The organism is Empedobacter sp. ULE_I140, from assembly GCF_053482575.1.
This window is the reverse complement of sequence record NZ_JBQMTX010000001.1, coordinates 2,595,214-2,652,884: the sequence shown is the minus strand read 5'-3', so window position 1 is coordinate 2,652,884 and position 57,671 is coordinate 2,595,214. Positions and strand designations below refer to the sequence as shown.

The window sequence follows — 57,671 nt, the reverse complement described above, 5'->3', positions numbered from 1 at the left end:
TTTTAAATGAGATTAGATAAATTTCTTTGGAGTGTTAGATATTATAAAACGAGATCTTTAGCGGCTGATGCGGTTAAAAAAAATCGTGTAAAAGTAAATGGAGATGTAGCAAAAGCGTCGCGAGATATAATTCCAGGTGATGCGATTGAGGTGAGAAAAGATCAAATAAATTTATCTTTTAAAGTATTGCAAGTGCCAAATAATAGAATTGGAGCTAAATTATTAACCTTACATATTGTGGATACAACGCCAAAAGAAGAATATGATGTGTTAGAGCTTCGTAAACTTTCGCAAGATTATTATCGTGAAAGAGGTGAAGGTCGACCAACGAAAAAAGATCGTCGAGATTTGGATGATTATTTAGAAGAGGGAGGAGAAGATACTGAAGGTATCATTATAAAAGGAGAAGATTTGGATTAATTCCAAATCTTCTCCTTTTTAAGATGTTTCATAATTTCGTCCAAAATCTCTAATGTACTTTGGTTTGAAATGCTGATTGTATATTTTGCCTTTTCATAATATTGATTGCGTTCAAATAAATGTTTCGCAATAAACTCCATCATTTCTTCATTAGAAAGATGAGCAATTAAAGGTCGAGTTTCTTTTTTATTTTCCAATCGTTTCACCAATTGCGGTAATTGTACACGCATGAAAAATGAAATTGAATTGTTGGCAATCTCATTCATATTATCGTAATAAACAGGAGTTCCACCGCCTAAAGAAAGCACAATGTTTGTTGAAGTCAGAACTTCTTTTAAGGCTTCTCTTTCTTTTTTACGAAAACCTAATTCGCCTTCTTTTTCAAAAATCTCACTAATTTTTGTTTGATATTTATTTTCGATAAAATCATCAAGATCGATAAATTCGAAACCCAATGCTTTGGCTAAATCTTTTCCGGTAGTCGATTTTCCGCTACCCATATATCCTACTAAAGAAATAATCATGATTAGTCTACTGGTAAGTCTTCTGAATAAAAAATAGTTAATCTCGCATATCCATCAAACGTATCAATTTGATATGAATACGTATTCTCCAAACGTCTTGCATCATAACGTTCAACATTATAAGTTACTTGATAATCTTCGTTAGTAACGATTGAATTTGAATGATGGTATTTAGATTTTGGCGCATCTTTTTTGATTTCTGCTCTATATTGATTCAAGAATTTAATAGGAAAAGAATATGTTAATTTATAAACAATCTCTTGCGAAACCTGTATTGCTGTTATTTTATTCAAAAACATCGTTCCTTGATTATTGTTTTTAATCTTCAAAGAATCTAAACGATCTGAATTTTGAATGTATAAATTTTTTCCAAGTTTAGAAACCTTGAAACAACGATCATTCAATTTTTGATGAATAATCTGTGGTTGATCTTTTATTAATTCCTTTAATTCTTTCAATGCAAAATTAGACAAATGTGCATCTTTTGTTTCCTGATTACAATTGTTTGCATATTCAGAATCGGGTACGTCTGCCTCTGGGTTGTCAGATTTTTTACACGACACTATCGAAAACAAAGCAATAATAATATATAGTATATTCTTCTTCATTCTAAAATTTCAATCTTTAAATAGCGTTCCGAAAATAATTTCGGTTCACATAGATTTAGATTTGCTGGATGACAAATATAGTATATAAATCATTTATCAAATATATAAAATGATGTTTCTATGGCTTATTTTTTCAGTTTTCTTATCCGAAATTCTATCTTTCAAAAAAAAACTAAAAATTTATCTAAATTTAAGTTCTTAAAACCGAAATGATTAATTAATAAATTGTAAAAAACTTCACAAAACGTTTGTTAAATTAGTATTAAACGCCCTATATTTGCACTCGATTTAAGAAACCGACCTGGTAGCTCAGTTGGTAGAGCACAACACTTTTAATGTTGGGGTCCTGGGTTCGAGCCCCAGCCAGGTCACTTAGTCAAAACGTTCTTTTTTATATAAAAAAATAAAAACGTCTTTCGTTTTGTAAACTCAGATATAATCGTATATTTGCAGTCCGAAAAAACGGAGACCTGGTAGCTCAGTTGGTAGAGCACAACACTTTTAATGTTGGGGTCCTGGGTTCGAGCCCCAGCCAGGTCACAAACTTCTAGTTATTGAGAAGTCTAAAAACAATAACAACTCCAAAATGGAGACCTGGTAGCTCAGTTGGTAGAGCACAACACTTTTAATGTTGGGGTCCTGGGTTCGAGCCCCAGCCAGGTCACTAACTTCTAGTTATTGAGAAGTCTAAAAACAGTAACAACTCCAAAACGGAGACCTGGTAGCTCAGTTGGTAGAGCACAACACTTTTAATGTTGGGGTCCTGGGTTCGAGCCCCAGCCAGGTCACAAACTTCTAGTTATTGAGAAGTCTAAAACAATAACAACTCCAAAACGGAGACCTGGTAGCTCAGTTGGTAGAGCACAACACTTTTAATGTTGGGGTCCTGGGTTCGAGCCCCAGCCAGGTCACAAGAAGCCAAACAGAAATGTTTGGCTTTTTTTATGCAAAATAATTGAGGTCAACATGATAAATGTTGCGGTAAATATATATCGTATTGTTTCCGATTAACTTCTATTCTCAGTTACTTTGTTCAACCGATTTTATGATTATGAAGAAGAAAAAAACAGTTCTCTCAAAATTAATGAAGGTAATTAAGATTACTGGATTTTCTTTGGGAGGAATTATATTAGTTTTGTATGTTTCGCCTTATTTTTTTAAGGATCAAATTAATGAAGGGATAAAAAGTATTGCTGAAAATTATGTGAAAACTGAAATTGAATTCAAGGATTTGGATATTTCGTTTTTCAATCATTTTCCTAAGCTAACGGTTACCCTAACGGATTCTTCAATCAAAGGTTCTACGCCATATCAAACCGAAAATTTAATCTCTGCGAAAGAAATTGCACTTGGTGTAGATGTCAAAACGTTGTTTGATGATAAAATAATTTTTAATGAATTATTTATTACAGATGCAGCGATTAATCTGAAAATAGATAGTTTAGGTCGTAATAATTTTGATATTGTTAAGCCTTCTGATGAGGTTGAAAAAGAAGAAGAATCGAGTGTAGGATTAGCGTTGAATAATTTTAAAAATTGCTAATTCTAACTTTTTATACGATGATCAATCATCTAAAACCTATTTAAAATTAGATCAATTTGATTACGATGGACTGATAGATTTTACAGAAAATCAGTTAACATTAAATGCAAAAACGGATATCAAAAATGTCAATTTTAGTTTTGATGAGCAGAAATATGTTAAGAATTTACCTTTAAAAGGAAAAATCAATTCGAAAATTGATTTAAATAATTTATCTTTTTATTTTACTGAAAATAATCTCGAATTAGGTCAATTTCCTTTTTCGTTGAAAGGTTCTTTGTTGATGCCAAATGAAAGTAAAGTTTTTGATTTAACAATTTCATCAGAGAAAAATGATTTGCAATATATTCCTGCGATTATTCCAGAAGCGTATCAAGAATGGGCAAAAGACGTGGAACTGAAAGGTTCTTCGACGATTCTTTTCACGATGAAAGGGGTAATGAATTCGATGACGAATCAGAATCCAGATATTCATATTGATGCAAAAATTGATGATGGATGGATGAATTATAAGAAATCATCTTCTCCAATCAAAAATATAAATCTTGTTTCTACTGTTGATTTACAAGCGTTAGATCCTGATAAAATGCGTGTGAAAGTGGATAATCTTGATTTCAAATTGTTAGATGGAACAACTAAAACTAATTTCACGTATTGGGCGGGAAAAACAATGTTTTCGGAAGGAATTATCGAGTCAAGTATTGATTTGGAAGCCTTGAAAAATGCAACAGGTTTCAATCAATTTGACGCAAAAGGAATTCTTGATATGGAAGGAAGTTGGAAAGGTTCAATCGTTCAAAATGCGAAAAATCCTTTAAAAAAAATTCCAACGTTTTATCTAAAAGCTAATCTTGAAAATGGTTATTTCAAAATGAATGAAATGCCTGCGGCTTTGGATCACATTAATTTGGATTTGACGATGAAAAATACAGATGGAAATATCAAAAATACGTCTGTTTTGGTTCATAAAATTGATGCAAAAGCGATGGATAATTATATGATTGGACGATTAGAATTGAAGAATCTGAATAATTTTCCGATTAATGCAGATTTTGGTGCTAAAATTCATTTAGAGGATATCTACAAAATTTATCCAATAAAGAATATTGATATGCGAGGCGATTTGCTTGTGAAAATGAAAGCAAACGGGACGTATGAGCCAAAACGTAAAAAAGTTCCGGTTTCTAATTCGGTCGTTATTTTGAAAAATGGTTACATCAAATTACACGAATATCCGAATTTACCTTTAGAAAATATTACGGTAGAAACGCATATAAAATCGGGTAGAGGTTCGTTTAACGATTTGTCAATAGATGTTTTGCCAATCAAATTTACGTTGGCAGGAAAACCATTTATGGTGAATGCAAATCTGAAGAATTTAAACAATTTAGATTATCGAATTCATTCAAAAGGTGAATTGAATTTAGCGAATATTTACAAATTATTTCCAATTGAAGGTTTAGATGTTGATGGATTAATTGAAACTAATTTTGGTGTAAAAGGAAATAATGGAGCGCCTTTGGAGAGTTTTCAAAACAAAGGTTTTGTGAAAATTCAGAACATTAAGATTAATACAAAATTCTTTCCGAGCAAATTTGTTATCAAGCAAGGAGATTTCCGATTTGAAGGAAGTCATCTGACTTTTAAAGATGTAAAAGCGCGTTATAAAAAGAATGTTTTTGTATTTGATGGAGATGTTTCGAATTATATCAATTATGCGTTAAAAGATAATGAAATGCTAAAAGGAACGATTAATTTCAAAACAAATCGTGTCAATATTGATGATTTTATGGCATTTAATACCGAATCGACAGCGACTAACTCGATAGCTGCGGAAGAAGGTGTGGTTTTGTTGCCGAAAAATGTAGAATTATCGATAAAAGGTCAAGCAAAAGAGGTTTTATTTAAAGATATTACGTTGCAAAATTTCGAAGGAGATTTAGGTTTGAAACAAGGGAATCTTGAACTTCAAAATACTAAATTTAATTTGATTGGTTCTGAATTTACAATGAACGGAAATTATGTGCCAACAAATGCGAAAAAAGCGAAGTTTAATTTTACTGTAAAAGCCAGTAATTTCGATATTCAGCGCGCTTATCACGAAATTACGTTGTTTAGAGAATTGGCAAGTGCAGCGGAAAAAGCGCACGGGAAAGTTTCAATGGATTATCAGCTCGAAGGTGATTTGGGCGCAGATATGTTCCCGAAATTGAAAACCATAAAAGGTGGAGGGGATTTTACGTTAGAAGAAATTAAGTTTTTAGGATTTAAAGTATTCAATTCGGTTGCAGAAAAAACGTCGACAGATGCGTTGCATGATGCGAATGTGAAGAAAGTGACGTTCAAAACGAAGATCGAAAATAATGTAATTACGATAAACCGTACGAAATTCAAAATTGCAGGTTTTCGTCCACGAATAGAAGGTCAAGTGACGTTAGACGGTTATATGAATCTTGGTATGCGACTTGGTTTGCCTCCATTTGGAATTATCGGAATTCCGATCAAAATTACTGGTCCAGCGGATACGTTTGAGGTTGAAGTGGGGAAATATCATAAAGAAGATTTGAATGAAACGGATGACGAATTTGATGAATATCAAAAATCATTAGAAGAAGAAAAGGCAAAGCAAGAAGCTGTTCAAGCCAAATAATAAATATAAAATCCTTCAGAATTTCTGAGGGATTTTTTCATTATAAATAGTGATTGCGAATCATCAATAAAAAGTGTATTTTTAGATTCAAAATCAACTAAATCTGAAACTTACAACTGCAATAAAAAATACCTCGTGGTGGAAAATACTATTTTTCCTTGTTTGGCTTTATTTCTTTGGATTAATGCTACAAATCACGTTACGTTATATTCCGATTTCGTCGGATGTTTCATTTCTAGCTATCAAACAAGATGAGGTGACAACAATTCCAAGTTATTTATTCATTTTTTACATTCACGTTTATTCAGCAATATTTACATTGTTTTTTGGAATTGTTCAGTTCATTAAAATTACCAATCAACAAATCCGAAAAATTCATCGGCTTCTCGGTAAATTTTATTTTTATATCACTGTTTTATTAGCTGCGCCAAGTGGAATTTACATTGGGTTTTATGCAAATGGAGAATTAATTGCGCAATCTGCTTTTGTAATTCTCGGTATTCTTTGGTGGATTTTTACTGCAATTGCAGTTGTTAAAATTAAGCAGAAAGATATTCAATCGCACCGAAATTTTATGCTTCGTAGTTATGCGTTGGCTGTTTCTGCGCTTACGTTACGCGCTTGGAAAGTGATTTTGGTTTATCTTTTTCATCCTGCGCCCATGGATGTTTATCAAATTATAGCATGGTTGGGATTTGTACCCAATTTATTGCTCGTAGAATATTATATTTATAAAACTAAACAATCTAAAATATGAAAAAAATAGGACTACTTATTTGCACTACGCTTGTTGTTCTTAGTTGTAAAGAAGACAAAAAAGATGCTGTTAAAAATAATGATATTAATGATACAATTTCATCGATTCATATCGAGCCAACGCAAGAAGATATCGGGCTTTGGTCTGGAATTTTTGAGGCAGATTCAGTTGATTATGATAAAGGTGATAATTGGTCGCTTCGAAACCGAATTAGTATTGTTATTCAGAAGATTAATAACGATAATACTGTCGAAGGGTATAGTGTTTCGGCGGGAAATATAAGACCATTTAAAGGTGATTTGGTGAAAGAAGGAAACTCACGTTATGTGATGGCGAATGAACCAGGCGATCAAAAATATGATGGAACATTTAAGTTTAATATTTCTGAAAAAGATGATTCAATTTATGGAACTTGGATTTCGAAACGAAAAGATTTACCTGTACTTTCTCGAAAATTTAGTTTGAAAAAAACAACATTTAACTATGATCCTAAAAATGTTTTAATTCAGCCAAAATATGGTGTAGATGAAGAGTATGCGGATGAATACGATAATGTAGATTGGGTGAATTCTAAAAAGAAAAAATATGACGAATCAGATGGAGAAGAGTATTTTGTAGATGTGCAACGTGCTGCTTCGGATGAAATTTATAAAATAAATGGATCAACGCAAAAGTTGACGGAGAAACAATTGAAAAATCTACATAAGTTAGATTTAGAAATTATTCGCAATACAATTTATGCGCGTCATGGCTATTCGTTTGCGAATCGTGGTGCACGTCAATTTTTTGATTATGTAGATTGGTATGTGCCTTTGTATACAAATGTTGAGGATAAATTGTCGCCAATCGAAAAAGATAATATTGAGTTATTAAAGCGTTTTGAGAAATATGCAACCGATAATTATCAACAATATGGACGCTAAAATTTAGAATTTTGATTAAGATAGAATGAGTTAAAACTCAATCCGAAAATAGGATAGCAGGATTATCATTTTGCTTTATAGGTTAAATTGAAGAATACAATTGTTTTTACTCGATAAAACCTTTGTTCTGAAAGAACTTTGCAGAGCAAACCAAGAAAATTTTGTTTGTTGTGTTTATCAATTTAGGCTCGTTAGCTTAGCTGGTAGAGCACGAAACTCTTAATTTCGGGGTCCTGAGTTCGAGCCTCAGACGAGTCACGAAAAAACTGCTACACTTTTGTGTAGCAGTTTTTTTGTTTTTTATAATTATGATTAAGAATTATAGGTGAAATCGTTAAAATTTTTCAATGAAAAAATAGTTTTCATTAATCAATCTGCAAATAAATCAACGTTTTACTAAAAAGTATTCAGTAATATTAAATTTTTCTAAATTAATTATTGCTAAAATTAAATAAAATCAAAAGTATAGTAATAAAAAATAAATTTGTCGTAAATTTGCACCCATAATTTTCAAGGATGCAAAACATTAGAAATATTGCGATTATCGCACACGTTGACCACGGTAAAACTACATTGGTTGACAAAATTCTTCACAGCGGAAACGTTTTTAGAGAAAACCAAGAGTCTGGTGAATTAATCATGGATAACAATGATATCGAGCGTGAGAGAGGGATTACGATCTTTTCTAAAAATGCTTCGGTAGATTACAAAGGTGTAAAAATCAATGTGATTGATACTCCTGGCCACGCGGATTTCGGTGGAGAAGTTGAGCGTGTATTGAAAATGGCTGATGGGGTTATCTTATTAGTTGATGCTTTCGAAGGACCAATGCCTCAAACGCGTTTCGTTTTGAGTAAAGCATTAGAATTAGGTTTAAAACCATTAGTTGTAATTAACAAAGTTGATAAAGAAAACTGTCGTCCTGATGAGGTATATGACAAAGTTTTCGAATTATTCTTCAACTTAGATGCAACAGAAGAGCAATTGGAATTCCCAGCGTTCTATGGTTCATCTAAACAAGGATGGTTCAATACAGAAAATGTACGTGTAGACGATATTTCTCCATTAATGGATGGTATTCTTGAACATGTTCCTGCTCCAGAAGCTTATGAAGGTTCTTTACAAATGCAAATTACATCTTTAGATTATTCTAAATTCTTAGGACGTATCGCAGTTGGTAAAGTAAGTCGTGGTGTTATTAAAGAAGGAGATTGGGTTGCTTTAACAAAACCTGATGGAACGTTCAAAAAACATAAAATCAAAGAATTATATACATTTGCTGGTTTAGGTAAAGTAAAAGCTACTGAGGTAAAAGCGGGTGATATTTGTGCTGTTGTTGGTATCGATGGTTTCCAAATTGGAGATACAATTGCAGATCCAGAAAATCCAGAAGCATTACCAGTTATGCATATCGATGAGCCTACAATGAATATGTCTTTCGGAATTAACAACTCTCCATTCTTTGGTAAAGATGGTAAATTTGTTACTTCTCGTCACTTAGTAGAACGTTTAGAAGATGAGTTAGAGCGTAACTTAGCTTTACGTGTAGAACCAACAGAAGATTCTAATACACAATTAGTTTACGGACGTGGTATCATGCACTTATCTGTATTAATCGAAACGATGCGTCGCGAAGGTTATGAGTTAACAGTTGGACAACCACAAGTAATCTTAAAAGATATTGATGGTGTAAAATGTGAACCATATGAAACATTAGTAATTGATGTTCCAGATGATTATTCTTCTAAAGCAATCGACTTAGTAACTCAACGTAAGGGTGATTTATTAGTTATGGAGGCGAAAGAAGGAATGCAACACTTAGAATTCGAAATTCCATCTCGTGGATTAATCGGATTACGTTCTCAAATGTTAACTTCTACTGCTGGTGAAGCTGTAATGGCACACACTTTCTTAGAATATAAACCATTCAAAGGAGCAATCGCTGGTCGTTCTGCAGGTGTAATTATTTCGAAAGATCAAGGTACATCAACTCCTTATTCTATTGATAAATTACAAGATCGTGGAAAATTCTTTATCGAGCCAGGTGAAGAAGTTTACGAAGGAATGATTATCGGAGAGCATTCTCGTAACAATGATTTAGTAGTAAATGTTGTTGAAGCTAAAAAATTAAACAATATCCGTGCAGCTGGTAAAGATGATTCATCTTCTATCGCTCCAAAAACAGAAATGACTTTGGAAGAATGTATGGAATATATCCAAGCTGATGAATGTATCGAGGTAACTCCAAATTTCATCCGTTTACGTAAAATTCACTTAAAAGAAGTAGATCGTAAACGCTTCGAAAAATCAATGAGCTAATCATTTGAAATTATATATCACAATAAAACCAGAAGTTAATCTTCTGGTTTTTTGTTTTAAATAGATTCGATTTTATTTTTAAGCGCTTCAATTGCGAAATTTAATTCATCTTTAGAAGCGTTATATTCTACTATTTCACCTTTAATTTTGAATCTTGAAACATTAAAACCTTCTTCAATATCATTGTACCAAATCAAATAATTTTCGTATACAGCAACTACCCAAAAATTATCCTCAATAACATCATCACATTTCCATATTTCAGGAGAAATTTTAATTTGATTCCAAAATAATAAAGTTTTGTCCTCCATATTTTGTTCAGAAAAATAAATTTCGAGCATCAAATCCTTTTTAGGAAAATTTATCCAATTATTCATTAATAAGTACTTTTTAATAAAATCCAATCTTCAAATTTTTGAGTTTGAGTTGAATTTGGTTCAGTCCATTCGATAATATACCAATAACTATCGGAAGGTAGCGCTTTTCCATTCAGTTTTCCATCCCATGTATAATTGTTTGCTTCCGAACCAGTAAATAATAATTTTCCTTTTCGATTATAAATGATAAATTTCGGATTGATTTTACTTTTTAATTGCGAATAATCCAACACATCATTTTTACCATCACCATTTGGAGAAATAAAATTGATTAGTTTAATCAGCGAAAATTCTTTCGAAATAGGCGAACAATTAGCTGCAGATTTCACAGAAATTGTATGAGTTCCTAAAGTTATGTTTGTGAAGATATTGGAAGATTGAAAAGTGCCGTTATCCAATGAATACAGATATGGAAGCGTAGATCCAGTGACTTTTATGGTCACCGTAGAACCTTGAATTTCGATAGATTGAATAGTTGGATCTTCGGCTTCAATAACTTTTACTTCTTGTGTATAAAAACAACCATTCAATCCTAATTTCACATAATAAGTTCCAACAGGAACATTTGTAATTGATTGATTTTTGTCGCCATTATGTAACCATTCGTAAGTTTTAAATCCTGGACCTGCGTCTAAAGTCGTTGTTGTTCCTTTGCAAATTGTAAGATCTTTTAAGGTTGATGATTTTCCAGATTGTTTGAAAATAAAATGCAATGGAGCAACGTTTTCGCATAATCCATTTTGTTTAAATCTTACCCAAAATGTTTGATCTGAATTTATAATTTGTGTTGTGTTGATATTATTTTTTTTATTTTTAGCATCAATTTCATTTAAGTAATATGTCGGTGAGCCTTCAAGATTTGTAACCAAGTCATCAACATAATCGGATAAAACAATTTCTTCATCATTGCTTAAATTCTCATCACAAATTTCTATTGGAGGAATTACGTTTGCAACACTTAAATGATTTAATGTAAAAGTAATTTCTTTAATAACAGGCTTACAAGTTCCGATTTGGACACGAATCCAAACTTCTTTAGATGTCTGAATTTCATTTAATTCGAAATTCGTTATTTCAGCAGGAATATTATCTTTAGCATCTTGTTCCGTTTCAAAATATTTCACTTGATGAGCAGAATAATAATCTTCTACAATTCGATCAGTATATTCGTCTAAATTTATTTGTGTTTTTCCATCTAAATCATCATCACAAATAGAAAAACGATCTTGATATATTTGAGGTTCTTCTTGTACAGAAACATTAATATGACCTTTCAAAGAACAACCAGTATTCAATGTGATTTCTACTTCGTAATAACCTGTTTCATCTACCACTAATGTTGCATTTGTTTCACCACTAATTTCCACACCATCTTTGTACCATTTATAGGTTGTAGCATTTGTCGTTGTCGCATCTATTGTTTCAGATGTTCCAGGACATAATACAACATCAGAACCTAAACTTTTTGAACCTATAAAACTTCCAGCTTTCAAGAAAACAGCAGAATCATAACGACCTTTTGAATCTCCATGATCAGCAATTACCAATTTGATATGATATTTTGTACCAGCTTCTATTTGCGCATTTGTTTTCAAAACTTTTGTTTGTCCATTGAAATTCGTTGGATTATTTGCAGAATTAAAACTTCCAAAATACGATATGTTTCGAGGACAATCTCTTGCGCCATTTATGGTTAATGAAGTTACAGGAATGGTTGTATTTGGAACTAATGCAATATTTTGATAAGGTTCAGAATTATCTGCTTTTTTGATTAAGAAGGCAAAAGCATCAGAGTATTGGCAATTACTTGATTGATATTCTTCTGAAAGAAACATATATTCGAAACTAATCTGATCTGTTGTTAGATTTGATATAAAATCAAATTCAAGATAAGTTGCATTTAAAATATAATCATGAGGTAAATTAGATTTTATCAAAATATCAATCAAATCTTGATCTCCTCCCCAATTACTTCCCCAAAAATCTTGCAAAGATGAATTTGGACCTTCAGCATCTTTTGCTTTCCCTGTAGATAAAATAATTCCTTCAGAAAGATCAAAACTACTAGTTCCTTTTGTAAAATAACCATAGCTTATTTCATCATAAGCTCTATTGTAGCCAGAAATATTAATATTGGAAATAGTAATACAACCTGTGTTTGTTCCAATAAATTTATCAATTAATTCTTCTTTCGGTAAAGATGTATCTACCTGAATATATTGACCAAATAAAAAACTATTTAGTGTAAAAGTAAAAAAGAGTAGGAGAATTATTTTTGAGTAAAAGTGTTTCATAAAAAATAATTTAGATAAAAAAACTGCTAAATAACTTTAAAATATAAAGTTTATTTAACAGTTTTAGAAATTTTATTTACCGAAAAAATGGTTTTACCCTATTTTTCCTAAATTTTCTGCAATAGTTTCAATGAAAGATGTCAATGGTTTTTTCGCCATCATTTCGATCATCATATTGAAATTTCCATCAAAATCTAACGAAACATCAGACGAATTCTCATCAACTGCATCAATAGAAATTGTCAAAGTATATTCAAAAGCAGGTGCCGGAGATTCGAAAACAATTTTCGATGGCTCAACTGTCTCTTTTAAACGCATTCCAACCTTTGGCAAAGCACCAACACCAACCGTAAATCCTTTTCCAGATTCATGAATTTCAAACGATTTTGTATCCTCTGGCATCAGTTGCTCATAATTCTTCATATCCAACAAAAAAGTGTATGCTTCTTGTTGATTTTTTGCAAAACGGACTTTATTTGTATTTACCTTCATATCCTTGTGAGTTTTTTATAAATTTGTAACAAATCGTTCAAATGTACAAAGTTTTTTTTAATGAAAGTTTGTTAACTTTCAGCAACCAATCTAATCCTGAAGCAAAAAATATTTTGTTTCAAAATGAAGCTCAATTTGATGAATCTTTTCATTTATTATCATCAAAAGCAGCCGCTTTAGTCAATATTTTTAGTGAAGATATTGATGTTGTTTGGACGAAATTCTTAAAATATTACAAACATATTCAAGCCGCGGGCGGAATTGTTCGTAATCCGCAAGACGATTATTTGTTCATTTTCAGACTTGGGAAATGGGATTTGCCAAAAGGTAAAATGGAGAAAGGAGAATCGAGAGAAGAATCTGCAATTCGCGAAATTGAAGAAGAATGTAGTTTGACAAATTTAGAGTTGAAACGATTTTTGATGCCTACTTTTCACATTTATTTTTTGAGAGAATATATTATCAAAGAAACATTTTGGTTCGAAGTTTTTTATGACGGTGTTGAATTGCCTTTGCCGCAAACTGAGGAAGGAATTGAATCGGTTGAATGGAAAAAAGAGAATGAAATTCCTCAATTATTAGAAAATTCATATCCAAATATAAAATTGTTAATGGACAATTATTTAAATTTGAACTAAATAAGACTCTTATGAAAAAATATATTTTAACTCTTTGTGCTTTAACTTGTTTTGTATTGACAACAAATGCACAAACAAAAAAAGAAACGAAGGCTAAAACTGAAAAAGCTTCGAAAGTTCAATCAAAAATTTTAGATAACGGAACGGCTAAAATAGACGATTTATACGCGTATCAAGTGTATGGAGAATCGTTTGATATCAAAAATACATTGACGAAAAGTGAACTTGGAAAGTTATACGATAACATGAAAAGTGGTGATTCTTTGGAAAATGTTCAGTTTGTTTCGACGATAGAATCTGTTTGCAAAAAGAAAGGTTGTTGGATGAAAGTTGATCTTGGAAAAGGCGAAGAACAATCGTTTGTGCGTTTCAAAGATTATGGATTTTTTATGCCTTTAGATGGTGAAAATGCGAATGTTGTCGTACACGGAAAAGCTTTTGTAAGTGAAATTTCTGTAGAGAAATTACGTCATTATGCAGAAGATGAAGGAAAATCGAAAGAAGAAATCGCAAAAATAACAAAACCTCAGTTGCAATATAATTTTGAAGCTGACGGAGTTTATTTGAAAGAAAACTAAGGTTTTTTAACTCAATAATTAATCAAAACCTTTCTATTTTTGGAAAGGTTTTTTTATGAAATCAATTCTATAAAATATGATAAACTTATTTCAAGCCAATCCAAATCAGTATTTTTCATTGATCGGAAAATCGATGAATGACGAATTGTTTCAATCATTTCAAACAGAATTTGAATCTGATATTTCAGAGCAAAATATTCCTCAAGGGAAAATTGTATTGTACAAGGAAAAAGGCATTTCTGTGAAAATTGTTGATGAAATGATTGTTTCGATTAAATTTTATCTTTCTCCAAATCCAATTTGTAAGGTTTATGAAGGTCAAAATATTTTTGATTTGAATAGAAATGTTGATGAAACTCAGATTCGTAAAAATAATGATTATCAAAGAATTATTAATAATGATCCAAATCGTTTGGCAAATGATTATAGTCGTCTAAACTGTTTATTTTCTTTTGATTCGATGACTGGAGAATTCTTAACTATTGAAATATTAAACGAATTATAAAATGTTTTTTGCTGAAAAATTTCATATATTTATCTTAAATAATAGACCTTAAATGAAAAAATATTTAAGCTTGTTCTTAATGTTATTAACGTTTGCAGTTTTTGCACAATTGAGAGCGAATAATACGGAGTCTTATTACTCGATGAAAGGAACTTTTAATTCGGATAAAAAAGAGATTATAAAGAAAACAATCGAGAAAGAATTTGGTGAAGGAATTTTGGAAGAATCTGGTTATATCTGGACTGGACGAGGAAGTTTTGAAATTATTTTGAATGATAATTCACTTAAAATGGAGATTCAAAAAAGTACAGATAATCAAGAAATTGTAGATAAAATTAAAAATCTTGGAGATAAAATTCTTGCGACAAAAAATATAAATAAATTTAATACTTAAAAACGAGCTACAATTATTTTGTAGCTCGTTTTGTGTTAACGCTTCGTTAACCGTTCATTAACCAATGCAAATTAATCTTTTTCAGAATTTTATAAAAAAATAAAAATATGAAAAAGACATTATTTATCGCAATAACTTTAATAGCTTTTGCTTGTAACGGACAAACAGCTAAATCACAATCAGTTAGCAAAAATTCAAGTTCAACAACTCATTCTAATGTTTCAGTTAGTGTGAGTGATAGCAACGAAGTATATTCATACTCAGCAATTTTTGATAAACCAAAGTCGGCAAATGCAATCAAAGAAATCGGAAAAGTATTTGGAAAACCAGTGACTGAAGGAAAAAATTACGTTTGGAGAGAAGGAGATTCCTTAGAAATAAAAGCAAGAGAAGGAAAAATTACAATTGAATTTGAAAAAGGTTCAACAAAATTATATGAAAAAGTAAAAGAATTAGGCGAATCTATTTCTGCTGTTGTAGGAGAAAAATAATCATTCTAAAACATATAAAACGGAAGTCAAATTTGGCTTCCGTTTTTAATTATTTTAATTCCCTATACTTAAAATCTTTTCCAAAAAAGTAATTCCATATTAAACTAATAAGAATGAAATTTGCTATTCCACGAATTGTTATAAATATCCCGAAATTACCAAAACGTTTGTATTTAATATGTGATAATTCTTCTTGATGATTAACTATATATTCGTACAAATAATAATCAAAAACTAACATTAAAAGGCTAAAAAGAACTAAAATGACATAATGAAAGAGCATAATGTCTTTAATTTTTTTTAGATTTTTATAGAATAATACAGCTCCAATAAAAGAAAAAAATACGCTTGAATGAAAAACAATTTCAGTTTTAGTATGAAGTTTTGGAACTTCATTATTCTCCTCAATGTCTTCAACTAAATTTGGTTCGAAAGAATTTTTCTTTTTTTCTTTTTCATGATAAATAATTTTAGATGAAATTAAATTTTTAATTCGAGTTGTTTCAATTTCAGAAAACTGAACATTTCGTTCATTTTTTAAAATTTCGAAAGCTATTTTTATTGCTTCAGGAACAAATCTAGAATCATCTTTGATATAAGAATTTAATTCATTTGTAGACAGCTTCTGAAGAACGCTTCTTTTAACTTGCATTAATTTAATCCTTATAAATCAAATATTTTGTTCTTATTTTCTTGAAAGCTTCCAAATCTTTTTGCCAAGTTGCTTTTATTTCTTCTTCTGATAAACCTGCTTCTATTTGTTTGCGCAATTCATCAGTTCCAGAAAGTTGATCAATCCACAACTTTTTACCATTCATCGTCCAAAAAGGTTGTTTCGTATTGTTTTTATACGCATTAATAAGCCATTTTAAATTGATGGCAGATTGATACGGAACATTCGATAAATCTTCACCGTAACAAACTTCATCTTTGAATTTTGGACTTGTTGCACCAGGTTTTGAAGTTGGCGTATATTGATAAGGCATATTTTTTAGGAATGGTGAACCATAAACTTGAAACTGAATATCTGTTCCACGACCTTCGTTGACGTTTGTTCCTTCAAACAAACATGTACTTGGATACAAATTGATCGCATGAGCATTTGGTAAATTTGGTGATGGTTTTACTGGTAAATTATACTTGGATTGATGGGTATAATTGATAAGTGGAATAATTTCCAAATCTGCTTTTACACCATTTGCTAGCCAACCTTCACCGTTTATCATTTGTGCATATTCGCCAATCGTCATTCCATAAACAATCGGAACATTGTGCATACCAACAAACGATTTATATTCATTTTTCATCACTGGTCCGTCTACATAATGTCCGTTCGGATTTGGTCTGTCCAATACAATTACTTTTTTACCATTCTCAGCTGCAGCCTCCATTACATAATGCAAAGTGGAAATATAAGTATAGAAACGAGCACCAACATCTTGCATGTCAAAAATCAAAACATCAACATCCGAAATTTGATTTGCTTTTGGTTTTTTATTGTCGCCATAAAGCGAAACAATCGGCAAGCCTGTTTTAGAATCAACACCAGATTTTACTTTCGCTCCAGCATCAGCATCACCACGAAAACCATGTTCAGGAGAATATAATTTTATAACATTTATGTTGTTTTTTAACAACAAATCAACTGTATGCATCGTTGTTCCATTAATTGTAGCAATTCCTGTTTGATTTGAAATTAAACCAACTTTTTTACCTTTTAGTTTCGAAAGATATTGCGTTGTATTTTCTGCTCCAACAAGAATAGTTGAATGATTATCTATCGTTTTTGATGTATTATTTTGAGCTAAAATTGGAGTAGAAAAGCCGAAAAAAATAACTGAACTAAGTAAACCAATTGATGTATATTTGACAAAGTTTTTCATTTCGTTTTGAATCATTTGAATTTAGACGAATTTAAAGCCTAAAGTTAGTTTTAATCTTATAAAAAATATATAATTTGAGTTTTTCTTGGTGGTTTTCAAAAAAAATTGCGCTTGGTAAAAATACTAAAAATAACTTATCGAGTATTATTATTCGAGTAGGTCAAATTGCGGTAGCATTAGGGTTGATTGTTTCTTTGGTGACAATTTCGACTGGTGTTGGAGCAAGAATGGCAATCAAAGAAAAATTGGCCGATTTTAATGGTCATATTACGATTAGAAACTATAATAGTAATACGTCATTAAATTCCGATTCATTATCACTTCATCAAGCTTTTTATCCAAAGTTTAAATCGATTCCAGAAATAGAACATGTACAAGCAATTGCCAATAAAAGTGGTGTTATCCGAACGGATGAAAACTTTAGTGGTGTGGTGTTCAAAGGAGTTGGAACAGATTATGATTCGGTTCGTTTCGAAAAATTTATGGTAAAAGGACATTTTCCTCGAATCAATAAAGATTCGATAATGGATGAGGTTTTATTATCTAAAAAGATTGCGGACGAAATGAAATTGGATGTTGATAGTTCGTTTGTGATGTATTTTATTCAAGAAGATACAAAGCCTATTTATCGTCGATTTACCATTTCTGGATTGTTCAAAACTGATATCAAAAATTTTGACGATCAAATTATGTTTGGTGATATCAAGCATGTGCAACGCCTTAATCGTTGGGATTCGACAACTGTTGGTGGTTTCGAACTATTTGTAAATGATGTCGAAAATATTGATCCAGTTGCAAAGCGTGTGCAAGAAAATATTCCATATAATTTGTATGCAGAATCAGCAACAGCATCTTTTGCTCAGATTAATGATTGGATTTCGATTTTCGACAAAAATATTGTCATTATTCTTTTTATCATGCTTTTTGTGGTGGTGATTAATATGGTGATGGTTTTATTGATATTAATTTTAGAACGAACACATTCAATCGGAATTTTAAAAGCATTTGGTGCGACAAATTGGCGAATCCGAAAATTATTCATCAATTACGCATTATTTATCATGTTACCAGGATTAATTGCTGGAAATGTAATTGGACTTGGATTATTATTCATTCAGAAATATTTCGGAATTATAAAACTTCCAGCAGAAAACTATTATTTATCAACAGCTCCAGTCTATTTAGACTTTGGCACAATTGTTTTATTAAATGCAGGAGCGTTATTAGTTTGTGCAATTGTATTACTTTTGCCTTCGTATATGATATCTAAAATTACACCTGCAAAAGCTATTAATTTTAGATAAAATTTAATGTTTTAATTTAAAAGTTAGAAAAAAATGAAATTCGCAAACAATATATTAGAAACGATTGGGAATACACCTTTGGTTAAAATTAATAAGATTACAAAGGATTTACCATGTACAGTTTTAGCAAAAGTTGAATATTTTAACCCTGGTCATTCTTGTAAAGATCGTATGGCGTTAAAAATGGTTGAAGATGCCGAAAAAGATGGTCGTTTAGTTCCAGGAGGTACAATTATCGAAGGTACTTCTGGTAACACAGGAATGGGATTGGCTTTGGCTGCTGTGATCAAAGGTTACAAATTAATTTGTGTGATTACAGACAAACAATCGAAAGAGAAAATGGATATTTTGCGCGCTGTTGGTGCAGAAGTTGTGGTTTGTCCTACGGATGTTGAGCCAGATGATCCACGTTCTTATTATTCAGTTTCTAAACGTTTGGCTCAAGAAACACCGAATGGTTGGTATGTCAATCAGTATGATAATCCATCAAATGCAATTGCGAATTATGAGCAAACTGGACCAGAAATTTGGGAACAAACAGAAGGAAAAGTAACGCATTTTATTGTTGGTGTTGGAACTGGAGGAACAATTTCAGGAGTTGGGAAATACTTGAAAGAAAAAAATCCTAATATTAAAATTTGGGGAGTTGATACGTATGGATCAGTTTTCAAAAAATATAAAGAAACAGGAATCTTCGACGAAAATGAAGTGTATTCTTATGTAACAGAAGGAATTGGTGAAGATATTTTACCAGAAAACGTAGATTTTGATATTATTGATGGATTTACAAAAGTGACTGATAAAGATGCAGCGGTTTATACGCGTCGTTTAGCTTTAGAAGAAGGTTTGTTTGTTGGAATGTCTTCGGGATCAGCGATCAAAGGATTGTTGCAAATGAAGGACGAATTCGGACCAGATGATGTTGTAGTAGTTTTATTCCACGATTCAGGTTCTCGTTATGTAGGAAAAATCTTTAACGATGATTGGATGCGTGACAGAGGATATTTGGACGAAGAAATCAAAACAGCTGTCGATTTAATCAAAGAACATGTTGATAAACCTTTGGTTACGGTTCGTACAGAGGAATTGGCTTCTCATGCAATTGATCGTATGCGTCGTTTCAAAATTTCTCAAATTCCAGTAATGGACGTGAATGGAATTGTTGGTTCTTTGGATGAATCAGATTTGTTTCAAGCATTTTTAGAAGATAGAAATGTTGCTGAAAAACCTGTTCACGAAATAATGGGAAAACCATATCCAGTCGTAAAAGCAGGAACATCTATCGAAGAAGTTTCGAAGTTAATTACAAAGGATAATCAAGCTGTTTTAATAGAATTAGAAAACGGAAAATATCATATCATCACAAAATATGATATTATTAACTCGATTAAATAACAAAAATCCTATCTTTGAAGCGATATGGGAATTGTATTAAAAGGTCAGAATTTAGTAAAAGATTACGGTAAAAAACATGTCGTAAAAAATGTGTCTTTTCAAGTAGAACAAGGAGAAATTATTGGATTATTAGGACCAAATGGTGCTGGTAAAACGACTTCTTTCTACATGATTGTTGGTTTGGTAAAGGCTACGCAAGGAAAAGTTTTTTTGGATAAACAAGATATCACAAACGATGCGATGTACAAACGCGCGCAAAAAGGTATTGGATATTTGGCGCAAGAAGCCTCTGTTTTTCGTAAACTTTCTGTAGAAGATAATATCAAATCAGTTTTACAATTCACGAAACATTCCAAAAAAGAGCAACAAATGCGCACAGATGCTTTGATTGAAGAGTTCTCGTTAGAGCATGTTCGTAAAAATCGTGGTGATTTACTTTCTGGAGGTGAGCGTCGTCGTTGCGAAATAGCACGTTGTTTGGCAACAGAACCTAATTTTATTTTATTAGATGAGCCTTTTGCTGGAGTTGACCCTATTGCGGTTGAGGATATTCAGAAAATTGTACGTTCGTTAAAAGATAAAAATATCGGAATCTTAATTACCGATCATAATGTATCGCAAACGCTTGCAATTACCGATAAAACATATATTATGTTCGAAGGTAAAATCTTGAAAGAAGGTTCGCCAGAAGAATTAGCAAATGATGAAGATGTTCGTCGCGTTTATCTAGGTGAAAACTTTATGTATCAGCAGATATAAATTACAATATAGTATTTTCTAAACCACTCAATTTTGAGTGGTTTTTTTTTAAAACTTCAAAATCATCTAAAATTAAAATTTGCTTAATTTTAAAAATTTCTGATTTTAATAGTTGCTTTTTCGATATATTTAACTACTAAAACTTACTGATAAAGAATGCTAAAACTCAACTATTATTTTGTTTGTCTGATTTCAATTTTTGTGTTGAATAGCTGTACACACGAATAAGATGCGATAAAAGAAACAAAAAAATCTACAAATAGAGGAGGAGTGGTGCTTACATTTGATGATGATTATGTGGACGAATGGTTCAATGCGAATTTAAAATTGAAACAATACAATTGGAAAGGAACGTTTTATGTAACGCATTTTGATAAGCTTTCGGAGAGTCAAATTCGTGAGTTAACTTATCTGCAACAAAACGGAAATGAGATTGCTGCGGATGGTTTAATTCATGTATATACAACAAAGTATATAAAAGAATTTGGAGGAAAAGAATTTATTGAAAAAGAAATCGCTCCAATGCTAAGTTTGATGAAAAACAAAGGTTTTGATGTAACCGATTTTTCTTATCCTTATGGCGATCGAAGTGTAGAATCGGGTCAATTACTTTTCAATCATTTTAAAACCTTAAGAGGAACAACTTATGGAAACGAAGCGCCTAATTTTCAGAACTGTTATTATCAAAATAAACCGTTATTTTTTGGTTTAGGAATCGATAAGAGTTACCAACATTTTAGTGTGCCTTATTTTATTTCGTTGTTACAATATGCAAAGGATAACAATAAGATAGTCGTTTTTTACGCGCATAAAACAGTTGAAAAAGCAAGTAATAATTATGAAACTGAATTTAAAACCTTAGAAGAGATTTGTAAGTTTGTGAAGAACAATGATATGAAGTTTTATACGGTTAATGACTTACAAAAATTGAAATAAAAAAATGCTCAAATTCTTGAGTATTTTTCGTTTATTCTATAAAAAGTAAATCTCCTTTTTGATTAACTGCCTCTTTGAAATAAAGATAAACATCTTGTATATCAAAACGTCTAAAATTGATAGCGTTAGAAATATTTTGTTCAGGAAGTTGATAAATCATTTCAAAATTTAACATGCTACCAAAACCAGAACTCTCGATTTTTTCGACCAAAATTCCTAAAGATTCTAATCGTTCAATCAACCGATTAATTTCCAAATCATTATGTTTCATAATCTCTAAAACTTACTATTAAAGCGGTTTCAAAGCTAAAACATAAATTTTTAAAATAAGATTTTGAGAAATAAAATTATATGTTAAACCTTTTATGTTTCAACTTAAATCTCTCTTTTTTAATTATTTATTTTATAATATTTTTTTAAATAATCCAACACATTTTCTATTGAATCAAATTGTTTTATGCCATATTTTTCTGCCTTAATATCAACATTCCTTTTTCGCTAAAAACCATCTGGACAAATCACCAATGGTTTTTCACTTTTTGCATTCAATTCCCATTACATTTGTTTGTGAAATTCGGGCTCTTCTTTTACAGGCTCCCAAGCGCTATTCCAATCATTACGACGAGGATTTAGCAAGATGACTTTTTCATTTTTCAATTCTTTTGAAACTTTCGCTTGCCAATCTTCAGAATTTCCCATATCAATCGTTCCTCCCAAAAATATCTTTGTACGTTGATCATTTTTAGGAAATTCATTAGGTGATTTTATCTCAAGAGATTGAGCAAAAATTGTAGTATTCAATAATAGAAATAAGGCAAATAAAATTGCTTTCATGTTGTTTTTGTTTCGGCAAATATAATGAGGTTGTTGATTTTGTATTTAATGACTTTTGTTAGAATTGGCTTGAAACAAAGAATATTTAACATAGATTTTATACTTTTTGAATAGATTTAATGTTGTTTAGTATAAATAATAATCATAAATGAAAAAGCTACTACCCATTTTTGCTGCTTTTGTAATTTTCTCTTGTCAAGAAGACGAAGTGACAACTCCAGTCAAAGAACAGCCTACGAATCCTCAACCAACGGAAACTGAAATTTTCAAATTCGATAAAAATGTTTCAATTTTAGATGCATACTATTACAAAGGAGTAAACGGAAAAGATTATCCGGCAGAAGCAGAAGCTTTTTTCAAGAAAACGTGGACGCTTTACGAAGATCCTTCTGTCAAATCTATTGAATTGAAAAAAGATTCGATTATAATCAATGAAGAATTGAAAACGTCTAAATTTAAATCAACTATAGAAGAAAATAATCTGTATGCTACTGACGGTTCAAGAAAAATATTGTTGGGTCGAATTGATAAAACAACAAATTCATTTTATTTGTTCAAACATTTTGAGTCTTATGCTGTTGTAGATCCTGAAAATGGAAGTTCTGCTTCTGGTAAAAGTTCTTCTTTTGGAATAATTACAAAAGACAATATTTTTCCAAGAATTATAGATAAGCCTGAAAGTTTAAAACAAGAAGGAGCTTATGTTTTTTGGAATAATGTTGAATATAAATTTGTGAAATAATAACAAAAAAAGCTAAGCGTCAATTGACACTTAGCTTTTTAAATTTAAATATTTGGATGATATTGATGTGACACTATTTTGTTGGCTCTTTGTGAGCTGTAGGCGTATGTACGATATCGAAATAAACAGATTTATCATCATTAGACGGATAAATTCTGTAAGTAAATTCTTGTTTTGTTAAAACTGTAATGTCAACAATTCGTGTAAACAAAACTTCTCCTGCATCATTTTTAGCAACGATTGTTCTTGTTTTTCCATCTTCAGAAACAGACCAATCTCCTTTCATTTTTGGCGTATCATCTAAATTGAACATAGTAAATGTACCATCTTTTTTGAAATAGGCATAACCTACAAAATTAGAAACATTAGTGTCTGTTAAGGCTACATTTTGTCCTTTGTTGTTCAAAGCATTAGTTGTTTCCCAAGAAGTAAAGGATAAAATTTCGCTTGGCGTTAATTGCTCTGTAATTCCTGAATCATCATCATTGTTACAACTAAAAAGTGTTAATCCAACCAATAATACAAAAATGCTTGTTGTAATTCTTTTTAAAATATTCATGTTTTATTTTTTTGATAGCACAAATAAACTCAATATTTAATGGCTTAAATTGTAGATTTTATTCTCATCATTGAATAAATTATTGTTGAGTTGAATAAAATAAAAAAGCTGAAAATCAGGATTGATTTTCAGCTTCAAAAAATTACTTTTTAGCTTTTTTGGTTGGTTTTTCTTCAACAACATCTTCCTCATAATAATACTTATGTCTCGGACGTTTTACACCATAAGAGCCATTCACAATTTTTCCTCTTCTCGATTTTTTATCGCCTTTTCCCATTATAAATGTTTTAAAATTAATAAATTCGATTACTTTATACCCAAGTTAATAATTTCAATTTAGTTGGACAAAAGATTTACAATTCTTTATCATTTAATCTAACTTTGCGACATCATTTGGCGTGGAGAAAAATTAATTTTAAACCAAATAGAAATGAGTAGAAATACAGATGCAAATAAAAAAGCGCATAAGAAAAAGTTAGATCAAAAGAAACGTAAAGCGCAAGAAGCCGAAGCTGAACGCAAAGCTCGATTGAAAGCAATCAATCAACGATTTAATGATAAAAATAAACCAGAAACGGAAGAATAATGATAAAAATTCTACATACAGCCGATTGGCACTTGGGCAAAAAATTGGATAGTTTTTCGCGATTAGAAGAACAAATTTTAGTGATGAACGAGATTATCGAAATTGCAGATCAACAACAAGTCGATTTGGTACTTATTGCGGGCGATTTATTTGATAATTTTAATCCAAGTGTGGAAGCTGTAGAATTATTTTATAAAACATTAAAAAGACTTTCGAATAACGGAAAACGTCCTGTTGTAGCGATTTCTGGTAATCACGATTCTCCAAGTTTGATTGATGCGCCAGATCCGTTGGCACGCGAATGTGGAATTATTTTGATTGGTTATCCAAATGCAAAAATTCAAGAATTTGAATTAAATGATTTCAAAATTTCGAAATCTGTGGAAGGAATGATTGAATTGAAATTAAATTCTTTCGATTACCCGATTCGAATTATTCATACGCCTTATGCTAACGAAATTCGTTTGAAACAATATTTTGGAGAGAATAAAGAAGATGCACTGAATGAAGTTTTAGCGACAAATTGGAAAAATATTGCGGATGAATATTGCGACGAAAATGGTGTTAATTTATTGATGGCACATTTGTATATGAACCAAAAAGGTGCTGAAATTTTAGAGGAACCAGAAGGCGAAAAACCGATTAAAATTGGAAATGCAGATATGATTTTTTCTGAAGCTATTCCGCCTCAAATTCAATATACAGCGCTTGGACATTTGCATGGTTTTAAGAACATCGGAACAGAAGAAAAACCTGTTGTGTACAGCTCTTCGCCTTTATGTTATAGTTTTTCCGAAGCTGGTCAAACCAAGTATGTTTCGGTAATAGAAGTAGAACCAAATAAAACTATTTCTTATCATAAAATTGAATTAAAGCATGGAAAACCGCTTATTCGAAAAACTTTTGATGATATAAATTTAGCTGTAGAATGGTTGAATGAAAATCAAAATGCGTTGGTTGAATTGATTTTAGAAAGTGATTCTTTTTTGAAAGCTGATGAACGAAAATTGATTTATCAATCACATGATGGAATTATTCATTTGATTCCGAAAGTTAAAAATCAAGAGGTTGAAATGGTTGAGTATAAGTTTGCAGATCAAACAAAAGATATGAAGGAATTGTTTGCAGATTATTTCAAATCGAAAAATGGAAATCAAGAACCAAACGACGAAATAAAGGATTTGTTTAACGAAATTTTGAATTCATAATGATTCCAGTAAAATTAACCATAGAAGGACTTTATTCGTATCAAGAACGTCAAACAATTGACTTTTCTGAATTAACAGAAGCAGGATTATTTGGAATTTTCGGGAATGTAGGTTCCGGAAAATCGTCAATTTTGGAAGCGATTATGTACGTTTTGTATGGCGAAACAGAACGTCTAAATTCCAAAGATAAGCGTGCTTACAATATGATGAATTTGAAATCGAATTTGGCATATATCGAGTTTGATTTCTATAATTTTGAACAAAAATTATTCAGAGCAACACGTGAATTTAAAAGAAATTCGAAACGTTTTGAAGATGTAAAATCGCCAATAGTTGTTTTTTATGAACAAAAAGACAATGAATGGATTCCGCTTAATCATTCGAAAGCAGAAGAAATAATTGGGTTGAGTTACGAAAATTTCAAACGAACAATTATTATTCCGCAAGGGCAATTCAAGGAATTTATTGAGTTGGGTGCAAAAGATCGAACACAAATGATGAAGGAAATTTTTGGACTTCATCGTTATGATTTACAAGATAAAGTTGCAGCTTTAAATTCTCAAAACTTAACGAATTTGAATCAACTAGAAGGGAAATTATCTGGATTTGAAGAAGTTTCGGAAGAAAAAATAAAAGAGCTTGAAGAAAATTTGATTGAGCAAACAAAAGTTACCAATCAAGTTCAAGAAGAATATAATCAAATGAATGAATCATTTCAACGTTTAAAAGCGTTGAAATCAGATTTTGAGACTTTAAAACAAAAGAAAATTGATTTTGAAAAAGTTTCAGTTCAGAAAAATGAAATGGATCAACGAAAACTTGAAATTGAGCGCTATGAATTGATTTTTAATGCGTTTTCTCAACTTTTAGAAAATCATAAAAAACTTTCAAATCAGATTGAAGAAAAGTCAATTTCAGTTGAAAATCAACAAAAACAACTGACTTTAATCGAGAATCAAATCAAAGAAATTTCGAACCAAATTGAAGCGATTAAAACTGATTATGAAACTTTACCAATAAAACGAAAAGAAGAAACAGATTTAGAATTAATAGTTCAAATTTTAACTTTTTCAGAGGAGATAGAAAAGTTAAAAGTAAGAACAGCAAAAGGTTTGAAAGAAGTTGAAGAGGTTCAGAAAAATGAACAGAAAATTGAAGCTTCAATCAAATTATCTGAAAAAGAAGTCAAAACTTTAGCTGAGTCAAAAATAGATGCGCAAACATTGATGGAGGTTGGAAATTGGTTTGTTCAGAATCAAAATTTGCAACAATCTATTCAGAAACAACAAACTAAAATAGATGAGCAAAAGCAACAAATTAATGTTTTCGAAGCTCAATTCAAAACAGATAATATTGAAATTTCAAGTTTTGAAAATTGGTTTAGTTCTGAATTTGAAAAGCTTGAATCAACTAAAAAATCAATTGAAAAACAGAAAAATGAATTAGAAGTTCAGCAAAAGTTGGTTCATTTTGCACATAATTTACACGAAGGTGAATCTTGTCCGCTTTGTGGCGCTTTAGAGCATCCGAATATTGTTGAAATTGATGATATTTCCACGAAATTTGAAGTTGTAAATAATGAATTAAATCAAATTGATGAAAAGTTAAAATCGCTTCAGAAAAAACAAAATGAAGTTCAGAAAATGATTGATCAAAAACAGTTTATTGAAAAACAAATTGCACAAGAAAATCAAGTTTTGAATGATCTGAAAATTGAACAAGAAAATCATCTGAATTTGTTTGTTTGGAAAGATTTTGATTCGAAAAATGTTGAATTATTTGAAGAAAAAAAGAAAGCAGCTGTTGCTTTGGACAAAACAATTTCGGATAAAAATAAAGAGATTGAAACTTTTCGTGAAACTTTAGAGAAAGAACGTGAATCTGTTGAAAAATATAAAAATGCTTTAGAAAAATTTAGATTAGAAGAAGCTGAAAAAGCTTCTCAAATCAAGCAAAATCAAGCAAATTTGAAAGTCTTGAAATTTGAAGATTTTCAAAATCAAACAACAGAAAATGTGCTTCAAAATTTGAATGATTTAAAGTTAAATAATACAAAAATTGAACAAGATTATATTCAATTTACAGAAAGTTTAAATCAATTGAATCCAAAATTAGCTTCTCAAAAAACTTCAATTGAATTAGTTGAAAAACAACTTATTGAGTTAAAAGAAGAGTTGGCTATTAATCAAAATCAAATAGAAAAAGCATTAGAAAAATATCAAATACAAAACATTGAAGAGGTTCAATTTGTTTTAAATCAGAAATTTAATGTTTCTCAAATCAGAAAAGAGTTGGAAGATTTTCGAATTTTGTATGAAACGTTGAAAAATTTAATTCATGAATTAGAGCAAAAATTATCGGAAGTTTCTTTTGATGAAACGATTTATAAAATACAAGAAGAAAAATTGATTTTTGTGACAAGTCAATTGAAAGAAGCTACTGAAGTTGTAACTAAAATAAAAGCTGAAATTGAGCGATTGAATAAATCTTTTGTAGAAAAGAAAGATTTGTTAATTGAATTGGAAAAGTTGAAAAAGCGTGCGGCTAATTTACAAACGATGCGAAATTTGTTTAATTCAGCAGGATTTGTGCAATATGTTTCGTTAATTTATTTGAAACAATTATGTGATAACGCAAATGTGAGATTTCATCGAATGACGAGAAATCAATTAAGTTTACAAATGAATGACAACAATGATTTTGAGATTATAGATTATTTGAACGAAGGTCGTTCACGTAGTGTGAAAACGCTTTCTGGGGGACAATCTTTCCAAGTTTCTTTGAGTTTGGCTTTGGCTTTGGCAGAAAGTGTGCAAACAAATGCGAAGTCGGAAAAGAACTTCTTCTTTATTGATGAAGGTTTTGGAACGCAAGACGCAGATGCGGTAAATATCGTGTTTGAAACGTTGATGAGTTTACAAAAAGAAAACCGAATTGTCGGAATTATTTCTCACGTAGACGAATTAAAAGATCGAATTCCAGTTGCTTTGCAAATCACAAAAGATGAAGAAAGAGGTAGTTTGATAGAAGTTGTTTCGTAAGGTATAATGATTATAAAATAAACCCCAAGATTGAATTTAATCTTGGGGTTTATCATTATATGAAGATAATAATCTATTCCTTAACCTCTGATTTATTCGAAATTAACGACCAAATAATTGTTATTAATAAAACTCCACCAATTATTGACAATGAAATAGTCGATTCGAAATGATAGAATGGCATAATAATCATTTTAATTCCGATAAAACTTAAAATAATCGCTAAGCCGTAATGTAGTTTATTGAATTTATCCATTGAATTTGCCAACAAGAAATATAATGAACGAAGTCCTAAAATTGCAAAAATATTAGATGAATATAGAATAAAAGGATCGTCTGGAGCAACAGCGAATATAGCAGGAATACTATCTACAGCGAAAACCAAATCAGTTACTTCAATTACCATTAAAGCGACGAAAAGTGGTGTTGCCATTTTAATTCCGTTTTGAACAGAAAAGAATTTATCTCCATCAAAATTCGGTGTAACTTTAAAGAATTTGTGTACCAATTTAACACCAAAATTTTGTGATAAATCTTGATTTTCATCATCATCACTTGATTTCCAAGATTTGATTCCGGCGACAATTAAGAAGAAACCAAACAGTGTTAAAACGACATTTGGACGGAAGAATTGTTTTGCTTCAAAATTTGCATGAGTTGCTTCATCACCAAGATTAAAGTGCCAATCTCCAATAGAAAAAGATGGTAAATAAGTCATTTTAATTAATTCAACACCTGCAAAAATAAAGATTGCTCTAAAAAGAAGAGCACCTAAAATTCCCCAAAAAAGGACTTTATGTTGATATTCTTTTGGAATTTTAAAGAATCCAAAAACGAGTATGAAGACGAATAAATTATCTACGGATAAGGCTTTTTCTATCCAATACGCCGCCTGGAATTGCGAAAATTTATTGATGGCAAATGCATGTCCATCTGCTTCTTTAAAAACGAAATAAATCACTCCACTAAAAATCATCGCCAAGGAAATCCAAACGATAGTCCAAGTAAGCGCTTCTTTGTTCGAAACCGCGTGTGCATTTTTATTAAAAACACCTAAATCAAGTAGTAACATAATAATTACTGCAACTCCAAAAACAGTTATTAGTCCAGGATGATTCAACATGCTATCCTGTACAACACTGAAAATACTCATATAAATTTATTTAATTTGACAATTTACTATAAATTTACCAATCCTAACTTGATTGGCCTTTAAAAAATGTTTCTAAAAAAGAAAAAACAAGCAAAATTAATTTATTCCGGAATGAAAAGAGTAATCGCATACGTATTCTTAACAATTATTTTACCTATAGCTTCGAAAGCGCAACACGTTTCGCCATTGTACAAAGATTCTATTCAGATGAAATGGGTGAATGAGAAGTATAATTCAATGTCATTGGAAGAAAAAGTAGGTCAGTTATTTATCGTTGCAGCCTATACAAATAGAGATGTGGTGCATGAAAATGATATTCAAAAATTAATTGAAGAAGAACATATCGGAGGATTAATTTTTATGCAAGATCAAGCGGCTCATCAAATTGAGTTGACAAATAAATTTCAATCTATTTCTAAAATTCCATTGTTAATTGGAATGGATGCAGAATGGGGATTGGCAATGCGTTTGAAAGGAGTGGAGCGTTTTCCTTGGAATATGACGCTTGGTGCTCTACGCAATAATAAGTTGGTGTATCAAGTTGGAAAACAAATTGGTATACAAGCGAACAGAATGGGTGTTCAGTTTAATTTTTCACCTTCAGTTGATGTCAATGTTAATCCAAATAACCCAATTATCGGGAATCGTTCTTTTGGTTCAAATCCAGATCGAGTTGCAGAAAAAGGAATTGCTTATATGGATGGAATGCGTGCGCAAAACGTATTATCGTCTGCAAAACATTTTCCTGGACATGGAAATGCAGATCAAGATTCGCACAAAGTTTTGCCGTTGATTCCAGATAATAAAGCAGATTTAGAGAAATATCACATTGCACCTTTCAAGAAAATGATTGATGAAGGTGTACAGTCAATTATGGTGGCGCATCTAAATGTTCCAGCTTTAGAACCAGATCCAAAAATACCTTCAACTTTATCTAAAAATATTATTACAGATTATTTGAAAGGAGAATTACAATTCAAAGGAATTGTGATTACAGATGCGTTGAATATGGATGGTGTAGCAAAAATGTTTCCTGCTGGTGATGTAGATTATAGAGCATTTGTAGCGGGAAATGATATTTTATTGTTTTCGCAAAATGTACACGTTGGGAAACAAAAAATTATTGATGCAATAAATAAAGGTCAGATTTCTGAAGCACGTTTAGAAGAAAGTGTGAAGAAAATTTTGATGGCAAAATATATTACAGGTTTAAATGAAATAAAAACTTTAAATTCTGCAAATGTTTTAGAAGATTTAAATTCTCCTGAAAATTTAGCGTTAACAACTAAAATTTTTGAGAAAGCTTCGACAGTTGTAAAGAATGAACACAAACTTTTACCAATTAAAAAATTGAATCAAAAAATAGCTTTTGTTCCCCTTGAACAAACAGATTATGATCAATTTTTGAGACATTTACAAAAATATACAAATGTTGAGTTGGTGAAGATTTCAAATCCAAATCAGATCAATTTATTGAATGATTATGATGTGATTATTTCGGGAGCGTTTTTATCGAATGAAACGGTTTACAAACCATATAAATTGTCAGATAACTCGAAAGCAATTTTGAAAGCATTACCAAAAGATAAAAAGAAAATCTTCTCATTATTCACAAGTCCTTATGGTTTGAAAGATCTTGATTTATCAAATTTAGATGCGGTTACAGTTCATTATCAAAATACAAAAGATGCGCAAGCAGCTGCTGCGCAAGTTATTTTTGGAGCAATTGATGCAGATGGAACATTTCCGGTAGATATCAATCAAAACTTGAAAGAAGGGCAAGGAATTGTAACAAAACACATCAAACGTTTAGGATTTACTGCACCTGAAAATGTGAATTTAGGAAAAAAAAACTCTTAGAAATAGATAAACTTGCCGAAGAAGCAATTGCAAATCATTACACGCCTGGAATGCAAATTTTAGTCGCAAAAGACGGGAAAATCGTGTATGATAAAAGCTTTGGAACTCAAGATAAAAATTCTTTAAAAAAAGTGAAGTGGACAGATTTATATGATGTCGCTTCTGTAACAAAGGTGACGGCGACGTTGCCTTTGTTGATGCTGGAGGTAAACGAAGGAAAATTAAACCTTGAGCAAACAATTGGAGAAATTGATAATGATGCAAAAAACTCGAACAAATCTTCCTTAAAAGTTCGTGAAGTATTAGCGCATCAAGCTGGTCTTAAGCCATGGATTGGTTTTTACAATGAAACTGTCAATGTAAAAAATGCGCGATTATATTTAGATTTCTATTCGAGAAAGCAAGATGAGGAACATCAGATAAAAGTTACAGATAACATTTATATTATCAACTCTATTAAAGATACGATTTACGAAGATATTTATAAATCATCTTTAGGCCGTAAATCATACGAATACTCAGACTTAGGCTATTATATTTTCAAGAAGAAATTAGAAAAGGATTTTGGGAAAGATTTGAATCAATTGACACAAGAAAAATTTTATCAATCATTGGGAATGTATCGCACAACTTTTAATCCAAAAGAAAAATTTAGTTTAGAAGATATTATTCCAACCGAATACGACAAAACCTATAGAAATCAATTGGTACATGGTTTTGTACACGATCAAGGAGCTGCGATGATGGGCGGAATTGCTGGTCATGCTGGTTTATTCTCTAACTCGATTGATTTGGCAAAATTGATGCAAATGTATTTGAATGGTGGAGAATATGGCGATGAGGTTTATTTGAAGCCAGAGATAGTTGCGGAATTTACAAAACAACAATTCAAAGGAAATCATCGTGGAGCTGGTTTTGATAAAATGCAACATATTTCTAAAGTTGGCCCATCTGTCGAAAGTTTTGGTCATACAGGTTTTACTGGATCTATGGTTTGGGCTGATCCTAAATATAACATAGTGTATATTTTTCTTTCGAATCGTGTCAATGAAACCGTCGAACCAAATTATCTTTCCATTAAAAAAGTGAGAGAAAATATTCGACAAGTAATTTATGAAGCAATTTTACCTTAAATTTGTCTAAATAAAAATCGCGAATGAAAATAGGAATTGTATGCTATCCAACCTATGGAGGGAGTGGAATTGTGGCAACAGAACTGGGAATGGATTTAGCGGAAAAAGGTCATGAAGTACATTTTTTTAGCACAAATGTTCCTGCGAGATTAAACATCAAATTACCAAATATATACTTTCATCGAATTCATGTCGAAACGTATCCATTGTTTCAATATCAGCCATACGATTTGGCGTTGAGTACAATTTTGTATGATAAAGTTTTGCATTACGAATTAGATTTGGTTCATGTACATTATGCGATCCCGCATGCGTATGCGGCGTATTTTACGAAACAAATGTTGGCTCGAAAGGGGTATAAATTACCAATTGTAACAACGTTGCACGGAACAGATATTACGTTGGTAGGGAAACATCCTGTGTATAAAACGGCTGTTGAGTTTTCGATCAATGAATCGGATGCTGTAACGTCAGTTTCCGAAAGTTTGAAACAAGATACTTTACAAGCATTTGACATTACAAATGAAATAGAAGTAGTGCCAAATTTTATTGATAATGATCAATATTTGCCAGAGAAATGTGTGTGTTGTCGTGATAATTTTGCGCAACCAAAAGAGAAGGTAATTTTGCACACTTCAAACTTGAGAAAGGTAAAACGTATTGAAGATGTAATTGGAACGTTTAATTTGATCCAGAAACAAATTCCATCGAAATTGATTATTGCTGGAGAAGGTCCTGAATGGGATATGGCGGATCAAATGATTCAAGAATTTGGAATTCAAGATAAAGTGAAAAGTCTTGGAATGGTAAGTGACTTGAATGATGTTTTGAAAGCGGCAGATTTATTCCTTTTACCTTCCGAACAAGAAAGTTTTGGTTTGGCAGCACTTGAAGCTATGGCGGCAAGTGTTCCGGTTATTTCGTCCAATGCAGGCGGAATTCCAGAAGTAAATATTAACGGAGTCACTGGTTTTGTTTGCCCAGTAGGAGATATTGAAATGATGGCAGAAAAAGCGATTTATATTTTAGAGGACGAAAAGCGTTTGGCAGAGTTTAGTTATCAAGCAAAAGAACAAGCGATACGATTTGATAAAACGAATATTCTTCCGCAATATGAAGAATTGTATCGCAAAGTAATTGCAAAATCTAAAATCGGGTAAATCCCGATTTTTTTATTTAATAGGATTTTCTTCCTCCCATTTTTTCCATGACGTCTTATCGCCTTTTAACCATAAGATATATTGTTTTATTATTAAGCCAGAAATTGCGTCTGGATATCCCCCTGAATTTTCCAGTGTAAGTTAAGCTACATTTTTTAAAAATTGTAAATTATTATTAAACTCAAAAATAGTTTTATAATTCAAAGCTTTATGTCTTCTATTTCTGTTATACCAAATTTCAATATACTGAAAAATTTGTTTTTTCATTTTCTCTCTTGTAATTAATTTATTTCCATAAATCATTTCAGTTTTTAACGATTTAAAGAAACTCTCAGCCACAGCATTGTCCCAGCAATTCCCTTTCCTTGACATGCTACGGATAACACCATAAGAATCAAGCGTATTTGCAAACTTCTTTGATGCATATTGTATTCCTCGATCAGAATGAAATAGCATTCCTTTTTTAATCGTTCTATTCTTTATAGCCATACGCCATGCTGATAAAGTTGTATCTTCAGTACTCATCGTATTGCTCAAACTCCAACCAATGACCTTTCTATCATATAAATCGATAATTGTTGTTAAATATAAAAATCCTTCTTGAGTTTGAATATAAGTAATATCTGATACCCATTTCATAGAAGGTTTTGAAGCGTAAAAATCTCGATTAAGAAGATTATTTACAGTTAAATAATTATGTTTAGAATTTGTTGTAACTCTAAACTTTTTACTTAATTTACTTCTTAAACCAAGCTCTTGCATATATTTAGCAACTGTTTTAACTGATATTCTGTAACCTAAAGCATTTAATTCTGAATGAATTCGAGGACTTCCATATCTCTGCTTGAATTTAAAATATAGATACTTTATTTTATCTAGCATCAAATTTTTTCTCAAAAGTCGATTGGAGCAACCTTTATTTTTCCATTTATAATAGCTGCTGGAGTGGATTTTTAAGATAATACACATTTTCTCAATCGGAAATTGGCAATCGTGATTCTTTATAAATCTATATTTCATCGACCGTTCTTGGAGAAAATGCTGATTGCTTTTTTTAAGATATCACGTTCTAATTCTGCATCTTTAAGCTTTCTTTCTAATTCAACTATTCGCTCCTGTTCTGGCGTTAGTTTTAAATTACCTTTTCCTGGAAAACTATTGGATCCGTATTCTTGATAATCTTTGCGCCATTTGTATAATAAGGAGGCTTTTATTCCAAGTTCCCTTGCTAATTCCGATATATTACTTCTTTCATAACTCAATTCTACCGCTCGTAATTTAAATGAAGCATCGTAATGATTTTTTATTCCTTTCATAATTGTAAGATAAGTATTATATACCTTTTCTTACTCTGGAACTTTCGTTAGGATATCCACACGTTTCCAAACATTTGTTTTCCAATATTTCTATCATTAAAATATTTCGATAATCTAGAACCACCATTAATTCCCCAATTGTTTCTTATCCACATACCCAAACCACCCATGTGAGAATTAAATATAAAAGTATTTGTTGATTCTTTGAGTTGTTTTTTGCTTTCGAAATCTAATATTTTATCTAATTCTGTTAATGATTCATATAAATTTTTTGGAATGTATATATTATCAATTTTTTCTAAAGTAAGTCTTTTTTCACTTTCAATTCTTCTTTTTTCTTTATCTTTTATTGTTTCTAATTCAGCAATTCTATCATCATAATTTCTATAGCTACCAAAGAAATTTGTGATATATATTTTGTCAACTTCTTTTGGAATAAAATCAGTTTCAAAAGTTGAATTTAAAAGATAGTTTTCAATTTGTTGTTTATTAAAAATAGAATCTGTTTCTAAATTTTCGATTTCAAATTTTCCATTTCTATTTAAATAGCCGCTTATTTCTATTTGATGAAGTTTGTATTTATTATAAGTTGAATCCTCAAGCGGAATAAATTTTAAGTTAGATAGTTTACTAATACTTTCTGCTATTTTTTCATTAGTAAGAGAGTTTTTGACATCTATTATATATTTATATGGATATTCATAATTTGAAATTTTACTCTTTATAGGTTCAATATTTTTTATTGCAGGATAAATAGAATCAAAATCAATATTAGACTTGATTATTTCACCTTTGTCTAAATCAAAAAGTGTTACCTTTTTTCTGTTATCTATAAGGTAAATAATATCATTTTTATTGAAGATGAAATTTTTAGTTAAAAAAATATCTATCTCTGATAAAGATTTATTGTACTCTTTGTAGGTAGAAGTATAGTTTTCGAACAAATTTCTATTTTCGGCTTCATAAAATAGTCTGCATTTCTCTTTGTTTTTATCACAATTGGTAAACTCTTCAGAGGAATAAGTTTTAGCTATTTTTCCATCAATATAATAAGTCACATTTCTTTCCTCTAAATCTTTGCTGTTTATATAATTTGTAAAATAGATTATTTTTCTCCCATCATTACTTATTGCAAGGAAGAAAGGAAAATTTTCATTTAAATCAAATGATCTATTTAGTTTATAATATACCTTATTTTGTCTCAAGCTATCACGTTCTCGATTAAAAAATATAATTGATTCACCTTTCAAATTAGGTATAAAATTATCATATGAAATAGATTTTAATTTATATATCCCATTAGAAGAGTAGGTTTCTGAAATTGGAGAAAAGCCAGACCATTGAGAAAAAATGGTAATATAACCTAAAATAAATAGTATGAAGAATATGTAATATTTTATCATTGATTTTATTTGTGTAATTGATATTAAAACTATGAATAAAATTTATCTTTGTGAAAATAATTATTCATCCTCATTCAAAACCTTTATTGAAAAACTGACAATATATTTTATTGGCATAACGTTTGACTTATTTATACTCGCTTTTCTAAATGCTTTAGACAAGATTCAAATCTTAATAATGTTGTTATTATGAAAGGCTTTCGTCAGTTAAAAATAGTTTTACTGACACTTTGAACGTATAAAAAAATTATGAACATAGACAATTTGTCATTAGCACAAGTAATGGAAGAAGAAATCGAATTAATTCCTTTGATGAGTAAAGACGAAGAAAGTAAGCTAAATAAGCAAGATATTTCTTCGGTATTGCCTATTTTATCGTTAAGAAACACTGTCTTATTTCCGGGTGTGGTTGCGCCAATTACCGCGGGTAGAGATAAATCTATACAACTTTTAACACAAGCTTACAAAGAAGATCGCATTATTGGAGTGCTTTCGCAGAAAGAAATTGCTGTGGAAGATCCTACACAAGACGATTTGTATACAGTTGGTACAGTTGCGAAAATCATGCGAATGATAAAATTGCCAGATGGAAACATTACGGTGATTTTACAAGGGATGAAACGCTTCAAAGTTAAAGAATTTGTATCAAATGATCCTTATTTCAAGGCTGAAGTAGAAATTTTGACAGAAAAAGTTCCGACATCACGCAACAAAGAATATCCAATTATTATTGAATCAATTCGTGATTTAGCTTTTCAGATTGTAGAAGAAAATCCAATGTTGCCTTCGGAAGCTGCAGGAGCTATAAAAAGTATCGAAAGTAATACATTTCTAATCAACTTTGTAGCGTCTAATTTGACGTTAAGTTTAGATGAAAAACAGTTGTTATTAGAAATTTCTGATATGAAACTTCGCGCAATGGAAGTGATGCGTTTTATGAATGTTGAGCTTCAGAAATTGGAATTAAAGAATACGATTCAGAATAAAGTTCGCAAAGAATTAGATCAACAACAAAAAGAATATTTCTTAAATCAACAAATCAAATCGATTCAAGAAGAATTAGGAGGGAATTCGACAGAAGAAGAAATTAATGAAATGCGCAAACGTGCTTTAACGAAAAGTTGGAGCGAAGATGTAGCAAATCATTTTGATAAAGAAATCAACCGTCTTTCTCGTCTAAATCCGCAAATGCCAGAACATAATATTCAGCGTAATTACCTTGAATTTATGTTGGATTTACCTTGGAATACCTTGACAAAAGATAACTTTGATATCAAGAATGCAAAGAAAATTTTAGATCATGATCATTATGGTTTAGAAGATGTGAAAGAACGCATTTTGGAGCATCTTGCTGTGTTGAAATTGAAAGGAGATATGCGTTCGCCAATTCTTTGTTTGTATGGACCTCCGGGTGTTGGTAAAACATCGTTGGGGAAATCTATTTCAGAAGCGATTGGGCGCAAATATGTACGTATGTCGTTGGGTGGTTTACACGATGAATCTGAGATTCGTGGTCATCGTAAAACCTATATTGGAGCGATGCCAGGAAGAATTTTACAGTCAATCAAAAAATCTGAATCGTCGAATCCGGTTTTTGTTTTAGATGAGATTGATAAAATGTCGGCTAGTGCGCATGGAGATCCTTCATCAGCAATGTTAGAGGTTTTAGATCCAGAGCAAAATTCAACTTTTTATGATAATTTCTTAGAAATTGGCTACGATTTATCGAAAGTATTTTTCATTGCGACAGCTAATAATATTGGAGATATTCCAAGTCCGTTACGCGATCGTATGGAGATGATTAATATTGCAGGTTATACAATCGAGGAAAAATCTGAAATCGTAAAACGTCACCTTCTACCAAAACAATTAACAGAACATGGCTTAAAAGAGAAAGATGTTGTGTTAGGTAAAAAAGAAATCGAATATTTGATTACGGGTTATACGCGCGAATCGGGAGTTCGAAAATTGAATCAGAAAGTTGCAAAATTGGTTCGTTCAGCTGCAAAACATATTGCGTTGGAAGAAGAGTTTAATGCTAAATATTCAATCGAAGATATTTCTAAAATTTTAGGACCTTCTATTACACCAGATCAATATGAGAATAATGAGGTACCTGGAGTTGTAGTAGGTTTAGCTTGGACAAGTGTTGGTGGAGATATTTTATTTATCGAATCTATTTTATCAAAAGCGAAAAATGGAGGACTTTCGATTACAGGAAATCTTGGAACTGTGATGAAAGAATCTGCGACAATTGCGTTAGAATATATCAAATCGCATGCGGATGAATTGGGAATTAAACCAGAAGTTTTCGAGAATTATAAAGTTCATATTCACGTTCCGGAAGGAGCAACGCCAAAAGATGGACCATCTGCCGGAATTACAATGTTGACGTCTTTGGTTTCGTCTTTTACACAACGAAAAGTAAAAGCAAAATTAGCAATGACAGGTGAGATCACACTTCGTGGAAAAGTGTTGCCAGTTGGCGGAATTAAAGAGAAAATTTTAGCGGCAAAACGTGCAAATATCAAAGAAATTATTTTGTGCGAAGATAACCGAAAAGATATTGAAGAAATTAAAGCAGAATACGTAAAAGGAATGACTTTTCATTTTGTAAAAGAAATGAAAGAAGTTTTGGATATTGCTTTAACGAATCAAAAAGTAAAAGGAGCAAAGGTTTTGGATTAATCTATAAATCTTTTTAGAACATATAAAAAGGAACTCAATTTAGAGTTCCTTTTTTGTTTATTATAGAATACTAATATCTTCTAAATTTGGATTTTTAGATTTAATTAAATTAATTTTCCATTCCCGTTTCCAATTTTTCAATTGCTTTTCTCTTAACATATCTTGACTAATTGAAGTAAAATCTTCAAAATAAATTAATGATTTTACATTGTATTTTTGAGTGAAAGCTGAACCAATTCCTTCTTTATGAGCTTCTATTCTTTTAATTAAATTGTTGGTAACTCCAATATAAAAAACAGTTCGATATTTGTTTGTAAGTATATAAACATAATATATTTTCAGAATTCCTTATATGATATGTTACTGAAACGAATTCAGGATGACTTAGTTAGATAAACTAATTTAAGGATTATTAATGATAATGTAGAGAAAGAATGTCAAGCTGAATTCATTTCAGCTTCGCATCAACATAAAAGGAACTCAATTTAGAGTTCCTTTTTTTGTATACTTTATCTTAACTTTAGTCTAAATCTTAACCTTAGTTTTACTTTATCTTATAAGCAATTCCCCAAAAAACTGGCATATTGAAAGGACCACTGTATTTTCCGTAACCAGGAATAACCAAAGGATTAATTCCTTGATCTTTTTTACCTCCAATATAAGCTGCAGGATGCAAGGCTAACTCACCATAAAAATTCTTGAAAATCTCTACACGTCCACCAACCACAGCTTCTATCCAATAACTGCTTACATTCGCTTTTGGCAAACTTCCTGTTCCTGTAATCTCATTCGATTGTAAATCTCTAATCGGATAACTATTGATGGTTTGCGAATATTTAGAATACGCAATTCGTCCACCAATGTAAATTCCGTTCGATTGATTTTCGATATCTTGCGTTATAAACCAGTTTGCACCAAGTTTTGCAAAAACGCCGTCAACATCAACATCCCAATTGATTTCATTGAAATTATTTTTCTCGAAACCAGCTTCTACAACGGCATGCCACTTATTATTGATTTGATAAGAAGCATAAGCGCTAACTCCTTTTTTATCGTTGAAAGCAGAAACAATTGGATTGAAAACGTCTACACCGATAAAAATATCGTGGTATTTTTTTTTGAGAATAGAATCTGTAACCGAAACTTTTGTTGAATCAGTTTTATTTTCTTGACCAAATGCAAAATTAATTGCGCTCGTCAGCAAAAAGCTTAATAATAGTTGTCGAACCATCTTTAATTTCAGTATTTACAGTTTCTATTTTCTTTATCCAATTTCCAGCTCCATTTCCAGTTTTTGTTACCAATTTTACATCAACTCCTTTAAAAGTTAATCCAAAACCACAAGCTTTAGAAGTATAGCCATTTCCAAGCGTATCGTATTTTAAAATCAATCGATCACGTTTTGCAGGAATTGTTCTGATGACTTTACCCGTTATAGAATCTTTTACATCTATATCTGAACCTTGCGCTATAGTATAATAAATTTCTTTTTTTGAATTATTACGCAAAGCAATTCCGAAACTCGTTTTCCCTAAAGCAGAATTTTTTTCGATTAAGACAGTATCTTTACTCGTTCCTGTAGCTTCTCTAATTCCTTTCGTAATCGAATCATTATAAACATACGCCCAATAATAAATAGAATCTTCCAAAGGAACATTAGTTCCATCATAATACATATCAGCAACCATGCGTGGAACATCACCTTCGTCGGTACAAATATCATCATCTTCACAACTATAAAATGCTAAAGAAATTATAGAAGCAAAAATTGAGTAGGCTAGAAAACGTTGAATATTTTTCATTTTTTTTTTGATTGAATTTTAAATTCGCTCTAAAAGTACAATATTTTCTACATGATGTGTTTGTGGAAACATATCAACTGGTTGAACTTTAACAATTTTATATTGATCTTTCATCAATTCTAAATCGCGCGCTTGTGTAGCAGAGTTACACGAAACATAAACAACACGTTTAGGATTCATAAACAAAATATTTTCAACCACTTTTTTATGCATTCCATCACGTGGAGGATCAGTAATAATTACATCTGGAATTCCGTGTTCGTTAATGAAATCTTGATTCAATACATCTTTCATATCACCACAATAGAAATCACAATTATCAATTCCATTAAATTTTGCTGCCGCTTTTGCTGCATCAATTGCTTCTTGAACAGATTCTACACCAACTACTTTTTTCGCTTTTTTCGAAACGAATTGCGCAATTGTTCCAGTTCCAGTATATAAATCGTATACTAATTCATCTCCAGTTAAACCTGCAAAATCACGTGTTAATTTATATAATTCGTAAGCTTGTTCTGGATTTGTTTGATAGAAAGATTTTGGACCAATTTTGAAGTTCAAATCTTCCATCTTTTCCATAATATGATCATCTCCAGCAAAAACTTCGATATCTAAATCATAAACAGAATCGTTTTGTTTTGGATTGATTGCATACAATAAAGATGTGATTTCAGGGAATTTATCTTTCAAGTTTTGTAAGAAAGCTTCACGATTTTCTTTCTCTTCTCGGAAGAATTGAACCAAAACCATTACTTGTCCATTCTGAGAAGTACGAATCATTAATGTTCTTAATAAACCTTCTTGATTTTTTAAATCGAAGAAATCTAAATGATGCTCTAATGCAAAACGTTTTGCTTCGACACGAATCGCATTAGAAGGATCACGTTGCAAGTGACATTTTGTAACATCCAAAACTTTAGACCAAGCACCAGGAATATGGAATCCAACTACGTCACGGTCGTCAAATTCTTTCCCAGACTGAATTTCTTCTAACGTTAACCAACGTGCATTAGAAAAAGTAAACTCTAATTTATTACGGTAAAAATATTGTTCTTTAGAACCTAAAATTGGAACAATTTCAGCATCTAAATCTTTGAAACCTCCGATACGAACCAAATTGTTAACCACTTCGTCATGCTTAAATTTTAATTGCGCATCATAGCTCATATCTTGCCATTTACAACCACCGCAAACACCAAAATGCTCACATTCTGGCTGAACGCGATAAGGAGATTTTGTGTGAATTTCGATTGCTTGTCCTTCTAAATAGCTGCTTTTTTTCTTCAAAACGTGTACATCTACAACGTCTCCTGGAATTGCGCCTTTTATCAGAACCGTTTTTCCTTCCTCTGTTTTACCAACCGATACACCTTTTGCACCAGCACGTAAAACTTCTATATTATTTAATATGATTTTTTGTTTCGCTTTTCTTGACATTTTGCAAAGGTAAGCAAGTCCCCGAAATATTCAATTTTTTATCTTTTTTTGGAATCAATCTTTGTATTTTAAATAAAATTTTTACTTTTACAACATAAAATCTATCGGTTTTATAGATTATTATTATATTGAATAAACTTATTTAGGATAATTTTCTTTAAATTGTTTGAAAAATAGGTTTGTTATTTAAACTATTCTATTAATTATATTTATTTAGAAAAATAATATAATTTTGAACTCAGAAATGTAACATGAAAAATGAAAAAAATAGTATTTAATATGTCAATGTATATGTGTCGCTCTTTACAAGAGGTGGAATATGTTGTGATGTATTAATTACGAAAATAATAGTTCATGAACTCCTCTAAAATTTTGAGGAGTTTTTTATTGTCAAAAAATAAGTTAGAAAGTTAGAAAGAATGTCAAGTCAAGAAAAAAATTATTTAAATCAATTAGAAGACGAAGCAATCTACATTCTGAGAGAAACAGCTGCTCAATTTGAGCGTCCAGCATTGTTATTTTCAGGAGGAAAAGATTCGATTGTTTTGATTCATTTAGCTTTGAAAGCCTTTCGTCCAGGGAAATTTCCTTTTCCTTTAGTACACGTAGATACAGGACACAATTTTCCTGAAGCGATAAAATTTAGAGATTATTTGGTTGATAAAATCGGTGAAAAATTGATTGTAGCCTCTGTAGAAAATGCTATAAAAAAATATAATCTGAAAGAAACTTCTGGCCGTTTTCCTTCTCGTAATGCCTTACAAACGTATGCGTTATTAGATGTGATTGAAGAAAATGAATTTGATGCATGTATTGGAGGAGCTCGTCGCGATGAAGAAAAAGCACGTGCAAAAGAGCGTATTTTCTCAGTTCGTGATGATTTTGGCCAATGGGACCCGAAACTTCAACGTCCTGAATTGTGGAATATTTTGAACGGAAGAATTGAAAAAGGACATAATGTTCGTGTTTTTCCGATTAGCAATTGGACAGAATTAGATGTTTGGAATTATATCAAACAAAATAACATCGAATTGCCAAATTTATACTTTGCTCACGAGCGTGAATGTATTGTTTACAATGATAAATTAATAGCGACTTCAGATTTTATTCAGCCAAATGCAGACGATGAAGTTGTGGTAGAAAAAGTACGATACAGAACGGTTGGTGATATGACGTGTACAGCGGCTGTACCTTCAGATTCTTCTACGATTGAAGATATTATTATTGATATTATCAATACAAGAATTAGCGAAAGAGGACAAACTCGTTTGGATGATCAATTGTCAGAATCGGCGATGGAAGAACGTAAAAAACAAGGTTATTTCTAAGTCAAAATTTTTTTAAACAAAACTCTATAATATCTATAGGAATTAAGTAAAATGAATGCATTAAAATTTATAACAGCAGGAAACGTAGACGATGGTAAAAGTACTTTAATAGGGCGTTTACTTTACGATTCGAATAGTATTCACACCGATCAATTGGGTGTTTTAGAAAAACGTAAATCAAATGAAGACGACGAAATTGATTTGTCTTTGATTACAGATGGTTTACGTGCCGAGCGCGAACAAGGAATTACAATAGACGTAGCGTACAAATATTTTTCGACTGCAAAACGAAAATTTATTATTGCAGATGCGCCTGGACATGAGCAATACACGCGAAATATGATTACAGGAGCTTCAAATTCAGAGTTGATTATTATTTTGGTTGATGCACGTAAAGGAATCACTTCTCAAACAAAACGTCATGCAAGTATTGGATCGTTAATGGGAATTAAAAAAGCAATTATCGCCATTAATAAAATTGATTTGGTTGATTATTCACAAGATATTTTCGAAAAGATAAAAAATAATTTTCAACAAATTCAAGATCAATTGAATTATGATGAAGTAACTTTTATTCCAGTTTCTGCTTTGGTTGGCGATAATATTGTCGAAAAATCTGCAAAAACGCCTTGGTACAATGGAGAAACATTATTGCATCAATTGGAAACAATTTCGATTGAAACAGATAAAAATTTAGCAGCTCGTTTTCAGGTTCAATGGGTAATTCGTCCAAAAGATGAAGAGCATCACGATTATAGAGGTTATGCGGGGCAAATTTTGAGTGGAGCCTACAAAGTTGGGGATTCTATTAAAGTTTATCCATCAAATATCGAATCAAAAATTGTTAAAATAGAACGTCATTTGGAAGAAGTACAACATGCTGAAGCAGGAGAAAATGTTGTGATTCATCTCGAAAATAATATAGATATCAGTAGAGGAGACACAATTGTAAAAACTTCCGAAGAACCGCAAACTACAAATGTGCTAAAAGCGTGGATTTGTTGGTTAGACAATAATGCATTACAACAAGGAAAAACGTATGTGTTGCAACATCGTTTTCATTCGGTTCGTGCAAAAATCAAAACAATCGATCAACAATGGGATATTAATAATTGGGAATTTATTCCATCTGAAGAAATCAAGTTAAATGATATTGGACAAGTTGTTTTAAAAACAAATCAACCTTTATTTTTTGATTCTTTCAAAGAAAATATTCATACAGGAAATGCCATTTTGATTGACGAAACAACGAAAAATACAGTCGCTGCTTTGATGTTTATTGATTAAAACATCAATTAAATCTTATCAATCAACTTATTTATTACAAACATGCAAACAACAATAGGAAAAGTAATTTTGGCTGGCGCTGGTCATGGAGATCCAGAATTGGTGACGCTCAAAACATTAAATTATATCAAAAAAAGCAGATGTTATTTTGACAGATCGCTTGGTTTCTCCAGTGTTAATAGACGAATATGCGTCAAAAGATGCGTTGGTTATTTATGTCGGAAAACAATGTTCGAAAGGCATTCATACGCCTCAAAAAGATATTAACGATATGATGATTGAGTTTGTAATGCAAGGAAAATTAGTGGTTCGATTGAAAGGAGGTGATGCTTCACTTTTCTCTAATATTTTGGACGAATTAGAAACCTTGAAAAAAAATCATGTTCCGTACGAAATAATTCCAGGTATTTCGGCTGCTTTTGGTGCTGCAGCTTACACGAGAATTCCATTGACAGCGCGAAATCATTCGAAAGGAGTTCGCATGTTGACGTTGTGCGATTTGAAATCTATTGAACACAAACAATGGAAAGATTGGGCAAAAACGTCTGATACATTGGTTTTTTATATGAGTGTACAGCGTTTGCAAACTTTAGCTGATCAGTTGATTTTGAATGGAATTGATACCGAAAAAGGTTTAGCAGTTATTCAACAAGCGACAACTCCAGATCAGAAAACGCAAGTTTTTTATTTTTGAAAATATTGTAGAAAAACATTTACCAACCTTTGATTTTGTACCAACTTTAATTATCGTTGGTCATGTTGTTAATTTGCATCAATCATTCGCTTGGTTAGATGAACAACCAACTTCCAACTCATATTTTGATAACCATAAAACAACAATTTCTTATGCTAGCTAACGAAAAATTGAACTTAGTAAAAAGTTTAGTCAAAGAATTATCACGTGACGAAATTATTTGGACAAATGGTTATTTGGCTGGATTAGTTGCAAATCAAACACAAGAAGTACCTCAAGAACAAAAAGTTTTAACCTCAATCAAACCTACAATAATCTATGGAACTGAAACAGGAAATGCGAAGAAATTAGCTAATCAATTGCTTGGAATTTTTAAGATGAATAAAATTCAAGCCAAAGCGATTGAAGCGTTTCAATATCCACTCGAAAAAATTGAAAAGGAAGAATTCTTAATTCAAATTTTTAGTACGCAAGGAGATGGAGATTTACCTCAAAATGCGCAAAAATTCTATGATAATTTGAGTAACTCTGATCTAAAATTAAATCAAACTAAGTTTGCTGTTTTTGGTTTGGGCGATACTTCTTATCCGTTTTTCTGTAAATCAGGAGAAGAAATTGATGAATTATTTGGAAAACTAGGCGCACAACGCGTTTTCGATTTGGTAAAAGTAGATTTAGATTATCAAGAAATTGCCGAAAATTGGTTTGCGGATATTTTAAAAACTATTCAATCAGAAGGAAATTCAACGGTTGTACAATCTCAAAAATTGCAAAATTCTTCAACGCAGAAAAAATCGTACGAAGGAATTATAAAAGATGAAATCGTTTTGAATGATAGAGATTCAAACAATGAAACGTATCATATCGAAATAGCAGTTGATGAGCAAGTAGATTACGAACCAGGTGATGCTTTGGGTGTTTATCCAAAAAATAATCAAACCGAAATTTTAACGATTGCAAAATTTTTCAATGAAGAAAATCGCGCAAAAGAACTTGAAGAAAAAAATATTAGAGCACTTTCTAAAAAATCAATCGATCAATTTGCAACAATTTTAAATGTAGAAATTCTTGAAACTAAGATTGATTTAATTGATTTATTATCAAAATATTATTCGTCAGAATCTACAATGAAATTTGATGATATTTTAAATCTTTTGCATCCAATTGCACCACGTTTATATTCGATTTCATCATCGAATGAAGCATATGATAATGAAATTCATTTAACGGTTAGTCTGAATACTTTTTCAGTTTCTGATCAACAAAAAACTGGATTATGTTCTCAGTTTTTAGCAGATTTTGAGCATGATAAATCCATAGAATTTTACATTCATAAAAATAAAAATTTCAAACTTCCAGATGAAAATCAATCGGTAATTATGATTGGTCCGGGAACAGGAATTGCACCTTTTCGTAGTTTTTTGACACATCGTGATGCAATTGGCGCAGAAGGTAAAAACTGGTTGTTTTTTGGTGAACAACATTTTGTTTCGGATTTCTATTATCAAACTGAAATTCAGGAATGGCTTTCAACAGGAGTTTTAAGCAAATTAGATACAGCTTTTTTGAGAGATCAAAAACATAAAATTTATGTGCAAGATCGAGTGAAAGAACGAGGAAAAGAACTTTACAATTGGTTAAACGAAGGTGCGTATTTGTATGTCTGCGGTCAAAAAGACGGAATGAGTACAGATGTAGAAAGTGCTTTGATCGAATTAATAGCAAAAGAATCAAATCAAGATGAGGTTTCAGCGAAAAATTTTCTGGAACAATTGGAAGAAGAAGGTCGCTACCAAAAAGATGTTTACTAATCAACCAACAACTAACAAAATGAGTATAGAAAAACAATCTCCTATAGAAGGAATTAAAATAAAAAGTGACGGACTTCGCGGTACGTTAAAAGAAAGTATAGAGCTAGATAATCACACTGGAAATGTACGTGCAGATGACGAAGCTTTGGTGAAATTTCACGGAATGTATGTGCAAGATGATCGCGATAGACGAGAAGAACGCGCAGAAAAAAAGTTAGACAAATTGTATTCGTTTATGATTCGTTTGCGTATTCCGGGTGGAATTATTGACGCTGATAAGTGGTTGGCAATTCATGAAACTTCTGAACAATATGGAACAGGCGTTTTGAAAATTACAACGCGTCAAACCATTCAATTGCACGGAATTTTGAAACATCAATTGCGTCCAACTTTACAATCTTTTGACCAAGCAACGTTAGATTCTATTGCGGCTTGTGGCGATGTAAACCGAAATGTAATTGCGAGTTCTCACCCTTTGGTTTCATCTATTCACGCTCAAATTCATGCGTATGCAGATAAGTTATCTAAACATTTGTTGCCTAAAACCCAAGCGTATTACGAAATTTTTGTGGATAATGAAAAGATTTATGAGCGAGAAACTGAGAAAGATGAGTTATACGAAGACCGCTATTTACCTCGAAAATTTAAAATTGCAATCGCTATTCCGCCAACTAATGATATAGATGTTTTTGCAAATGATTTGGGACTGATTGCGATTATCGAAAATAATGAATTGAAAGGTTTCAATATCGCTGTTGGTGTAGGTTTGTCTACAACTCACGGAAATCCAAATACATATTCGCGTCTACCAACCGAAATTGGTTTTGTAGATTCTGAAGAAAAAGTGTTGAAAGTTGCTTATGAAGTATTGACAATTCAGTGTGATTTTGGGAATCGAGGCGATCGAAAATTAGCGAGACTAAAGTATACAGTTGATAAATTAACGGTTGATGGTTTCAAGTCTGAATTAGAAAAACGTGTTAGTTTTAAATTAGAGCCTTCTCAGCCTTATCAATTTACGGAGTGTTCTGATATTTATAATTGGCGACAAGTGAATAACAGAACGTGGTATTACACTTTATTTGTGGAGAATGGAGTTGTACAGCCTAATCAGAAAGCATTTTTACATGAATTGGCTTTATTAAATATCAATAATTTTATTTTTACAGCGAATCAAAAATTATTATTAGGTAAAATTTCGACTGAAAATAAAGCTAAAGTTGAACAGCTTTTAGAAAAATATTCTATTCACAAAGATATTAGTGAACTTCGAAAAAATTCGATGGCATGCGTGGCTTTACCAACTTGTCCATTGGTTTTAGCAGAAGCGCAACGTTATTTGCCAGAATTGGTGACTAAAATAGAGCCTTTGCTAGAAAAACATCAACTTCAAAATGATGATATTTCTATTCGTATGACGGGCTGTCCAAATGGTTGCGGTCGTTCGTATGTTTCGGAAATTGGTTTTGTAGGGACTTCTGCTGGACATTATAATTTGATGTTGGGTGGAGATCGATATGGTGTTTGTTTGAATAAAATTTTTAAAGAAAAAGTCAATGAGACTGAGATTTTGAATGAGCTAGATCAAGTTTTCGAAAGTTATACAAAAGAAAAAATAGACAATGAAACATTCGGAGATTTTACCTATCGAAAATATTTTTCGTTTAATTAGTTAAATCGCTTTAAGAACAATGAAAAATAATTTATTCCCGATATTTTTAAAAACAGAACATTTGCGCTTCCTGATTGTTGGCGGAGGAAATGTAGGATTAGAAAAGGTTTCGACGCTAATCAAACAAAATCCTTCGATCAATTTGAAAGTTGTAGCAAAGGATTTTAAACAAGAATTGAAAGATGTTTTTTTGCAATATCCATCAATTCAACATGAAACTCATGCGTTCGAATCGAGTGATTTGGAAGATGTAGATTTAGTGATTGTCGCAACCGATAATAAAGAAACTTCGAGAGAAGTGAAGCAAAAAGCAAATGCAAAAGGAATTTTGGTTAATGCAGCTGATCAGCCAGATTTGTGCGATTTCTATTTAGGTTCAATTGTGAATAAAGGTCATCTTAAAATTGCAATTTCTACAAATGGACAATCTCCTGTTATGGCAAAACGTTTGAGAGAATATTTTTCTGATGTTATTCCAGATTCAATTGATGAAAACATTGAAAGTTTAAATAAAATAAGAAATAATCACAAAGGAGATTTTAATCAAAAACTAACCGATTTGAATCATTTAACTTCTTCATTTGAAGGAAAAAAATCGACTAAAAAATACAAACGTTTAGTAACCGAAATTACATTGATATTTTTTACATTATTCTTAGGATATGCTTTGTCATCAATCGTAAGTTTTTCGGAAGCGAAAGATTTTGTGATTCACATTCCAAATGTTTTTTATATTATGTTGGCGGTTGGTTTTTTCGCTCAAATGGTCGACGGAGCCGTTGGTTTGGGATATGGTGTAACGTGTTCCACAAGCATGATGTTATTTGGCGTTAATCTGCCTTCAATAAGTGGTAGTATTCATTCTGCCGAAATGTTTTCGAGCGGAATTAGTGGTTTTTCGCATTATAGATTTGGAAATGTAAACAAAAAATTATTATTAGCATTGGCTATTCCAGGTGTTATTGGAGCAGTTTCGGGATCATTATTATTGGTTTATTTGGGAAACAAATATGAGACCATTACTTACGGAATATTGGCTTCGTACACCTTAATCATCGGAATTCGATTAATTATTTTAGCATTCAGAAAAAAAATCGAACGAAAAAAAGTAAAAAGAGTTGGGTTTTTAGGATTTGCTGGAGGTTTTTTAGATGCTTTTGGTGGTGGAGGTTGGGGACCTGTCGTGACATCAACTTTATTAGCAAAAGGAAAAAAATCAAACTTAGTAGTAGGAACAGTTAGTTTAGCCGAGTTTTTTGTGACACTTTCTGCATCGTTGACTTTTTTTGCAGCTTTGGGTGTAAGTCATGGTTTTATCATTGCAGGTTTAATAATTGGAGGAGCTTTAGCAGCACCAATTGCAGCGAAATTAGCAGGTAAAATACCTCAGAAAGTTGCTATTTTGGCTGTAGCTTTTTTAGTGATCACATTTAGTATTCGAATTCTTTTTAAAATTTTCTAAATTTTATATATCATTTCTAACAATCAAAACACTCTTCATCTCGCATGTTGAGTGTTTTTTATTGTTCATTATTTAAGACATATTTAGTTAAAATATATTTTGTGACAGGTTTCAATGTTTTACCATTTTCGGAATGTAAACCATAATTGGTAAAAAATTCTACTTCACCATTTTTCTTTGTATACCAAACTTTATCAAGTGCATTTTTAAAATTTAAAGTATCAGGTTTTGTGATTTTCTTCAATTGAAAAACAGCTTCGTTATATGGAATAGCATTCATTTGTGGCGAAGTTTTTTCGCATTCTATTTCTTCATAATGATTTTCTTTCCAAACCATACAAGACGAATTTTGATTCATTGAATTAAGAAATAATCCTCCGCTAGCCAAAATCATAGCAATACCACTTCCAGCAATTACTTTATTTCGTTGAAGTTTTATTTTCTCAAAGAAATTATTCTTTTTTGATGGAAGATTAATTATTGATTCTTCTTCAGAAATATTATTATCTATTATTGGTTCTACGGATGCGATTTCTTCTACATTAACTTCTTTTTCTTCATTTTTTGTCAGCTGATTTTTTTGATTAAAATCTCCAAAACTTTCATAACCGATATAATGAGCAAGAATATTTAATAAATCAGGACTTATTTCCTTCTTTAAATTATTTTCTTTCACGAAATCATCAAAATATCTTGAAAAAGATTTGCTTGTTATAGGATAATTATAATCATCTGAAATTACTTTTTCTAAATGCACAGACATTCCATTTTTTACTTCAACTCCCACATTCATTTTTTGCTTTCTCAAAAACTTTTTCGAATAGATATTTTTTCGTAGACATTTCATTTTTAATTCTTTTACAAAGTAGACAAATTTTGGACAAAATAAATTACGGTTTCCAGTAAAACAAGCTGTCCAATAATTGTCCAAAACTTGTCTATTGTTTGTTTAACAGCGACTTTGTGTTCTGTATTTACTTTGCAATAGAAATCAAAACAAAAACAAAAACCTTGATTTCTGAAAACGTAGTCTCGAAAATAGTTGAGGTGATTTGAAGGGAAGCATTTTTCCTGAATTGTTCTCAAGACTACAAAAAACTTCCTACTAAAGAAGCGCTTCTTTTTTCTCGTGTACACTACTCGCAATCTGTTTTGTGAGGAAGAGCACCTATATCAAAAAATTAAAAATTTAAGCTATGTTAGAATTATTATTCGCTTTATTGAGATTCTATTTACCAAATCAAAATGCAAACACAATTTCACAAGATCAACATCCAGTTGTACAAACTTCATCAGATAGTATAGACGGTGATACAAATGGAGAAAAAGGGGATGTTCCTGTGAAAAAATAAATCATCAACGGATAGAGTAATCTATCCGTTTTTTGTTTAGCTTTAGGTTGTAAATATGGAGATTTGAGAAAAATTTTATTTTTTTATTTTATACTTTTTATTATTTCATGTCAACAGTCTAAAAACAAAGAGATTGAGCAGGATAATTTAGATAATAAAGCTTATGATAAAGCATGGAAGTTTTATGAAAAACAAGAGAATGATAGTGCTTATGTTTATTTTAATAAAGCATATTCAGAATTTATAAAACTGAATAACAAACATCAAGCATCAAAATGTTTGATAAATATGGCTTTTATTTCTAAAGATCAAGGAGATTGGTTTGGAAGCCAAGAATTAATTATTTCTTCGGTAAAATTATTAAACCCTAAAATAAGTGAAGAAAAAGAAACACTTTCTAGTGCATATAATATTTTAGGGCAAACTTCTCATGATTTAGGAAATTTTAATGATGCTATAGATTATTATCAAAAAGCAATTGATTTTTCTAAAGAAAAAGATGTTTATATTATCAATCAAAATAACATTGCAAATAGTTATCGTTACGATAAGCAGTATGATGAAGCGATAAAGATTTACCAAGAATTACTAAAAGATAAGAATACAATTGAAAATCCAAAAGAATATGCGCGAATTACTGATAATTTAGCATATACCAAATGGTTAAAAGACAATAAGTCCAATGTTATAAATGAATTAAATAAAGCGTTAAATATTAGATTAAAGGAAAATGATTTGTGGGGACAAAATGCAAGTTATGCGCATTTAACAGATTATTTTTCAAATTTAGATTATAAAAAAGCCTTGGACTATGCTTATAAAAGAAAACAAATTGCTTTCGAAAATAAGAGTGCGGGCGATAAATTAGAAGTTTATCAACAACTTATTTTATTAGACAATCCTACAAATGCAAAACAATATTTTGAAGCTTATCAAAAGCTAAACGATAGTATTCAGTTAGAACGTAACAGAGCGAAAAATCAATTTGCGTTGGTGCGTTATGATTCGGAGAAAAATCGTGCAGATTTTTTGAATGCTGAAGCAGAGAATGAAAAGAAGAAAAATGATATTTTAAAACTTTACATTCTAATCGGTTTATTGATCGTTTTGTTTGTTTTTGGATATTTTTTGTACAGAAAAAGAAAGTAAAAATTAGAGCAAGAGAAAGTTTTGTTGCAACAAGAAAAGGTTTTGGAAGTCAAAAAAACAGAACTGAAATATTCTAAAAAAGTACACGATAAAGTGGCGAACGGAATTTATCATGTGATGTCTGATATTGAGAATAAATCAGAATTTAATCGTGATCAAATTTTAGATAAATTGGAGGTGGTTTATGAAATTTCGCGCGATATTTCCTATGATAGGATTGATGAAAATCAACAAGAAAATTTTGCAGAAAAATTAGCACAATTGATAAGTTCTTATGATTCGGAACAAGTCAAAATATATTTGATTGGAAATGAAAAAGAACTTTGGAGAAACGTAAAAGATTATGCTAAAACAGAGGTTTTCTTAGTGATGCAAGAATTGTTGACGAACATGAAAAAACATAGCGAAGCTTCACGAGTTATACTAAATTTTAAAGAAGAAAACCAACAAATTATTATCAATTATTCAGATAATGGAATTGGGATTTCGGACTTAAAACCTAAAAATGGTTTGCAAAATACGGTTTCACGTATTTCTAATCTAAACGGAGATGTTATTTTTGAAACTGAAAATGTGAATGGTCTAAAAATTAAGATCATATTTCCAATTCAATAACCTAAATAAAAAGTATGTTTAAAAAAGTATTAATTGCAGAAGATTTTGAGAGTTTTAATATTTCGATTCAGAAAGTTTTAAAAGATTTACATGTAGAAAATCCTGATTATGCTTTTTATTGTGATGATGCATTCTTGAAAGTGAAAAAAGCATTGCACGACAATCAACCTTATGATTTATTGATTTCTGATTTGTCTTTTGAAGAAGATCATCGCGAGCAAAACTTGAAAAGTGGACGAGATTTAATTGAAGCTGTAAAAGCAATTCAGCCAAATTTGAAAGTGATTGTTTTTTCGGTAGAAAAGAAAGCGGATATGGTGGATAATCTTTTCAAGGAATACCATATAGATGGGTTTGTGGCGAAAGGAAGAGAAGATTCGAAAGAGTTGAAAAAAGCGATACAAACTGTTTTTGCGGGCGGAATGCATTTGGAATTGGACATGAAACGTAGTATCAAACAAAAAAATACGTATGAAATAACTTCGTATGATGTTACGTTAGTTTCTTTGCTTTCGAATGGAATTTTACTAAAAGATATTTCAAATCACTTAAAACAAAATAATATCAAACCTGCAAGTCTAAGTAGTGTAGAAAAGAGATTGGGCTCATTAAAAGAGTCGCTACAAATTACAAGTAATCATCAATTGGTTGCGTTTTTCAAAGATTTGGGAAGTATTTAACCCAAATCTTTACACCATTTATCTACAAAAATCTGTTGCAATTGCTCAATTTCTTTTTCGTAAATCGTATTTTTTCGTGAACCAAAATAGAGTGTATTTTCCAACGGTTTTTCACCTTGCCAAACCAATTTTATTTTACCAGAATTTAGTGCTTCTTGACATAAAAAGTCGGGAACAATAGAAAAGCCATTTCCATCGCTCAAACAACGAATAATAGAACTGATATTTGGGACAATATAATTTGGTTTGAAATCTGGATGTTCTTTAAAATTTTCTTTCCAAAAATGTTGCTCCGCAGCAGCTAATTTTTGAATCGGTTCTAAAATAAAATTATACAAAATTTTTCCTTTTTCAGTCGGAACCATTTTTCGCGCCGATCGATCAAATAATTTGTAGCCCGTATAGGCTTCTAACGAATTGAGATGTAAGCTAAAACCAGGTTGTGAAATAAATAATTGTTGCGCAGCAGCAGATAAAGTCCCAGTTTCATAAATTGCTTTAAATGTTCTGAACCATTCAAGATTTGATTGCTTAACTTCTAAATTTTAATTTTCATCATAAGGTAAATCGTCAGGATCTACATCAATATAATCGGGGTTTGGTAAGGTCGAAAGTCGATACGCTTTTATTGTTTTCAAATCCAATAAATTTGCTTTTACAACACGATGCATTCCGTCCATCAATTTTCCATAAGGACAAACAATAATTTGCTGTGATTTAGAAAATTATAATTAAAACAAAACCCTCCATTTTTAGGAGGGTTTTAAATTTTATTCTGCAAGAAGTTTTTTTATATCTTCTTTTAAAAATTCTATTTCAGGATGATATTTTCCAGCTAGAGAAGGTTCTTTTCCTTCAGGATCTTTGTAATTCAGTCCCGAATAAAACAGTATTGGAACACCCATTTTATCATATCGACTTCTGATATTTCCTTGTTTATCAACCAATGCAAGTTTTCCGCTGTGATTTAGACCTTCGGCAGTTGTTTCGTCTTTTCCAACATAAATATTGAATTTATCCGAAAGTTGCTCAATTTCTTCTCGATCCGAAGTCAAATAATGCCAATTCGGTGATTTTACACCAATTTGTTTTGCATATTCTAACAATCGTGCAGGTGTATCTCGTTTTGGATCAATTGTAATCGAAATAAAACCAAGGTTTGCATCATTTATTTCATCTTCTATTGTGCGTAAATTGTTACTCATTACTGGGCAAATCGTTGGACAACTTGTAAAGAAAAATTCTACAACGTACACTTTTCCTAACATATCACGATTTGTAATCGTTTGATTATTTTGATTTGTCATCGAAAATTCCGGAACTTTCATTACCGTGTAAAGTTCATCTTTAGGCTTATTTTTTAGCCAAAAAACAGTTCCTATAACGCCTAAAATAATAACAATAACGGCTATTAATTGTTTATTCATGGATATGTTTTTCAGGATTTTTTAGAAACTCTTCTTTGCACATTGTCGAACAAAAACCATACGTTTTTCCTTGGTAATTAGCTGTGTCACTCAAATGATCTGCAGTTTTCATTCCGCAAATTGGATCAACTTCGTTCACAACCGCAACATCCAATTTAGTTACAGCTTTCATTTCTTCGTGAGAAACATGCTTTACTTCAAAATTCTCTTGTTTTGTTTGCTCTTTATTACAAGAAAATAATGCAAACCCTAAGACTATTAAAGAGAATGTGTTTTTTAAATTTTTCATTTTAGATTGTTTATTTGTTTTTAATTAATTGTTATCTGATTCTATAGTTTAGATCTATAAAAGAAAAATTAAACAATTGGAGGATGAAAAACTAAACGAATAATATAGTTAGAATTAATATCTTGATAATGATCAGTTGATAATTTATTTTTTTGCGTAAAATACTTTTTTGGAGAAATAATTTGTTTTTGAGGAACAATCGCATCTAAAATTTTGACCGAATTTTTGACAAAATGATTTTCTGGCTGATTCTTTTCACTTTTCGAAATTTCTTCTTTCAAATAGCAAAAACCATTACAAAGTAATTCAGGTTTTTCTCGATTTTCACAAAGTTCATTTGCGATTTCTTCATAATTTAAAACATAATCTATCATCGGCATTAAAGGACGAAATGCGATAGAAAATATGAGTGATATGAAAAATAGTATGCGCAAAAAACTAATTTATTGACAAATTTAACCAAATTGATTGAGGTTGAATATGATAAAATTTATGATTTTAAAAGAAAGATTTATCATAATCTTCACTTTTATGTTCTGTAAAATTTTTACCTTAAAAAAGATTTTACAATCTATAAATATTTATGAAAAAAAGTAAGATTTTAGATTTTACAACAACCGAAGAACTAATGCATTTTTTGGTCGAAAATCAAGAAGAAAATCCTCTCTATAAAAATGTGATAAAGAAGTTTGAATATGAAAATGAGTTACTAAAACTGCAATCAGAGTTAGTAAATCTTCAAAATTGGATTTCGACAGAAAAGAAAAAAGTTGCAATCATTTTCGAAGGACGAGATGCTTCAGGAAAAGGAGGTACAATTCGCCGTTTTCGCGAGCATCTTAATCCGCGTTCTATGCGTGTTGTTGCATTGAATAAACCTACAGAAGTCGAACAAAATCAGTGGTATTTTAATCGTTATATCAAAGAGTTACCAAATGCTGGTGAAATTGTTTTTTTTGACAGAAGTTGGTACAACAGAGCAGTTGTAGAGCCAGTTATGGGATTTTGTACCGAGCAACAATATGAGCAATTTATGGTGCAAGTTTCAGAATTTGAACATATGTTGTACGAATCAGGGACATATATTGTCAAATTGTGGTTTTCTGTGACTAAAGAGGAGCAGCAAACACGTTTTGATTCGAGGTTAAATAATCCGCTTAAAAAGTGGAAATATAGTCCAGTCGATGCAAAAG

The 57,671-nt window shown here is 31.1% G+C and carries 57 protein-coding genes, 6 tRNA genes and 1 pseudogene (1 of these 64 running past the window's edge); 40 read left to right on the top strand and 24 right to left on the bottom strand.

Annotation, left to right across the window (positions count from 1 at the left end):
- Positions 1-6 precede the first annotated feature (6 nt).
- On the top strand, positions 7-420 hold the full coding sequence (locus tag ACTS9J_RS12815; RefSeq protein ID WP_180904955.1) for an RNA-binding S4 domain-containing protein: 414 nt from the start codon (positions 7-9) through the stop codon (positions 418-420).
- On the opposite strand, the gene ACTS9J_RS12810 is transcribed toward ACTS9J_RS12815, so the two are convergent.
- Both ACTS9J_RS12810 and ACTS9J_RS12805 read right to left on the bottom strand, forming a co-directional pair.
- Complete coding sequence (locus ACTS9J_RS12810) at positions 417-944, bottom strand: shikimate kinase (RefSeq protein WP_180904953.1); 528 nt, start codon at positions 942-944, stop codon at positions 417-419. The two genes, ACTS9J_RS12815 and ACTS9J_RS12810, sit on opposite strands and share 4 nt — an antisense overlap.
- A gap of 2 nt (positions 945-946) precedes the next feature.
- Positions 947-1,552, bottom strand: coding sequence for a hypothetical protein (locus ACTS9J_RS12805; protein WP_115001390.1), 606 nt, complete (start codon positions 1,550-1,552; stop codon positions 947-949).
- Between the two features lie 298 nt (positions 1,553-1,850).
- On the opposite strand from ACTS9J_RS12805, the gene ACTS9J_RS12800 reads away from it, so the two are divergent.
- The 11 genes from ACTS9J_RS12800 to typA all read left to right on the top strand — a co-directional run bounded on the left by ACTS9J_RS12800 (position 1,851) and on the right by typA (position 9,744).
- Positions 1,851-1,923 (top strand) — tRNA-Lys (locus tag ACTS9J_RS12800).
- Positions 1,924-2,019: 96 nt separating this feature from the next.
- Positions 2,020-2,092: transfer RNA gene (locus ACTS9J_RS12795), tRNA-Lys, on the top strand.
- 51 nt (positions 2,093-2,143) lie between these two features.
- Positions 2,144-2,216, top strand: a tRNA-Lys gene (locus tag ACTS9J_RS12790).
- A 51-nt stretch (positions 2,217-2,267) separates the two neighbouring features.
- A tRNA-Lys gene (locus ACTS9J_RS12785) sits at positions 2,268-2,340 on the top strand.
- Between the two features lie 50 nt (positions 2,341-2,390).
- Positions 2,391-2,463 (top strand) — tRNA-Lys (locus ACTS9J_RS12780).
- A gap of 140 nt (positions 2,464-2,603) precedes the next feature.
- A complete protein-coding gene (locus tag ACTS9J_RS12775) occupies positions 2,604-3,095 on the top strand; it encodes an AsmA family protein (RefSeq protein ID WP_448353302.1) in 492 nt (163 codons plus the stop codon).
- 265 nt (positions 3,096-3,360) lie between these two features.
- On the top strand, positions 3,361-5,745 hold the full coding sequence (locus ACTS9J_RS12770) for a hypothetical protein (protein ID WP_448353301.1): 2,385 nt from the start codon (positions 3,361-3,363) through the stop codon (positions 5,743-5,745).
- Between the two features lie 184 nt (positions 5,746-5,929).
- Positions 5,930-6,502: a DUF2306 domain-containing protein gene (locus tag ACTS9J_RS12765; RefSeq protein WP_291048655.1), complete on the top strand. Its 573-nt coding sequence runs from the start codon at positions 5,930-5,932 to the stop codon at positions 6,500-6,502.
- The gene (locus ACTS9J_RS12760) at positions 6,499-7,425 is read left to right on the top strand and encodes a YARHG domain-containing protein (RefSeq protein WP_291052352.1); all 927 of its coding nucleotides are present in this window, start codon (positions 6,499-6,501) and stop codon (positions 7,423-7,425) included. Before ACTS9J_RS12765 ends, ACTS9J_RS12760 begins: the two co-directional genes overlap by 4 nt.
- 185 nt (positions 7,426-7,610) lie before the next feature.
- Positions 7,611-7,683 (top strand) — tRNA-Lys (locus tag ACTS9J_RS12755).
- Between the two features lie 258 nt (positions 7,684-7,941).
- Complete coding sequence (typA, locus tag ACTS9J_RS12750) at positions 7,942-9,744, top strand: translational GTPase TypA (RefSeq protein ID WP_221854374.1); 1,803 nt, start codon at positions 7,942-7,944, stop codon at positions 9,742-9,744.
- 56 nt (positions 9,745-9,800) lie between these two features.
- On the opposite strand, the gene ACTS9J_RS12745 is transcribed toward typA, so the two are convergent.
- The 3 genes from ACTS9J_RS12745 to ACTS9J_RS12735 form a co-directional block, all read right to left on the bottom strand.
- Positions 9,801-10,121 carry a hypothetical protein gene (locus ACTS9J_RS12745; RefSeq protein WP_180904948.1) on the bottom strand — a complete coding sequence of 107 codons (321 nt, stop codon included), beginning with the start codon at positions 10,119-10,121 and terminating at the stop codon, positions 9,801-9,803.
- On the bottom strand, positions 10,121-12,415 hold the full coding sequence (locus ACTS9J_RS12740; protein ID WP_448353300.1) for a choice-of-anchor L domain-containing protein: 2,295 nt from the start codon (positions 12,413-12,415) through the stop codon (positions 10,121-10,123). Before ACTS9J_RS12740 ends, ACTS9J_RS12745 begins: the two co-directional genes overlap by 1 nt.
- 93 nt (positions 12,416-12,508) lie before the next feature.
- The gene (locus ACTS9J_RS12735; protein ID WP_219033585.1) at positions 12,509-12,907 is read right to left on the bottom strand and encodes a hypothetical protein; all 399 of its coding nucleotides are present in this window, start codon (positions 12,905-12,907) and stop codon (positions 12,509-12,511) included.
- Between the two features lie 41 nt (positions 12,908-12,948).
- Between ACTS9J_RS12735 and ACTS9J_RS12730 the strand changes: the two genes are divergently transcribed.
- From ACTS9J_RS12730 to ACTS9J_RS12710, 5 genes are all read left to right on the top strand, one after another.
- Complete coding sequence (locus tag ACTS9J_RS12730) at positions 12,949-13,545, top strand: NUDIX hydrolase (RefSeq protein WP_219033584.1); 597 nt, start codon at positions 12,949-12,951, stop codon at positions 13,543-13,545.
- Positions 13,546-13,556: 11 nt separating this feature from the next.
- Entirely contained in the window at positions 13,557-14,123 is a 567-nt protein-coding gene (locus ACTS9J_RS12725; RefSeq protein ID WP_291048640.1) for a DUF4920 domain-containing protein, read from the top strand.
- A 76-nt stretch (positions 14,124-14,199) separates the two neighbouring features.
- Entirely contained in the window at positions 14,200-14,628 is a 429-nt protein-coding gene (locus ACTS9J_RS12720) for a hypothetical protein (protein ID WP_291048637.1), read from the top strand.
- Positions 14,629-14,680: 52 nt separating this feature from the next.
- A complete protein-coding gene (locus tag ACTS9J_RS12715; protein WP_115001366.1) occupies positions 14,681-15,022 on the top strand; it encodes a hypothetical protein in 342 nt (113 codons plus the stop codon).
- Positions 15,023-15,129: 107 nt separating this feature from the next.
- On the top strand, positions 15,130-15,513 hold the full coding sequence (locus ACTS9J_RS12710) for a hypothetical protein (RefSeq protein WP_115001364.1): 384 nt from the start codon (positions 15,130-15,132) through the stop codon (positions 15,511-15,513).
- A 49-nt stretch (positions 15,514-15,562) separates the two neighbouring features.
- Here ACTS9J_RS12710 and ACTS9J_RS12705 read toward each other — a convergent pair whose 3' ends face one another.
- Positions 15,563-16,165 (bottom strand): hypothetical protein, encoded by a 603-nt coding sequence (locus ACTS9J_RS12705; RefSeq protein ID WP_180904946.1) that lies wholly within the window; start codon positions 16,163-16,165, stop codon positions 15,563-15,565.
- A 4-nt stretch (positions 16,166-16,169) separates the two neighbouring features.
- A complete protein-coding gene (locus ACTS9J_RS12700) occupies positions 16,170-17,396 on the bottom strand; it encodes an exo-beta-N-acetylmuramidase NamZ family protein (RefSeq protein WP_286494646.1) in 1,227 nt (408 codons plus the stop codon).
- 74 nt (positions 17,397-17,470) lie between these two features.
- On the opposite strand from ACTS9J_RS12700, the gene ACTS9J_RS12695 reads away from it, so the two are divergent.
- From ACTS9J_RS12695 to ACTS9J_RS12680, 4 genes are all read left to right on the top strand, one after another.
- A complete protein-coding gene (locus ACTS9J_RS12695; RefSeq protein WP_115001360.1) occupies positions 17,471-18,700 on the top strand; it encodes an ABC transporter permease in 1,230 nt (409 codons plus the stop codon).
- Positions 18,701-18,733: 33 nt separating this feature from the next.
- Positions 18,734-20,095, top strand: a complete 1,362-nt coding sequence (locus tag ACTS9J_RS12690) for a pyridoxal-phosphate dependent enzyme (RefSeq protein WP_291089417.1) — start codon at positions 18,734-18,736, stop codon at positions 20,093-20,095.
- A gap of 30 nt (positions 20,096-20,125) precedes the next feature.
- Positions 20,126-20,854: an LPS export ABC transporter ATP-binding protein gene (gene lptB, locus ACTS9J_RS12685; RefSeq protein WP_125348857.1), complete on the top strand. Its 729-nt coding sequence runs from the start codon at positions 20,126-20,128 to the stop codon at positions 20,852-20,854.
- Between the two features lie 234 nt (positions 20,855-21,088).
- Entirely contained in the window at positions 21,089-21,790 is a 702-nt protein-coding gene (locus ACTS9J_RS12680) for a polysaccharide deacetylase family protein (protein WP_448353474.1), read from the top strand.
- A gap of 31 nt (positions 21,791-21,821) precedes the next feature.
- Here ACTS9J_RS12680 and ACTS9J_RS12675 read toward each other — a convergent pair whose 3' ends face one another.
- Together ACTS9J_RS12675 and ACTS9J_RS12670 are read right to left on the bottom strand one after the other, a co-directional pair.
- Positions 21,822-22,061, bottom strand: coding sequence for a hypothetical protein (locus ACTS9J_RS12675; protein ID WP_038334521.1), 240 nt, complete (start codon positions 22,059-22,061; stop codon positions 21,822-21,824).
- A 284-nt stretch (positions 22,062-22,345) separates the two neighbouring features.
- Positions 22,346-22,624 carry a nucleoside 2-deoxyribosyltransferase domain-containing protein gene (locus ACTS9J_RS12670; RefSeq protein WP_291063475.1) on the bottom strand — a complete coding sequence of 93 codons (279 nt, stop codon included), beginning with the start codon at positions 22,622-22,624 and terminating at the stop codon, positions 22,346-22,348.
- Positions 22,625-22,772: 148 nt separating this feature from the next.
- Here ACTS9J_RS12670 and ACTS9J_RS12665 point away from each other — a divergent pair, with 148 nt between their 5' ends.
- The gene (locus ACTS9J_RS12665; protein WP_448353299.1) at positions 22,773-23,366 is read left to right on the top strand and encodes a hypothetical protein; all 594 of its coding nucleotides are present in this window, start codon (positions 22,773-22,775) and stop codon (positions 23,364-23,366) included.
- Between the two features lie 73 nt (positions 23,367-23,439).
- On the opposite strand, the gene ACTS9J_RS12660 is transcribed toward ACTS9J_RS12665, so the two are convergent.
- A complete protein-coding gene (locus ACTS9J_RS12660) occupies positions 23,440-23,925 on the bottom strand; it encodes a DUF4822 domain-containing protein (RefSeq protein ID WP_291063479.1) in 486 nt (161 codons plus the stop codon).
- 142 nt (positions 23,926-24,067) lie between these two features.
- Positions 24,068-24,202 carry a 30S ribosomal protein THX gene (locus ACTS9J_RS12655; protein WP_219033578.1) on the bottom strand — a complete coding sequence of 45 codons (135 nt, stop codon included), beginning with the start codon at positions 24,200-24,202 and terminating at the stop codon, positions 24,068-24,070.
- Between the two features lie 153 nt (positions 24,203-24,355).
- On the opposite strand from ACTS9J_RS12655, the gene ACTS9J_RS12650 reads away from it, so the two are divergent.
- The 3 genes from ACTS9J_RS12650 to ACTS9J_RS12640 are packed head-to-tail and all read left to right on the top strand — an operon-like array spanning position 24,356 to position 28,760.
- Positions 24,356-24,511: a hypothetical protein gene (locus ACTS9J_RS12650; RefSeq protein ID WP_185144078.1), complete on the top strand. Its 156-nt coding sequence runs from the start codon at positions 24,356-24,358 to the stop codon at positions 24,509-24,511.
- Positions 24,512-24,513: 2 nt separating this feature from the next.
- A complete protein-coding gene (locus tag ACTS9J_RS12645; RefSeq protein ID WP_448353473.1) occupies positions 24,514-25,719 on the top strand; it encodes a metallophosphoesterase family protein in 1,206 nt (401 codons plus the stop codon).
- Positions 25,719-28,760 (top strand): AAA family ATPase, encoded by a 3,042-nt coding sequence (locus ACTS9J_RS12640; protein WP_286494643.1) that lies wholly within the window; start codon positions 25,719-25,721, stop codon positions 28,758-28,760. Before ACTS9J_RS12645 ends, ACTS9J_RS12640 begins: the two co-directional genes overlap by 1 nt.
- Before the next feature lie 73 nt (positions 28,761-28,833).
- Here the strand turns inward: ACTS9J_RS12640 and ACTS9J_RS12635 are convergent, their stop codons facing one another.
- The gene (locus tag ACTS9J_RS12635; protein WP_286494642.1) at positions 28,834-29,913 is read right to left on the bottom strand and encodes a TerC family protein; all 1,080 of its coding nucleotides are present in this window, start codon (positions 29,911-29,913) and stop codon (positions 28,834-28,836) included.
- A 111-nt stretch (positions 29,914-30,024) separates the two neighbouring features.
- Between ACTS9J_RS12635 and ACTS9J_RS12630 the strand changes: the two genes are divergently transcribed.
- Genes ACTS9J_RS12630 through bshA form a run of 3 tightly spaced genes read left to right on the top strand, consistent with a single transcriptional unit; the run spans position 30,025 to position 34,066 of the window.
- On the top strand, positions 30,025-31,773 hold the full coding sequence (locus tag ACTS9J_RS12630; protein ID WP_448353298.1) for a glycoside hydrolase family 3 protein: 1,749 nt from the start codon (positions 30,025-30,027) through the stop codon (positions 31,771-31,773).
- Positions 31,774-31,775: 2 nt separating this feature from the next.
- Positions 31,776-32,906: a serine hydrolase domain-containing protein gene (locus tag ACTS9J_RS12625; RefSeq protein ID WP_125348799.1), complete on the top strand. Its 1,131-nt coding sequence runs from the start codon at positions 31,776-31,778 to the stop codon at positions 32,904-32,906.
- Between the two features lie 23 nt (positions 32,907-32,929).
- Positions 32,930-34,066: an N-acetyl-alpha-D-glucosaminyl L-malate synthase BshA gene (bshA, locus tag ACTS9J_RS12620; RefSeq protein ID WP_125348800.1), complete on the top strand. Its 1,137-nt coding sequence runs from the start codon at positions 32,930-32,932 to the stop codon at positions 34,064-34,066.
- A 141-nt stretch (positions 34,067-34,207) separates the two neighbouring features.
- Here bshA and ACTS9J_RS12615 read toward each other — a convergent pair.
- Positions 34,208-35,382 (bottom strand): IS3 family transposase gene (locus ACTS9J_RS12615; protein ID WP_260392374.1). Its coding sequence is split into 2 segments (ribosomal slippage): positions 34,208-35,115 and positions 35,115-35,382, totalling 1,176 coding nucleotides; the frame shifts between segments, so codons are not numbered across the junction.
- Between the two features lie 47 nt (positions 35,383-35,429).
- Positions 35,430-36,785 (bottom strand): DUF6794 domain-containing protein, encoded by a 1,356-nt coding sequence (locus ACTS9J_RS12610; RefSeq protein ID WP_448353297.1) that lies wholly within the window; start codon positions 36,783-36,785, stop codon positions 35,430-35,432.
- A gap of 249 nt (positions 36,786-37,034) precedes the next feature.
- Here ACTS9J_RS12610 and lon point away from each other — a divergent pair, with 249 nt between their 5' ends.
- Complete coding sequence (gene lon, locus ACTS9J_RS12605) at positions 37,035-39,473, top strand: endopeptidase La (protein WP_280035558.1); 2,439 nt, start codon at positions 37,035-37,037, stop codon at positions 39,471-39,473.
- Positions 39,474-39,533: 60 nt separating this feature from the next.
- Here the strand turns inward: lon and ACTS9J_RS12600 are convergent, their stop codons facing one another.
- The 4 genes from ACTS9J_RS12600 to rlmD form a co-directional block, all read right to left on the bottom strand.
- Positions 39,534-39,794, bottom strand: coding sequence for a GIY-YIG nuclease family protein (locus ACTS9J_RS12600; protein ID WP_312067505.1), 261 nt, complete (start codon positions 39,792-39,794; stop codon positions 39,534-39,536).
- A gap of 223 nt (positions 39,795-40,017) precedes the next feature.
- Positions 40,018-40,704, bottom strand: coding sequence for a DUF6048 family protein (locus tag ACTS9J_RS12595; protein WP_291046699.1), 687 nt, complete (start codon positions 40,702-40,704; stop codon positions 40,018-40,020).
- A complete protein-coding gene (locus ACTS9J_RS12590; protein WP_448353296.1) occupies positions 40,658-41,275 on the bottom strand; it encodes a DUF6452 family protein in 618 nt (205 codons plus the stop codon). Before ACTS9J_RS12590 ends, ACTS9J_RS12595 begins: the two co-directional genes overlap by 47 nt.
- 18 nt (positions 41,276-41,293) lie before the next feature.
- The gene (gene rlmD / locus ACTS9J_RS12585) at positions 41,294-42,712 is read right to left on the bottom strand and encodes a 23S rRNA (uracil(1939)-C(5))-methyltransferase RlmD (protein WP_221856669.1); all 1,419 of its coding nucleotides are present in this window, start codon (positions 42,710-42,712) and stop codon (positions 41,294-41,296) included.
- A 419-nt stretch (positions 42,713-43,131) separates the two neighbouring features.
- Here rlmD and cysD point away from each other — a divergent pair, with 419 nt between their 5' ends.
- The 6 genes from cysD to ACTS9J_RS12555 all read left to right on the top strand — a co-directional run bounded on the left by cysD (position 43,132) and on the right by ACTS9J_RS12555 (position 50,966).
- The gene (gene cysD / locus ACTS9J_RS12580; protein WP_219035044.1) at positions 43,132-44,040 is read left to right on the top strand and encodes a sulfate adenylyltransferase subunit CysD; all 909 of its coding nucleotides are present in this window, start codon (positions 43,132-43,134) and stop codon (positions 44,038-44,040) included.
- A gap of 51 nt (positions 44,041-44,091) precedes the next feature.
- Positions 44,092-45,327, top strand: a complete 1,236-nt coding sequence (locus ACTS9J_RS12575; protein ID WP_219035045.1) for a sulfate adenylyltransferase subunit 1 — start codon at positions 44,092-44,094, stop codon at positions 45,325-45,327.
- 148 nt (positions 45,328-45,475) lie between these two features.
- Complete coding sequence (locus ACTS9J_RS12570; RefSeq protein ID WP_260509644.1) at positions 45,476-46,021, top strand: uroporphyrinogen-III C-methyltransferase; 546 nt, start codon at positions 45,476-45,478, stop codon at positions 46,019-46,021.
- Between the two features lie 152 nt (positions 46,022-46,173).
- Positions 46,174-47,832, top strand: a complete 1,659-nt coding sequence (locus ACTS9J_RS12565) for a diflavin oxidoreductase (RefSeq protein WP_448353295.1) — start codon at positions 46,174-46,176, stop codon at positions 47,830-47,832.
- Positions 47,833-47,851: 19 nt separating this feature from the next.
- Positions 47,852-49,504, top strand: a complete 1,653-nt coding sequence (locus ACTS9J_RS12560; protein ID WP_448353294.1) for an NADPH-dependent assimilatory sulfite reductase hemoprotein subunit — start codon at positions 47,852-47,854, stop codon at positions 49,502-49,504.
- Positions 49,505-49,523: 19 nt separating this feature from the next.
- Positions 49,524-50,966: a TSUP family transporter gene (locus ACTS9J_RS12555; RefSeq protein WP_448353293.1), complete on the top strand. Its 1,443-nt coding sequence runs from the start codon at positions 49,524-49,526 to the stop codon at positions 50,964-50,966.
- A 58-nt stretch (positions 50,967-51,024) separates the two neighbouring features.
- Here the strand turns inward: ACTS9J_RS12555 and ACTS9J_RS12550 are convergent, their stop codons facing one another.
- Positions 51,025-51,759 (bottom strand): hypothetical protein, encoded by a 735-nt coding sequence (locus ACTS9J_RS12550; RefSeq protein WP_448353292.1) that lies wholly within the window; start codon positions 51,757-51,759, stop codon positions 51,025-51,027.
- Between the two features lie 403 nt (positions 51,760-52,162).
- Here ACTS9J_RS12550 and ACTS9J_RS12545 point away from each other — a divergent pair, with 403 nt between their 5' ends.
- The 4 genes from ACTS9J_RS12545 to ACTS9J_RS12530 all read left to right on the top strand — a co-directional run bounded on the left by ACTS9J_RS12545 (position 52,163) and on the right by ACTS9J_RS12530 (position 54,762).
- The gene (locus tag ACTS9J_RS12545; RefSeq protein WP_448353291.1) at positions 52,163-52,318 is read left to right on the top strand and encodes a hypothetical protein; all 156 of its coding nucleotides are present in this window, start codon (positions 52,163-52,165) and stop codon (positions 52,316-52,318) included.
- Positions 52,319-52,381: 63 nt separating this feature from the next.
- Entirely contained in the window at positions 52,382-53,467 is a 1,086-nt protein-coding gene (locus ACTS9J_RS12540; RefSeq protein WP_448353290.1) for a tetratricopeptide repeat protein, read from the top strand.
- Positions 53,468-53,491: 24 nt separating this feature from the next.
- On the top strand, positions 53,492-54,082 hold the full coding sequence (locus ACTS9J_RS12535) for a sensor histidine kinase (protein WP_448353289.1): 591 nt from the start codon (positions 53,492-53,494) through the stop codon (positions 54,080-54,082).
- 14 nt (positions 54,083-54,096) lie between these two features.
- The gene (locus ACTS9J_RS12530; RefSeq protein WP_221856653.1) at positions 54,097-54,762 is read left to right on the top strand and encodes a response regulator; all 666 of its coding nucleotides are present in this window, start codon (positions 54,097-54,099) and stop codon (positions 54,760-54,762) included.
- Here the strand turns inward: ACTS9J_RS12530 and ACTS9J_RS12525 are convergent.
- The 5 genes and pseudogenes from ACTS9J_RS12525 to ACTS9J_RS12505 form a co-directional block, all read right to left on the bottom strand.
- Positions 54,759-55,292: pseudogene (locus tag ACTS9J_RS12525) on the bottom strand (LysR family transcriptional regulator); the annotation flags it as partial. The gene ACTS9J_RS12530 and the pseudogene ACTS9J_RS12525 sit on opposite strands and share 4 nt — an antisense overlap.
- 15 nt (positions 55,293-55,307) lie before the next feature.
- Entirely contained in the window at positions 55,308-55,442 is a 135-nt protein-coding gene (locus ACTS9J_RS12520; RefSeq protein WP_257468223.1) for a hypothetical protein, read from the bottom strand.
- 90 nt (positions 55,443-55,532) lie between these two features.
- On the bottom strand, positions 55,533-56,189 hold the full coding sequence (locus tag ACTS9J_RS12515) for an SCO family protein (protein ID WP_219035054.1): 657 nt from the start codon (positions 56,187-56,189) through the stop codon (positions 55,533-55,535).
- Positions 56,182-56,478: a YHS domain-containing protein gene (locus ACTS9J_RS12510; protein WP_219035055.1), complete on the bottom strand. Its 297-nt coding sequence runs from the start codon at positions 56,476-56,478 to the stop codon at positions 56,182-56,184. Before ACTS9J_RS12510 ends, ACTS9J_RS12515 begins: the two co-directional genes overlap by 8 nt.
- Positions 56,479-56,546: 68 nt before the next feature.
- A complete protein-coding gene (locus ACTS9J_RS12505) occupies positions 56,547-56,852 on the bottom strand; it encodes a hypothetical protein (protein WP_125348816.1) in 306 nt (101 codons plus the stop codon).
- A 254-nt stretch (positions 56,853-57,106) separates the two neighbouring features.
- On the opposite strand from ACTS9J_RS12505, the gene ppk2 reads away from it, so the two are divergent.
- Positions 57,107-57,671 carry the 5' portion of a polyphosphate kinase 2 gene (gene ppk2 / locus ACTS9J_RS12500; protein WP_312150877.1) on the top strand. The gene runs 242 nt beyond the window's last position, so only the first 565 of its 807 coding nucleotides appear in the window; the start codon lies at positions 57,107-57,109; its stop codon lies beyond the right edge, outside the window.

Bases quoted from the DNA above. Each gene is read 5' to 3' on its own strand.
- lon (WP_280035558.1), top strand. From the start codon at position 37,035: ATGAACATAGACAATTTGTCATTAGCACAAGTAATGGAAGAAGAAATC.
- ACTS9J_RS12775 (WP_448353302.1), top strand. From the start codon at position 2,604: ATGAAGAAGAAAAAAACAGTTCTCTCAAAATTAATGAAGGTAATTAAG.
- ACTS9J_RS12735 (WP_219033585.1), bottom strand. From the start codon at position 12,907: ATGAAGGTAAATACAAATAAAGTCCGTTTTGCAAAAAATCAACAAGAA.
- ACTS9J_RS12515 (WP_219035054.1), bottom strand. From the start codon at position 56,189: ATGAATAAACAATTAATAGCCGTTATTGTTATTATTTTAGGCGTTATA.
- ACTS9J_RS12690 (WP_291089417.1), top strand. From the start codon at position 18,734: ATGAAATTCGCAAACAATATATTAGAAACGATTGGGAATACACCTTTG.
- ACTS9J_RS12730 (WP_219033584.1), top strand. From the start codon at position 12,949: ATGTACAAAGTTTTTTTTAATGAAAGTTTGTTAACTTTCAGCAACCAA.
- ACTS9J_RS12520 (WP_257468223.1), bottom strand. From the start codon at position 55,442: ATGGACGGAATGCATCGTGTTGTAAAAGCAAATTTATTGGATTTGAAA.
- ACTS9J_RS12545 (WP_448353291.1), top strand. From the start codon at position 52,163: ATGTTAGAATTATTATTCGCTTTATTGAGATTCTATTTACCAAATCAA.
- ACTS9J_RS12640 (WP_286494643.1), top strand. From the start codon at position 25,719: ATGATTCCAGTAAAATTAACCATAGAAGGACTTTATTCGTATCAAGAA.
- ACTS9J_RS12595 (WP_291046699.1), bottom strand. From the start codon at position 40,704: ATGGTTCGACAACTATTATTAAGCTTTTTGCTGACGAGCGCAATTAAT.
- ACTS9J_RS12760 (WP_291052352.1), top strand. From the start codon at position 6,499: ATGAAAAAAATAGGACTACTTATTTGCACTACGCTTGTTGTTCTTAGT.
- ACTS9J_RS12665 (WP_448353299.1), top strand. From the start codon at position 22,773: ATGAAAAAGCTACTACCCATTTTTGCTGCTTTTGTAATTTTCTCTTGT.
- ACTS9J_RS12670 (WP_291063475.1), bottom strand. From the start codon at position 22,624: ATGAAAGCAATTTTATTTGCCTTATTTCTATTATTGAATACTACAATT.
- ACTS9J_RS12805 (WP_115001390.1), bottom strand. From the start codon at position 1,552: ATGAAGAAGAATATACTATATATTATTATTGCTTTGTTTTCGATAGTG.
- ACTS9J_RS12700 (WP_286494646.1), bottom strand. From the start codon at position 17,396: ATGAAAAACTTTGTCAAATATACATCAATTGGTTTACTTAGTTCAGTT.
- ACTS9J_RS12590 (WP_448353296.1), bottom strand. From the start codon at position 41,275: ATGAAAAATATTCAACGTTTTCTAGCCTACTCAATTTTTGCTTCTATA.
- ACTS9J_RS12505 (WP_125348816.1), bottom strand. From the start codon at position 56,852: ATGATAGATTATGTTTTAAATTATGAAGAAATCGCAAATGAACTTTGT.
- ACTS9J_RS12710 (WP_115001364.1), top strand. From the start codon at position 15,130: ATGAAAAAGACATTATTTATCGCAATAACTTTAATAGCTTTTGCTTGT.
- ACTS9J_RS12765 (WP_291048655.1), top strand. From the start codon at position 5,930: ATGCTACAAATCACGTTACGTTATATTCCGATTTCGTCGGATGTTTCA.
- ACTS9J_RS12655 (WP_219033578.1), bottom strand. From the start codon at position 24,202: ATGGGAAAAGGCGATAAAAAATCGAGAAGAGGAAAAATTGTGAATGGC.
- rlmD (WP_221856669.1), bottom strand. From the start codon at position 42,712: ATGTCAAGAAAAGCGAAACAAAAAATCATATTAAATAATATAGAAGTT.
- ACTS9J_RS12610 (WP_448353297.1), bottom strand. From the start codon at position 36,785: ATGATAAAATATTACATATTCTTCATACTATTTATTTTAGGTTATATT.
- typA (WP_221854374.1), top strand. From the start codon at position 7,942: ATGCAAAACATTAGAAATATTGCGATTATCGCACACGTTGACCACGGT.
- bshA (WP_125348800.1), top strand. From the start codon at position 32,930: ATGAAAATAGGAATTGTATGCTATCCAACCTATGGAGGGAGTGGAATT.
- ACTS9J_RS12630 (WP_448353298.1), top strand. From the start codon at position 30,025: ATGAAAAGAGTAATCGCATACGTATTCTTAACAATTATTTTACCTATA.
- ACTS9J_RS12565 (WP_448353295.1), top strand. From the start codon at position 46,174: ATGCTAGCTAACGAAAAATTGAACTTAGTAAAAAGTTTAGTCAAAGAA.
- ACTS9J_RS12635 (WP_286494642.1), bottom strand. From the start codon at position 29,913: ATGAGTATTTTCAGTGTTGTACAGGATAGCATGTTGAATCATCCTGGA.
- ACTS9J_RS12715 (WP_115001366.1), top strand. From the start codon at position 14,681: ATGAAAAAATATTTAAGCTTGTTCTTAATGTTATTAACGTTTGCAGTT.
- ACTS9J_RS12810 (WP_180904953.1), bottom strand. From the start codon at position 944: ATGATTATTTCTTTAGTAGGATATATGGGTAGCGGAAAATCGACTACC.
- ACTS9J_RS12720 (WP_291048637.1), top strand. From the start codon at position 14,200: ATGATAAACTTATTTCAAGCCAATCCAAATCAGTATTTTTCATTGATC.
- ACTS9J_RS12650 (WP_185144078.1), top strand. From the start codon at position 24,356: ATGAGTAGAAATACAGATGCAAATAAAAAAGCGCATAAGAAAAAGTTA.
- ACTS9J_RS12575 (WP_219035045.1), top strand. From the start codon at position 44,092: ATGAATGCATTAAAATTTATAACAGCAGGAAACGTAGACGATGGTAAA.
- ACTS9J_RS12815 (WP_180904955.1), top strand. From the start codon at position 7: ATGAGATTAGATAAATTTCTTTGGAGTGTTAGATATTATAAAACGAGA.
- ACTS9J_RS12705 (WP_180904946.1), bottom strand. From the start codon at position 16,165: ATGCAAGTTAAAAGAAGCGTTCTTCAGAAGCTGTCTACAAATGAATTA.
- ACTS9J_RS12725 (WP_291048640.1), top strand. From the start codon at position 13,557: ATGAAAAAATATATTTTAACTCTTTGTGCTTTAACTTGTTTTGTATTG.
- ACTS9J_RS12530 (WP_221856653.1), top strand. From the start codon at position 54,097: ATGTTTAAAAAAGTATTAATTGCAGAAGATTTTGAGAGTTTTAATATT.
- ACTS9J_RS12745 (WP_180904948.1), bottom strand. From the start codon at position 10,121: ATGAATAATTGGATAAATTTTCCTAAAAAGGATTTGATGCTCGAAATT.
- ACTS9J_RS12740 (WP_448353300.1), bottom strand. From the start codon at position 12,415: ATGAAACACTTTTACTCAAAAATAATTCTCCTACTCTTTTTTACTTTT.
- ACTS9J_RS12560 (WP_448353294.1), top strand. From the start codon at position 47,852: ATGAGTATAGAAAAACAATCTCCTATAGAAGGAATTAAAATAAAAAGT.
- ACTS9J_RS12660 (WP_291063479.1), bottom strand. From the start codon at position 23,925: ATGAATATTTTAAAAAGAATTACAACAAGCATTTTTGTATTATTGGTT.
- ACTS9J_RS12555 (WP_448353293.1), top strand. From the start codon at position 49,524: ATGAAAAATAATTTATTCCCGATATTTTTAAAAACAGAACATTTGCGC.
- ACTS9J_RS12675 (WP_038334521.1), bottom strand. From the start codon at position 22,061: ATGAAACATAATGATTTGGAAATTAATCGGTTGATTGAACGATTAGAA.
- ACTS9J_RS12550 (WP_448353292.1), bottom strand. From the start codon at position 51,759: ATGAATGTGGGAGTTGAAGTAAAAAATGGAATGTCTGTGCATTTAGAA.
- cysD (WP_219035044.1), top strand. From the start codon at position 43,132: ATGTCAAGTCAAGAAAAAAATTATTTAAATCAATTAGAAGACGAAGCA.
- ACTS9J_RS12510 (WP_219035055.1), bottom strand. From the start codon at position 56,478: ATGAAAAATTTAAAAAACACATTCTCTTTAATAGTCTTAGGGTTTGCA.